The following is a 57,215-nucleotide window of genomic DNA, read 5'->3' as shown; positions in this document are numbered from 1 at the left end:
CGCTGCATCCTCGATCTGCACGTCGACCGTGGTGCGGTTGGTTTCCTGGTCGTTGAAGGCGAAGTGCTTGATGGTCGAGACGATGCCGTTGGACTGGATGCCCCGGATCTGCTCGCCCGTGATCAGGCCGGCCAGCAGCGGGTCCTCGCCGCCGTACTCGAAGTTGCGGCCGTTGCGGGGCTCGCGCATCAGGTTGACGGAGCCGCCCAGCATCACGTTGTGGCCGGACAGCCTGGCCTCCTTGCCGATCATGGCACCGGCCTCGAAGGCCAGCTTGCGGTTCCACGTGGCTGCCGTGGCCAGGCCGGAAGGCAGCGCGGTGCGCCCGCGGGGCGCCGGCGATGGCTGCGTGGCCACGCCGATGCCGGCATCGGTCTGGTGCTGCGGCGGGATCATCAAACGCTCGATGCCGTGGATGAAGCCGGCCGTGTAGTTGATGCCCTCCTTCGGCCGCGCCACGCCGTTGAAGTCGGTGGAAAAATAGCCGAACACGAGGCGCAGCTTCTCGTCCTGCGTCATCTGCGCCACCAGGGCAGCGGCGCGCCCGTCCGGATCGCCGGGCGGCTGGGCCCCGGCGGAGGCGACGAACAGGGCAGCCGATAACGCGGCCGCGGCACGGACCATGGGTTTCAAGCGAAGTTTCACGGTGCGCGCCATCCTACAGTTTCACCGTCACGGGTTTGCCTTCGTACGTCACTTCCTTGTCGGCCGTGTCCAGCGTATCGGCCGACGACGTACCCGGCTTGACGAAGTGGACGCGGAAGGTACGCTTGCCCACCATGCCCTTGTACTGCCCTTCGCGCGCGCCGATGCTCAAGGTTCCGGTGTGCTCGTCGTAGCGCAGCGGGATACGGGTGAACTCGCCGCGCCGGTAGGCTTCCGTGACGCCGTCGTCCTCGTAGAAGCTGAACTGGCCGCTGGCGCCCGTGTAGACCTTCAAGGTGATTGGGGCGTCGGGCTTCTCGTCGACGTACTGCGTGACGGGTCCCATCGGCACGATGGCGCCCGCCTTGACCAGCAGCGGCATCTGCGTTTCAGGCGCCTTGACCGTGATGGTCTTGCCGCCCTCGTGGCGTTGGCCGGTGAAGTAATCGTACCAGGCTGCGCCCTTGGGCAGGTAGACGCTGCGCTCGCGCGCGCCGTGGGCGTACACGGGCGCGACCAGCATGGCGCTGCCGAACAGGTACTGGTCGCGGATGTCCTTGACCTTCTCGTCCTTGGGGAAGTCCATCACGAGGCCGCGCATGATGGAGCCGCTGTTGAAGTGCGTGTCCGACGCCGTGGCATAAATGTACGGCATCAGGCGGTAGCGCAGTTTCAGGTACCACACCATCGATTCGCGCGTGGGCGAGCCTTCCGGCGCCAGGTTGTAGATTTCGCGCTTGACCACTTCGCCGTGCGAGCGGAACAGGGGCGAGAAGGCGCCGAACTGGAACCAGCGCAGGTTCATCTCCTGCCACTCGGCGATGTCCTCCGGCTTGGCCTTGCTGCCGTCGACGGTGCGGTTTTCCTGGGCCGAGCCCAGTTCGCCCGTCTGGAAGCGGGTCTCCTGGGCGTAGCCGCCGATATCGTGGGTCCAGTTCGGGATGCCCGACATCGACATCTGCACGCCCGCCGAGATCTGGTCGTACAGGTTGTTCCAGCGGCCGACGATGTCGCCGCTCCATACGGCCACGGCATTGCGCTGCACGCCGGCGAAACCGGAGCGCGACAGGATGAACTGGCGCTTGTCCGGCTGGTCGGCCTTCAGGTGGTCGTAAAAGCCCTGGGTGTGGGCCAGGCTGTAGCTGTTGAAGGTCACTTCGCCGGGGCCGTAGACGGTCGGGCCGATCAGCTTCTTGAAGTCTTCCAGGCGCGAGTTCGACAGCACGTCCGGTTCCGTATTGTCCATCCACCACGCGTCGAAACCCAGGTCGACCAGCTTGGTCTTCATCTGGCGGTAGTACATGTCGCGCGCCTTCTGCGTGTACGGGTCGTAGTGGCTGTTCTTGTAGCCGGGGCCGACCCAATCGAGGTCGCCGTTCTCCACGTTCTTCGTCCACATGCCGCCGGCCGCCGCGAGCTCCTTGTAGTTGTCCGTGTCCGAGTAGAACTTGCCCCAGATGGAAATCATGATGCGGGCGTTCTGCTTGTGCACCGCGTCGACCATGCCTTTCGGGTCGGGGAAGCGCTTCTTGTCGAAGTCGTGCGAGCCCCAGCCGTTCTCCGGCCAGTAGAACCAGTCCTGCACGATATTATCGAGCGGCCAGCCGCGCTGGCGGTATTGGGCCACCGTATCCAGCAGCTGCTGCTGGGTTTCGTAACGCTGGCGCGACTGCCAGAAGCCGTAGGCCCATTTCGGCATCATCGGCTGCTCGCCCGTCAGGGTGCGGTAGCCGCCAATGACGTTGTCGATACTGGTGCCACGGATGACGTAGTAGTTCAGGCCCTCGGCCAGCTCGGACGACATCGTCAGCGAATGGCGCTCGGGCTTGGGCAGCGGGTCGTTGTGCGTCATGGCGATCATGCCGCCCTCGGGCTTCCAGTCCAGGTGGAACCTGACGGGCTTGCCGGCCGTGAAATCGACCTCGAAATTGTGGTACCAGGGGTTCCAGCCCTGGCGCCACACGTCCAGCGTCTTCTTGCCGTCGATGGTCAAGGTGGCGTAGTCGGACGAATACATCTGCATCTTGTGGCGGCCCGGCTTGTCGGAGGTCAGCGTGCCTTCCCACACGACGCGCACGTCCTTCAGGCCCTTCAGGGGCCCCAGCTCCTTGGGCCAGAACTCGGCCACGTCCTTCAGGTACTGGTATTTGATGTCCGATTCGCGCCGCGTCAGGGCCAGCTTGCCGCCGACGTAGTAGCGCGCCGTCAGTGCACCGGCCTTGCCGTCGGCATCCGCCAGCTTCAGGTCCCGTTCCATCGGGCCGTAGGGGCGCGGGTCGCCGAAGCGGGAGATGCCGTTGTTATCCCACAGCAGGCCGTAGTTCTTGTCCGAGACGACGAAGGGCACGGCCACGTCCATATTATGCTGCAGCAGCTGCACGTCCTCGCCGTTCAGGTTCATCTGGCCGTTCTGGTGCTGACCGGTGCCGTAGAACGCATCCTTCGTGCCATGGTTGAAGCCCTGCTTGACGGCCAGGAACTGACGCCCTTCCAGGTTTACCGGCGTGATGGATTCGGAAGCCTGCTTCAGGAACACGCCCCCTTTCGGATCGGCGAACTGCACCTGGCCGTCGGCCAGCGACACGGTGGCGACGATGCGTCCTGCCGTCAGCGCCACGGCGTTGCCCGTCTTCTTCACGTCGAAGCGGCAGGCGCAGGGCTTGGCCACCGTCATCAGCGACGGCGTCAGCTGCTTGCCGGCCTGGTCGACCTTGACGACGTGGACGATATTGTCGGCCATCAGTTCCAGGCGAATCTCCTTCGCCGCCCCCGTATCGGGCGTGACGGTGATGCCGCTGACGGTTTGCTGGAAGGTACCGGCCAGGGCCGGGCTGCATGCGATGGCGAACGTCATGCACGCCAGGCTGATTGTCTTCAATTGCATAGTCTGTTGTCCCCGTCTTGTCGGTGGCTGTTTTAGTAGGTGCCCAGCTTCACGCGCAGCACCGTCGGCCGCGCCATGAAGTTCAGGCCGTAGTCGGTCTGGTCGCCGTTCCAGTTGCGTTCCATGACCCAGCGGCCCTTGTAGTCGAACTGGCCTTCCTCGACCCGCGCATACATCGATGGCTTGCCGTCGTTGGCGCCTGCGCCTTCGAACTTGATGCGGGCGCGCTGGCCGACGACGATGAATTCATTGTCGCCGATCTGCGCGACGGCCACGCCGCCATTGGGCGTCTCGGTGCCTGCCGGCCTGTCCTGGATATGAGAGAAGTACTTCGCTTCGCCGAACTGCCATTCGCGGAACGACACGGTGGCCTTCCAGCCCCGCATCGTGAAGCTTTGCGGCGCGCGGTCGTCGCCCTCGGCCACCCCGTGCGTGCGGCCGTCGTAGGCCCACTGGGCCCACTGGCGCATCATCGGGCGGAACACGCCGAATACGGTGCCGAAGGGCTCGACCATCGTGCGGTCGGTGGCTTTCGCGCCGAGCGGGAAATTGCTGTAGTCGGCGTAGTCGATGCCGAACGGCGCGAAGCCGATGGCGCCCCGCCCCAGCACGGCGTAGGCATAGCGCGCATAGCCGGCGGCGTTGCCAATCTCCGGCACGAACAGCGCATTGTCGGGGCGCTTGAATTTGTCGAGGGTGGCGGTCACCTTGTTCGATGCGGGTTCGTAGATGTCCGGCCCGGCCACGTCGATATGGGGCGCGGCCGCCTTGTAGATGCCGATCACGTCATAGGTCGGGCCGCCGCTGGCGAAATTCTTCTTCCACGGCGCGAGCGGCTCGACGGCGTCGCGCAGCGCGTTATTGACGAACATGGGCAGGTCGTACACGGCGCGGCCGGCCTTGGCGATCTCCTCGATATAGCTGGCAATCGCCCACGTGTGGAAGTACTGCTCGGCGTAGTCGCCGTAGACCTGCTTCCACGTGCCGCGCGCCGCGCCCGGCACGGGCGCCTTCTGCAGCTTCAGCACTTCGGCGGGCACCGGCTGGTTGAACGCCGCCTGCGCCGCAGCGCCGTAATCGCGCGCCCAGCCGTAGGTGCCCACCTCGTTCTGCACCTGCACCATGATGACCGTATGCTTGTCGCCGTCGATCTTCTTCAGGTGCTTCATCAGTTCGACGAAGGCCTTGCGGTCGGCCTTCAGGGTCTCGGTGCCGTGCGGCGACAGGCAGTAGATCGGCTTGCCCCCTTCATCCACCATGCGCGGAAAGCGGGCGTTGTTGAACTTGACCCACTCCGGCACATAGCTGGGGCCCGTGTTCTTCCACGTGCCGAACCACAGCAGCACCAGGCGCACATTGCGTTCGCGCGCCTGCGCCACCAGGGTGTCGACGTAGCTGAAATCGAACTTGCCTTCGGTGGGCTCGACCTGCTCCCACGCCACGGGAATCTCCAGCGTGTTGGCATTGGCGTCCGCCACGGCGGCCCACACCTTGGGCAGCGCCGCCACGTAGTTGCTGGAGTTGTGCGCCTGCGCAGCCAGCATCGTGAACGGCGCGCCGTCCACCAGCAGCGCGTGGCGCCCGTCCTTCTGCGCCATGCGGGGCAGCTCGGCGGCCCCCGCGCCGGCGGCCACGAGGGCGGCGGCCAGCGCCAACGATGTCATTTGTTGGGAAATCGTTTTCATATGCACCCGTCAGAATGAGTAACGCATCTGGGCCGTATAGCGCGCGCCGGACACGAACCAGGCGCGGCCCATCATGCCGATCCCCTGCTGCATCAGCTGCTTGGCCTTGGCATCGGTCAGGTTCTGCGCTTCCAAGCCGATCGACGTGCGCTCGTTGATCTGGTACGACAGCGATGCATCGAGCTGGCCGTAGTCGTCCGACCACAATGGCAGCGCCCAGCCGACATTGCGCTGGCCCACCGTCGCGCTGGCCGGATTGGTATCCGTACCGTCGCCGCCGCGCGTGCCGTTGACATTGAGGCCCTGCAGGTTCTTCGAACGCCAGCTCCATGCCATGCGTGCCGACCACGGGCCTTTGTCGTACAACAGCGCCAGGTTGTACGAGTTGCGCGACAGGTATTGCAAGGGCAGGTTGCCGAACGTGCGGCCGTCCGTGTCGCAGCCATTCAGGTTCAGGTTGAGGTTGGCGGCGGTGTTACCGCCGGAGCAGTAGGCCGCGAAGGTCGAGTTGTACGGCTTGGTGGTGCTGTCGACGAAGGTGTAGTTGACCTGCACACCCAGGCCGGAAAGGGCGCCAGGCAGCTTGTCGAAATACTGCTGATATGCGATCTCCACACCGGTGGCGCGGCCCCTCGCACCGTTGACGGGGCCCGTCACCGTGAAGTTCTGCATGGTGCCGTTGACGTCCGGGATCTGGTAGTCATACGACTGCTTGATGATGACATCCTTCAGGCGCTTGTTGAACAGCGCGACGGTCAGCGAGCTGGCACGCCCGAAATACCATTCCGCCGTCAGGTCGACCTGGGTGGCAGTGGTGGGACGCAGCAGCGGATTGCCCTTGCCTTCACCCGTCAAGGTCATGCTGTTGACCACCGTGCGGCTCTCCAGCAGGTAGTTGGTCAGGTCGATGTTCTGGGTCAAGGTGGCATAGCCCTGCAGGTCCTTGAAGTCGGGGCGCGACATTGCGCGCGACAATGCGAAACGGAACTGCAGGTCGTCGCGTGCCTTCATGCGCAGGTTCAGGCTGGGCAGCACATTGTGGTACGACTTGGCGTAGGACCTGTCGCCCGCGAACGCCGGAATCACCGGCACTGCCGGTCCCGTCACGGTATTGCCGGGCGGGATAGTGACCGTGGGTGGCGTGAACACCGTGTAGCCACGCGCTTCCATGTCCGTCTTCACGTAGCGCACGCCGATGTTGCCGTCCACGGGGAAGCGCCAGTTGTCGAAGCCGAAGCGCAGCTGCGTGAACAGTGCCTTGGTCTTTTCCGACTGCTCGTTCATGCCGGCCGGGTTATCGCCGAACTTGGCCGGACTCCAGGTGGCGCAGTTCTGCGCCTGGCCGGTTCTGGCGGCACGCTCGGCGCAGAGGATATTATGGAATTCGTGCAGCGCGGCGTACGACCCAGGGAAGCCGGTCGCCCACGAGGTATCGGGGAACACCAGCGACGGTACGTTCGCCTTGCCGTTGAAGAAATTATCAAAGGTGGTCAGGTGGGTTGCGCCGGAAAAGCGTGGATCGGCCAGCCAGGCCAGGTTGTCGATATTGTTCCCAAGCTGCCAGGTCTGCGAGATGGGCGACCAGTTGTAGTCGGGGTTCGAGTTCTCGTTGACGGAATCGCGCTCGGTCAGGCGCACGCCGAAGCGCAGGTCGCGCAGCACGGGATGGTCGAAGGTGTACTTGGCGTCGCCCTTCCACGCCTTCGATTCCACCACGCTGCGGTCCAGGTGCTCCTGGGTAAAGGCCCAGTAGTAGCTGTTCGGATTGGCCAGGTAGGCGCGCTGGGCGTCGTTGAAGATCAGCTGCGGCAGCTTGCCGGAAAAGTCCACCCGCTGCTCCGGCATCAGAACGCCGGTGGCGACGGTCGAATCGAGGCTGTTGGTCTTTGCCTTGATGCGTTGCAGGTCGGACGTAAACGACCAGCGGTCGTTGGCGCGCCAGGAGACGTTCCACGAGATGTCGGTCGTATCGGATTTGCGGTTGGCGATACGGGTGTCGTCGCCGTAGTTGATGCCGGCGTCGACGCGGTCGTACATCGTCCCGGTCAGCAGCGCGCCGGAGGGGCTGTAGGTGGCGCCGGGACGCAGGCCGATATTGTAGGGGCTCGACGCGGCGAACAGGGCCTGCTCGTCCCACTGCATTTCGTACTTCGACTTGAAGTAGGTCAGGTGCGAGCGCAGGTCGGCGTTGGCCTTCCATTGCAGCGCGCCGTACAGGCCCTGGCGTTCGCGGTCGAAGTTCAGGGTGCGCCACTGCGCCCCTTTCGGCACCCAGACGGTCCGGCCGGGTTCGATGTCGTTGCGCGGATAGTAGGGCTCGACCTGCATGCCGTCCGTGCGGGTGCCGCTTTCCGAGTAGGCGTAGTCGAACAGCGCGCCAATCTCGCCGATGCCCGTCTTCCAGCGGTTCGACAGCAGCACGGAGCCCGACGGCGACCATTTGCCCTTCCTCAGCTCCGAATAGGTACTCTGGGCGGAGATGCCGACCTTCGGCCCCTTGAAGTCGAACGGCAGCGCCGTGCGCAGGTTGACCAGCCCGCCGATGCCGCCTTCGATCTGCTCGGCCGACGGGTTCTTGTACACGTCCAGGCCCGCCATCAGCTCGGGCGGCACGTCCTCGAAGTTCAGCGAGCGCCCGCCGTTGGCGGAGAAGGAATCGCGTCCATTCAGTTCCGAGCGCACCATCGACAGGCCGCGGATGGAGACGCCCGAGCCTTCGACGGAATAGTGTTCCGGGTCGCCCCGGCTCATGGTGCGGTCGATCGTGACGCCGACGACGCGCTGCAGCACTTCCGTGACGGAGCGGTCCGGCAGCTTGCCGATGTCCTCGGCCACGATCGAGTCGACGATCTCGTCGGAATCCTGCTTGAGCTTCTGGGCCGATTCGATCGAGCCGCGCTGGCCCGTCACGACGACGGTAACGGGCGCATCGCCCGCCGGGTTGGCCGCGGCCGACTGGGCATACGCGGCCTGCGACGACAGCATGGCGATCTGCGCGACAGCCAGCGCGATCGCGGTGAGCTTGAACTGTTTCAAAGCGTCTCCTCGGTTATTCAGTACGAAACTACTCTTTTAATGCCGAATATTGTCTGTTCATTGCAAACGGGCGGCAATTGCGAAATTCACCAAATCGGCAAACGATATTTAGCCCGGCAGCCGTGCCAGCGCTGGTCCCAGCCGCCCTGCCTGACCCGCATTCAGGCGCAGGGTCACGCTCTTGCCGCCATGGCGCACGCGCACGTCGCGCGCCCTTGCGCCCGCGACGTCGCGCACCGTGGCCGACACCAGCCGTCCGCCGGCCCAGGCCACGTCCACTTCCCAGCCGCCTCGGGCGCGCAGGCCCCGCACGGCGCCGTCGGGCCAGGCCGCAGGCAAGGCCGGCAGCAGGTCGATGGCGCCGTCGTGCGACTGCACCAGCATTTCAGCAATGGCTGCGGTGGCGCCGAAATTGCCGTCGATCTGGAACGGCGGGTGCGCGTCCAGCAGGTTCGGGTAGGCGCCGCCGGCGTTGTTGTGCTCCGTGCCCTGCGAGGCCTGCTTGGCGGCCCGGGCGCCCGGCTTGGCCAGCAGGCCGCGCAGCATCGTGTACGCGCGGTCACCTTCGTGCAGCCGGGCCCAGAAGGCCATCTTCCACGCCATCGACCAGCCGGTGCCCGCGTCGCCCCGCGCCGCCAGCGATTTGCGGGCCGCCTCGGCCAGCGCCGGCGTGCGTTGCGGCGTGATCTGCCGCCCGGGAAAGACGCCGAACAGGTGCGAGACGTGGCGGTGCGTGTCCTTCGGCGTGTCCAGCACCGGGTCGCTCTTCTCCTCCAGCCATTCCAGCAACTGGCCCCAGCTGCCCACGCGGGGGCCGGCCAGGCGGTCACGCGCCTGCGCTACCTGGCGGGCAAAGGCGGTATCGACGCCCAACGCCCGCGCGGCCCGCACGGTGTTGTCGAAAACGTCCCACACGAGGGCCTGGTCGTAGGCCACGCCATCCTCGACGGGGCCATGTTCGGGCGACCAGCCATCCGGCGCCACCAGCCGGCCGTCCGGCAGCCGCTTCAGGTAGTCCAGCCAGAACCGGCTCACTTCCTTCATCAGCGGATAGGCGGTACTGGCGAGGAAGGCGCGGTCCTGCGTGAAGGCATAGTGCTCCCAGAAGTGCAGCGCGTACCAGGCATTGGCCGTCTTGTTCCACCGGAAGCCCGTGTAGCCGAAGGGGTTCGACTCGGTGCGCACGGTCCAGCCCCGCACGGGCCGGCCATCGGCGCGGCGGAACGATTCCACCGGCTCGGCCTCAAGCCGCTGGCCGGCGTCGCCCGCGTTCGACGGCGGCGGGCCATGCCTCGCGCTGTGCGCCACCAGGCGTTGGTAGGCCGGCACCATGGCTTCGACAAAGCCGAACAGCGGCATGGCCAGCTCCGACAGGTTGGCCGTCTCCGCCGGCCAGTAGTTCATCTGGATATTGATATTGGTGTGGTAGTCCGCATTCCACGGCGGCGTCAGGCTGTTGTTCCACAGGCCCTGCAGGTTGGCCGGCAGCGGCCCGCGCGAACTGGCGATCAGCAGGTAGCGGCCGTACTGGAAGAACTGCGCTTCCAGTTCAGGGTCGCCGCCCTGCATCGTGTAGGTGTCCAGCCGCCGGTCGGTCGGCAGCGTACGGCGCTCGCGCGGGGCGGCGCCCACGTCCAGGTCGACCCTGCCGAACAGGCGGCGCCAGTCCTGCGTGTGCGCCGCCTGCAGCACCGGCCATGGTTGGGCAGCGGCCTGCGTTACCTGCCGCGTGACGCGCGCCAGCGGATGGGGGCCCTGGAACTGCACGGCCGGGTTGCGCGCATAGCTGGTGCCGGCGCCGAGGATCAAGGTGACGGCATCGCAGCCGGTGAAGCGCACGCTGTCGCCCTCCATCGTCACCGTGCCGCCTTCGTGCAGCACCTGCACCTGGCTGGCATAGCTCATCGCGTTGGACGACGGCGGCTGGAAGGCCGGCGTCCACTGGTTGCCCAGCGCCGGCGTGACGACGAAGCCGGCCAGCGAACCGGTGGAATAGATCCGGTTGCCGGCGGCGACGACGTGGGCGCCGTGGCGGTCCGTCAGCCGCACCACGCCCGTATGGGCACCGGGCCGGTCGGCGGACAGGCGCACGACGATGACGTCAGCCGGGTGGCTGGCCAGCACTTCGCGCGTATAGCGCACGCCGCCGTGCACGTAACTGACCGTGTGCAGCGCGCCGGCCAGGTCGAGCGTGCGGCGGTAGTCCGTCGCCCGCTCATGCCCCGGCAGCTCGACGAGCAGATCGCCGAAAGGCTGGAAGGCGCCCATCGTCTTCTCGTCGCCCGTCCACAGGGTGATGTCGTTGAACTGCAGGTGCTCGCGCCCCGGCTGCCCGAACACCATGGCGCCGATGCGGCCGTTCCCCACCGGCAGGGCCTCCTGCTCCCAGCCCTGGTCGGTCTCGGCGGCGGGTTTGTCGTAGCGCAGGGTCAGGTCCGGTGCGGCCCTGGCGCCCGCGGCCAGGATGGCGAGCACAAAGAACAGGCGAATCTTCATAATGCCTCGCCGTAGACGATGCCGCGGCCCGCCGTGCTCATATACACGCGGCCGAACACGTTCATGTCGCCGACGATGAAGCGGCCGTCGCCGGGCCCGCCGTACTGGTGCGCGTCGTCGTTGATGCGCTGCCACGTGAGGCCCATGTCCAGCGAGCGGTGGACGCCGCGCCGCGCCGCCACCGTGCCCCAGATGTACACAGCCGGATACGAGGCACCCTCGGCCGCCTTGCCGAAGCCGACGGCGCCGCAGTAGTGGACGTCCGGCAGCCGGGCAAACGCGTGGCCGCCGTCGATCGAGCGGGCCAGGCCGCCGTCCTTCAATGGCACCCACACGTCCCCTGCCCGTCCTGGCGCGGTGCCCAGCACGTTCGAGCCGCCCGCCGGCAGGGTGGCCATGACGGCGAAGGACTTGCCGCCGTCCGTGCTGGCAAGGAAAGCGCCGTCCTGGTAGGCGTAGAAGCGCTCCGGGTCGACCGGGTCCGCCACGGGCCGCGCATCGGCCTTCAGGCCGGTCACCTCGGTCCAGTGCCTGCCAAGGTCGACGGTGCGCCAGCTGCGTGCCGATTTCGCTGGGCTGTGCAACAGCACGCCGCCGTCGGCCGACAACGCCAGCTGGCCATTTTTACCCTTCACCGATGGCGCGGCCTGCCAGCTTGTGCCGCCATCGATGGTGGTGTACACGTGCGCGCCGGCACGCGCCATCACGGCCGGGCGTGCGGCCGCCAGCGCCAGGCCGAAGGTCGTGCCCATGCCCGGCTGGTGCGTCGGGCTGTAGCGGGCCGGATCGCGGTGGACGAAGCCATCGACGTCGCCGACGACGGAGATCATCGGCCCGCGCGGCACGCTGACCATATTCAGGGGCACCGTCTCTTCCATGCCCGCCACGTCGAAGCGCCACGTCGCCGGCGTGGCATCCAGGTCTGCCGTGCTGAACACGCCGTTGCCGGACGTGACCCAGGCGGCCCGTCCGTCGAAGGGGTCGAAGGCGATCGAGCCGGTCCAGTGGATGCCGTGGCCCGCGATCCAGTCGATGCCGGCATTGTCGCGCGCGAAGCCCCGGGCCACCACGTCGGTCCAGCTGGCACCGCCGTCGCGGGACAGGAAGATGCGGTCGCCCTTGGCGTCGCCCTGCGGCACGAAGGTATTGATGGTCGAGGCCAGGATGCGGCGCGGGTCGTTGCGGTCGACGGCGATGCCGCTGAAGGCGCTGCGGATGCCGGGCGGCGTCGCGTCCTGCCAGGTGCGGGCGTCGATGGTGTAGCGGAAGACGCCGCCCCGCTTCACCGGCTCCGGCTGGGTAGCGTTCGGATGGGGACCGGCACCGTCGGCGAAGGTCACGTACAGCTTGCCGCGACCGTCCAGCGCGGCGCGGTGGGGCATCAGGCCTGGCGGCGTGCCGGCTACGGGGACGAAGGTGGCGCCGCCGTCGTCGCTGCGGTACAGGTTCGGGCCGACACTGCCGAAGCGCGAGATGCCGACGAACAGGCGGCGTGCGCCATCTGGCGTGGCACTGTCCGGATCGGGCAGCACGAAGACGATGCCGGCGCCGTTGGGCGTCGTCGTCACGTCCAGCGCGGCGTTGCGGCGCCACGTGGCGCCGGTATCCGAGCTGACGAACAAGCCATCGGCGCGGCTTCCGGCGTACAACACGTTGCCATTGGCGGGATCGACCGCCAGGCGCTCGCCGTTTTGCCGGCCCATGCCGTTGCCATGGGTCTTGAACTGGGCCGTCACGTCCGTGATGGCGAAGCTCTTGCCATGGTCGTTCGAGCGCAGCACGGCCGTGCGCCCGCCGTTCAGGTAGGCGATGCCTGCCAGCAGGTAGACACGCGCGGCGTCGTTCGGGTCCACCGCCAGCGCATCGACGCCGAGAAGGCCGGTCTGGTCCTCGGACACCCAGTCCTGCAGCGCGTGCCAGCGACCGGTGCCGGCATCCCGGCGGTAGGCGCCGCCGACATCGGTGCGGGCATACACGACACCCCGCTCGCCGGTGGGAATGACGGCGGTAACGAAGCCGCCGCCGCCGATGGCGACGCTGTCCCACCGGTAGCCGCTCAGCAGCTTTTGCAGCACGGGTTCGAGCGCCTCGGCCCACAGCGCGTAGCCGCGCGCGTTCGGGTGCAGCAGGTCCGGCATCACGTCCGTCGGCAAGGTGCCGTCCGCCTGCAGGAAAGCGGCCGACACGTCGTGGTAGAACACGGATTGCTTATCCGCGAAGGTGGAGAGAAGGCGGTTGATATCGTTGTTGATGCGGCGGTAGCGCGTGTCCGGCGCCGCGTCGCGGGGGAAGATGCCCAGCACCAGCACTTTCGTCGACGGCATGCGCCGGCGCAGTTCCTCGATGATCCGTTTCAGGCCGGCGGCTGTCGTGGCCGGGTCTTCCTGGCGGTGGCCCGTGTTGTTGGTGCCCGCCATCAGCACGGCCACTTTCGGCGCCAGGCCATCGACTTCGCCATGCTGCAGGCGCCACAGGATGTTTTCCGTGCGGTCGCCGCCATAGCCCAGGTTCAGCGCGTTGTAGCGCGCATAGCGCCGCGCCCACTCGTCCTTGCCTTCCTTTTCCCAGCCCTGCGTGATCGAGTCGCCGATGAATACGAGCTCCGGCATCTTGCCGCTGGACCGGCGTTCGGCGATCTCCCTGAGCTTGGCCTCATGGCGCGGCATCCACCAGTCGAGCGCCCACGGTTCCGTCAGCGGTTCCGGCGTGACGGAGGCGGTGCGGTAGTCCGGGCACGTGGCATTGGGCTTGCCTTGCCGCTTGAAGCGCACATTGGCCACGGCCACCTGGCCGGCGCCGTTGCCTTCGATGGCGAAGGGCTGCCGGATGGCCGACAGGTCGTCGCCGTCGTGGACGAAGCAGCGCAGGGCGAATTCCACGTGGCGCCAGCCCTTGCCCGCCGCCGCGCGCGCCGGCAGCACATACGGCACCTTGCGCTCGCAGTCCTTGCCGCAGTCGAAGCGGAAGTAGATGCCGCCCTTGCGCATGTCGGGCACGTCGAGATCGAAGGCCAGCACGCCATCGGGCAGGTGGGACCGCAGGTCGAGGGCCCTGCCGGCCTCGCCGCCTTCGATGCGCAGGCTGGCGTACCACGTGTCCTTGAAGGTCAGCAGCAATGCATCGTCCTTGTGCTGCTTCGTGATGCGCGCGGCGCGCACCATCGCGGCAGGCTGCTTCGGATTGGGCGGCGCGGCGGCGGCGCGGCCGGCCAGCCGGGCCTGGGCCTCGGGATTGGCGACCGTGACGTGCCAGCCGGCGGCGGCGCGGCCATCGTAGACTTCAATGTCGGCGGCCGGCGCCGCATGGCCCCAGCTGGCCAGTACGGCCGTGGCGAAACCGGCCAGCGCGCGCAGCGCGGGCCAGGAACGTGTTCTGTGCATGATGTACTCGTGATCGAATTCGGGGACTGTCCCGGACTTTCGGAAAGGCCTTGTCGGCGCATTCGGGGACTGTCCCGGACTATTCCGGGACAGTCCCCGATTTTTCCGGGACTGTCCCGGATTCGGCTGACGTTTCGGGCAAGCCGGGCGCTTACTTGCCGGCCAGTTGCGCGCTGGTGTAGAAGCCGTCCTTGACGAGCAGGTCGACATTGGCTTTCGTCAGCGGTGTCGGTTTCAGCAGCACCGTGTCGACTTTCTTGAAACCGTTGTCATACTGGGCGTTGAAAGCGGGCTTTTCGTTGCGTACCAGCTGGATGGCCAGCTTGGCCGCTTCGCCGGCGATGGCCTTCAGGGGCTTGTAGACCGTCATGGCCTGGGTGCCGGCGACGACGCGGCGTACGGCCGCCAGGTCGGCATCCTGGCCGGAGACGGGTACCTTGCCCGACAGCTTCTGCGCCGCCAGCGCCTGGATCGCGCCGCCGGCGGTGGCGTCGTTCGAGGCCACCAGCGCGTCGATCTTGTTGCCGTTGGCCGTCAGCGCGTTCTCGACGATCGTCATCGCCTCGGCCGGGCTCCAGTCCTTGACCCACTGCTTGCCGACGATCTTGATGGCGCCCTTGTCCACCAGCGGCTGCAGCACGGCCAGCTGGCCCTCGCGCAGCATCTTGGCGTTGTTGTCCGTCGGCGCGCCGCCCAGCAGGTAGTAATTGCCCTTCGGTGCCCGTTCGACCAGGGCGCGCGCCTGCATTTCGCCCACTGCCTTGTTGTCGAACGAGATGTAGGCGTCCAGGTCGGCGTTCAGCGCCAGCCGGTCGTAGGAGATCACCTTGATCTTGGCCTTCTTCGCCTCCTTGATGGCATTGCCCAGCACCGTGGCGTTGTACGGCACGATGACGATGGCATCGACGCCGCGCGCGATCAGGTTCTCGATCTGGGCGATCTGTTTCTGCTCGCTGCCGTCGGCCGACTGCACATAGACCTTGGCGCCCAGCTGGCCGGCGGCGGCCACGAAGTAGTCGCGGTCGCGTGCCCACCGTTCCAGCCGCAGGTCGTCGATGGAAAAGCCGATCTTCGGATTCTTCGCATCCGCGCTGGCCGGCCCGCTGCTCATTAACAGGACCGATGCCGAAACGAGTACGCCGAGTAGTTTTTTCATGCCTTGTCTCCTTGTTGGTGATGTGATCAGCACTGCAGCGACAGCCGGTAGACCGTGGTCTGGCGGTACACCTGGCCCGGGCGCAGGATGACGGCCGCCGCGTGCTGGCCGTTCAGCTGGTCCGGATAGGCGCCCGCCTCCAGGCAGAAGCCGTCGTGGCGGGCGTAGGGCTGGCGACTGCGGCCCTGCACGCCCTCCAGGCAGTTCCCGCTGTAGAACTGCAGGCCCGCCTCGGTGGTGGCCACCTGCAGCTGGCGGCCCGAGCCCGGGTCGTACACGCGCGCCACCGTGCGCAGCGAGTTGGCGCCGCCGGGAATGTCGTCGGACAGGCAGTAGCAGTGGTCGAACCCGCCGGCCAGCCGGATCTGCGCGTCCGGCCAGCGCAGGCGCGGGCCGATGGCGGCCGGCTGGCGGAAGTCGAACGGCGTGCCGCCCACCGCCATGCGCCCCACGGGAATGCCGGCCGGGTCGATCTGCAGGTAGTAATCCGCGTCGATCTGCAGCATGTGGTCGCCCACGTCGCCGCTGCCGCCGTTCAGGTTGAAGTACGGGTGCGACGTCAGGTTCACGGGCGTGGGCGCGTCGGACGTGGCCTGGTATTCGATGGACAGGCAGCCGTCGTCGTCGAGCTGGTAGAACACCTGCACTTCCAGGTTGCCGGGGAAGCCGCCCTGCCCGTCCGGCGACACGTGGCGCAAGGTCAGGCCGCCGTGCGCCATCACGCCGCGCCATTGGGCGCAGTGGAAACCGGCCTCGCCGCCGTGCAGGTGGTTGCCGCGGTCGTTGACGTCGGCCTGCACGGTGCGCCCGTCCAGGGTGAAGCGCCCGGCCGCGATGCGGTTGGCCCAGCGCCCGATGATGGCGCCGAAGTAGGCGGGATTGTGCAGGTACTGCGCGTCGCTGGGGTAGCCCAGCAGGACGTCGGCCATGCGGCCGTAACGGTCCGGTGCCCACCACGACACCAGCGCGGCGCCCCGCTCGCTGACCGTCACGCGCATGCCGAGGGCATTGCGCAGGGTGAACAGCTGGGTATCGGCGCATGCCATGGGGAGGGTCGGTGCTGATTTGAAGTTCATGACCTTGGGCTTTCAGGCTTGTAGATCGGGTATGCCCAACGGGGGCAGGCCCAGTGCCGGCGCGTTGCTGCGGGCCCGCTCCTGGTAGGCGCGCGGCGTGCAGCCAAGCTCGCGCTTGAACACGGAATGCATGTACTGGCTGGACGTGAAGCCGCACTTGATGGCCACGTCCGTCAGGTTGCAGTCGCCCCGGTCGAGGAAGCCGATGGCCGCCTCCAGCCGCAGGCGCAGGATCTCGTCGTGCACCGAGCAGCCCAGCTCCTGGCGGAAGTAGCATTCCAGCGTCGAGCGCGAGATGCCCACGTAGTCGGCCACCTGGTCGGTCTTGATGCCCTGGCAGGCGTACTGGCGGATGAAGTGGCGCGCCCGCATCACATGCGGATGCTTGGCCCGTTCGTGCTTGCTCGACGCCAGCACGTTGATGCCGGCCGGCGGCACCAGGATGCGCGTGTCGGCCAGGCGCACGCCGTGCAGCATCTGGTCCAGCAGGTGGGCGGCGGTGCGGCCCATCTCCTCGGCGCCCTGGATCACGGAGCTCATCGGAATGCGGGTCAGCATGCGCGCCAGCGGATCGTTGTCGATGCCGATCAGGGCCACCTGCTCGGGCACCTCGATGCCGGCCAGCGCGCACGCCTGCAGCAGCTGGCGGGCGCGCGCATCGGTGACGGCGATGATGCCGACCGGCTTGGGCAGGCTGTGCAGCCAGGCGATCTGCTGCTCCACGGCCTCGTTCCACAGGGGGGCGCTGGTGCACTGGCCGCGGTAGATTTCCGGCTCCAGCTTGTCGCGCCGCATCAGGTGGCAGAAGCCCTTCTCGCGCTCCTGCGCCCAGCGATTCTCCTGCGCTTCGGGCAGGCTGAACATCGCCAGGTTGCGCAGGCCCGCCTCGATCAGGTGATCGTAGGCCAGCTTGATCAGCTTGAAGTTATCCGTCGCCACGTAGGGCACGCCGGCCGGGTAATCGGCCGGGCTGTCGTACGACCCGCCGACGGCGACGACAGGCACGCGGCAGGCCGCCAGCGCGTCGGCCACTTGCGGATTGTCATAGTCGGCGATGATGCCGTCCCCCTGCCACTGCTCGATGCCGGACAGGCGCAGCCGGAAGTCCTCTTCCAGGAACAGATCCCAGGCCGTGCGCGTACTGGCCAGGTAGGCGGCGATTCCCGTGATGACTTCGCGGTCGAAAATCTTATTGGCATTGAAGAGCAGCGCGATGCGGTGCGTTCTCAGCATATTGTCTCCCCTCACTCCGAGTTGCACCATTGTAAAGTTATGTAAGGCTATCTGGTGCCGTAGCGGGCTTTGTTGCATTTTGCTTACACAAGGGTCCGGCCGCAATTGCGAAAACCAACGGCGGCGATTGCGTTTCTTGTCGAGTCTGTTGCCAGGAAAAATCATCAGATTCACTTATGCAAGTAACGATGGCCCGGCGTTGGCAAGCGGCGCGCCATGGTGCTAGGCTGGCGGCGCAAGCCACCATAAAAATGCAGGAGACACCATGCAACAACAGAAAAGCCAAACACCCAGCTATGTCCACGGCGCGCACGACGTGCCCCTGATCGGCGCCACCATCGGCCGCCACCTGGCCGGCATCGCCGCCCGCCACGGCAGCAACGAAGCGCTGGTCGTGCCCCACCAGGGCATCCGGTGGACGTATGCCGAATTCGACGCGAAAGTGACGGCCGTCGCGGCCGGCCTGCTGGCGCTCGGGCTGGCGCCGGGCGAGCGGATCGGCATCTGGTCGCAGAACTGCGCCGAGTGGGTGCTGGTGCAGTTCGCCACGGCCCGGGCCGGCCTCGTCCTCGTCAATATCAACCCGGCCTACCGTCGCTCGGAGCTGGAATACGTGCTGGAGAAGGTGCAGTGCAGCGCGCTGATTTTGGCGCCCGCCTTCAAGTCCAGCGACTACCTGGCGATGGTGCAGGACGTCGTACCGGAACTGCGCCAGGCAAGGGACGGCATCGTGCGCTCGGCCAGGCTGCCGGCGCTGCGCCACGTGATCCGCCTGGGCAGCGAGGCCACACAAGGCATGCGCAACTTCGATACCTTGCTGGCCGCGCCCGATGCGGCCCAGCTGGACCGGCTGAGCGAACTGGAGGACGAGCTGCAGTTCGACGACGCCGTCAATATCCAGTTCACCTCCGGCACCACGGGCGCGCCCAAGGGTGCCACCCTGACCCACCACAATATCCTGAACAACGGCTTCTTCGTCGGCGAGGCCATGCGCCTCACGAGCGCGGACCGCCTGTGCATTCCCGTGCCGCTGTACCACTGCTTCGGCATGGTGCTGGGGAACCTGGCCTGCGTGACGCACGGCGCGACGATGGTCTTCCCCGGCGAGGGCTTCGAGCCCAAGGCCGTGCTGGAGACGGTGCAGGCCGAACGCTGCACGGGCCTGCACGGCGTGCCCACGATGTTCATCGCCCTGCTCGACCACCCCGACTTCGCCCGTTACGACCTGTCCACGCTACGCACGGGCATCATGGCCGGCTCGCCCTGCCCGGCCGAGGTGATGAGCCGCGTGATCGGGCGCATGCACATGAGCGAAATCACGATCGCCTACGGCATGACGGAGACGTCGCCCGTCAGTTTCCAGAGTGCTGTCGACGATCCCGAAGCGCTGCGGGTGTCGACCATCGGGCGCGTGCATCCACACCTGGAAGTGAAGATCGTCGACGCCGCCGGACGCATCGTGCCGCGCGGCGTGACGGGCGAGCTGCTCACGCGGGGCTACTCCGTCATGCTGGGCTACTGGGGCGACGAGGAACGCACCCGCGAGGCCATCGATCCGGCCGGCTGGATGCACACGGGCGACCTGGCCGTCATCGACGAGGGAGGCTTCGCCACCATCGTGGGCCGCTCGAAGGACATGGTGATCCGCGGCGGCGAGAATATCTACCCGCGCGAAGTGGAGGAGTACCTGTACCGCCACCCGAAAGTGCTGGACGTGCAGTGCGTGGGCGTGCCCGACGAGAAGTACGGCGAGGAGCTGTGCGCCTGCATCGTGGTCCGGCCCGGCATGTCGGCGGACGAGGACGAGATCCGCGCCTTCTGCAGCGGACAGATCGCCCACTACAAGATCCCCCGCTACATCCGCTTCGTCGACGCCTTTCCGATGACGGTGACGGGCAAGATCCAGAAGTTCCTGCTGCGCCAGCAGGTGGCCGAGGCGCTGGGGCTGTCGAAAGGCGTGTAGCGGCGCGTGGTGCCATGACCAATGGCACTGCCTGCATCGGCCGGTGCTGGCATACAATGCCCATCCCGCCAATCGCGAGATCGACAATGCCAGCGCCGCATCGCATCTTCAACCTTCCTCCCTGGAGCTTCGCCGTCGCCACGGCGGCGCTCTTTTCCAGCCTGCATATCGCCGCCATCCTGGCAAGCGGCGCCGGCCACACGCCCCTGCACAACCCCGTTGGCCTGGCCGTGCTGTCCGTGACCACCTGGGGCAGCGGCGCGCCGGTGACGGGCCGGGATGCGGCACCACTGCTGGCGGCTTTTGTGCCGTATGCACTGGCGAAGGCCGTGCTCGTCGGCCTGATGACGGTGTGCGTGGCCGGCGCCTGCCGCACGGCGGCACCGGGACGGCGCACGGCGATGCTGGCCGGGCAACTGGCCTGCGTGACGGTGCTCGACGCCCTGCCCCTGCATGTGCTGCTGGCGGCCCAGCTGGCGATGCTGCTGCCGCTGCGCGCCGGCCTGGCCTGGCTGGCGGCCCAGTACCTGCTGGGCGTGCTGGTCGACGTCTTCCTCGTGCTGGACATGGCCGGGCGCGTGAAGGCGTCGCCGCAATGGTCGATGCTGGCCTACCTGTCGCTGGAACGCACCGTGCTGGCGGCGGCCTTCCTGTTCGGCCGCCTGGTGCTGCGCGAGCGCCGCATGCGCCTGGCGCTGGCCTCGGCCCACGCGCAGATCCTGGCGACCCAGTCGCTGCTTGGCGAAACGGTGCGCGGCGCCGAACGCATGCGCATCGCGCGCGACCTGCACGACACCATGGGCCACCACCTGACGGCGCTGAACCTGCACCTGGACCTGGCCACGCGGCAGGCCGGCGCGGCTGGCGCGCCGCCTGCTTCGCTGGCGACGGCAAGGCAGATCGGCACTAGCCTGCTGGCCCAGGTGCGCGGCGTCGTCAGCCAGACGCGCCAGGACCAGTCGGTCGACCTGGCCGAAGCCGTGCGCATGCTGTGCGCGGGACTGCCCACCTTGCGCACCGAGCTGCACATCGACGCTGCTGCGTCGCTTCACCCGGCCACCGTCGCCCATGCGCTGTTCTGCTGCATCCAGGAAGCCGTGACGAATACGCTGCGCCATGCCGGTGCCAGCCGGCTGACGGTTGAGCTGACCAGCGTCGGCAACATGACCGTGGCGCGCATCGCCGACGACGGCCACGGCCGGCCGGCCACCGAAGGCAATGGCCTGCGCGGCATGCGCGAGCGCCTAGCGGAAGTCGGCGGCGAACTGCACCGCCCCGCCGCGCCCCGCGGCTTCGTGCTGGAATTGCGCGTGCCCCGGGCCGGGGTGCCGGCATGATTCGCGTGGCGCTGGTGGACGACCAGATGCTGGTACGCAGCGGCATCAGGGGCCTGCTCGACTTGACGGACGATATCCGCGTCGCTTGGGAAGCGGCGGACGGCATCGATGCAGCGCGCAAGCTGGCCGATACCCCTGTCGACCTGTTGCTGCTCGACGTGCGCATGCCCGGCTGCGGCGGCATCGACCTGCTGCGCAACCCCGCGCTGGCCCTGCCGCCGACGATCATGCTGACCACCTTCGACGACGACGACGCGCTGTTCGAGGCGATGCGCCTGGGCGCGCGCGGCTTCCTGCTGAAAGATATCTCGCTGGAGCGCCTGGCCGACGGCATTCGCGCCGTGGCGGGCGGCGCCACGCTGTTCCGGCCGGCGCTGACCGAGCGCACGCGCGCCTCGTTCGAACGCGAGGGACGGCATCAGCCGACGGCGGTACTGACGGCGCGCGAGACGGAGATCCTGGCGCTGATGGCGGCGGGCCTGTCGAACGGCGAGATCGCGGCCAGCCTGGGTTCCAGCGAAGGCACGGTGAAGAACCACGTGTCGAGCATCCTGTCCAAACTGGGCGTGCGCGACCGCGTGCGCGCCGTACTGCGGGGGATCGAACTGGAATGCATCTGACGGCGGGCAGCAGAGCGCCGCGACACGCTCAGAAATCGAAGCGCAGGCCCAGTTGCAGCAGGTTGTGCGCGATGCTGGCCTTCGGCGTGCGCACCCTGCCGTAGGCCGCCACCTCGGCCACGGCCACCACGTTCGGCGTGATGCGGTAGTCCAACCCGACGGCGCCCATCAGGCGCGTCCTGTCGTTCTTCTCATGCAGGCCCGCTGGACCGTCGATGCGCAGGGTATTGTTCGCGATGCCGCCCTTGAAGTACCAGCCCAGGCGCTCGCCGATGGCAAAGCTGCGCTTGACGGCGATGTAGGCCAGTTTCGAATCGGCCGACGCACGCCCGCCGGAGGTGGCGAATTCGGCGTCCGTCATGCGGCCGAAGCCCCCTTCCAGTGCCCAGGCCTCGTCGAAGCGGTAGCCGCCGTAGGCCAGGACGGGCAATTCCCGCTCGCTCGGCTTGTGCACCGCGCCGGAAGGTTCGATCCAGCGCTGCTTGCCCTGGTTGCCGACGGCGATGCCGCCGTAGGCTTGCGCCAGCGCGGCCGAAGCGTGGCACGTGATGCCCAGGACCAGGGCCAGGGCCGGCAGCGAAGCAAACGAAATGGAGCGTTTCATGGAGTTCCTTTCACAGGCGTGCCGCCGGACCATCCGGCGGCATCGCGGCGCTAGTGTAGGGAACCCGGGAGGGCGGCGCATGTGCCATTCGTCATGGGAGACGTTCGATGCGCGGTGAATGCGTTTTTTTGTGGCCGGGCTATTCCGGCAGCGCCGGCGAACCCGGGTAATCACGGTCCCGGTACAGCAAGGCGCACAGGGCGCCGCGCGGATCGGCCACCGCTTCGATGCCGGAAGGTTCGATCGACAGCAGCATGTCATTGACGCCAGTAGCGGGCCAGTGCGACAGGCCGGGGCCGTTCGGGTCGCCCGTGCGGATGAAGTTGGCCCAGTAGCGCTGCAAAGGCGGCCACTCGGCGGCCCGGCTGTCGGCCGGCACGGCGCGGTACACGTAGCCCATCTCGGACGTGTGCTCTGGCGGCTTGCCCGTGCCGGGGGCGCCGAAGCCGAACTGGTAACGCCAGATGGACGATGCGGCGGGCGTGGCCTGCCCCATCTGCCGTGCCAGCCAGTGCGCGGGGCAGCGGAACCAGGCGTCCGTGACGAGCTGCGTCGGCATGCTGCCCAGCACCGGGTCGGATGCGGGTACTGTTCCCTCGCGGTATCCATACAAGGCAAGCGCCGCGTCGGCGTGGCGGCCGAAGGCGGCGCGGACCAGTGCCGGTGCCGTGTCGGCCCGGCGTTCGGCGCCCAGCTCCTGCGTGTTGCTGCCGATGAGGATGGCGATATCCCGCCCTGCCCCGGCCTGGTAGGCCTGGGCATACGGCAGCGGCAGCACGTGGCCGTCGACGTCCTGCTGCTCCCACAGGAAGCTGGGGTCGACGCCGGCGGGCGTTGGCAGGTTCTGGGCCGCCCCGTTGATGGCGTCAAAAGGCAGCGCGCGCAGCCGCGCCAGGCCGGCCGCGCCGCGCGGCAGCTTCAGGCGCTCCAGCAGCGCATTGCCGATGGCGTCAACCTGGGCGGGCGTGCGGGGCGCGCCCGGTGCCGGTGCCTGCAGGATGGCGCGCTGGAACAGCCCCCGCGCCAGCGGCGACAGGGTCAGGAACAGGGCGTCCGTGGCGCCGGCCGAATTGCCGGAGATCGTCACGTTGCCGGGGTCGCCCCCGAAGGCGGCGATATTGGCGCGCACCCAGCGCAGCGCGGCGATCTGGTCCAGCAGCCCGTAGTTGCCGGCGGACCCGTGCGGGTCCTCGGCGCGCAAGGCATCGAGCCCCAGGAACCCGAAGGCGCCCAGGCGGTACTGGGGCTTGACGACGACGATGCCCTCGCGGTGCAGTGCATCGTCAGCCAGGCTGCCGGCGCCGGCCGCCGCATTCGAGCCGCCATGGAAGTAGACCAGCACCGGCAAGGCTCGCCCCGGTGTGGGAGCGGGCGCGCGCAGCGACACGGTCAGGCAGTCCTCGCGCGCATTGGCGACGAAATCCTTGTTCCAGCCGATATCGGCCTGCACGCAGGCCGGCGCCATGGCGCTGGCGTCGAGCACGCCCTGCCAGGCGGGCCTTGGCGCGGGCGGCTTCCACCGCAGCGGGCCGGTCGGCGCGGCGGCATACGGGATGCCGTAATAGATCGTGCTGCCGTCGGCCATCGCCAGGCTGGCAACGGTGCCGCCGGTGGTCGCTACCGTGGGTGCCGCTACCGCCGTGCAGGCCAGCGCGAGGCTTGCCGCGGCGATTGATACGAAAACTTTCTTCATGCGCTACCTCCCCGCCCATTGTGGCGGGCGGCGCGGGCTTCCGGCAATTGCGAAACTCACCAAAGGCGCCGGTGAAATCCGCCGGCTACAGGTTCAGCGGCACCGGCAGGCGCACGAGGATGAACTCATTGTCGTCCGGGCGGTTGCGCTTGCGCGAGCCGCTGCCGCCCGGATAGTTGTTGTCGTTCACCAGCATCAGGGTGAAGCGGTCGACGATGCGCACCGCCTCCACGCACTCCATCGGGAAGGTAAAGATGCCGTCGATGGTGGCGCTGCCGGCGAGTTTGCGCGGGTCGGCGATCTTCATCAGGTCTACCACTTCTTCCTTGACCAGGTAGCCGTCGGCGCCGACCTTGTTCAAGTCGATCCTGTAGACCTTCTTGACCCGTGCCGCCACCCGGTCCGCGCCGCTGGCAGGGAAGCCGGCCCGCGCATCGCCCGCACCCCGGTCTTTTTCCACCACGAGGAATTCATGGTCGTTGATCGCCGTGATGTCGTTGACGGAGAAGATTTCCCTGACCGTCGCGCCGGCCGCGTTGACGTAGCTGCCGCTGCCGACACGGTAGGAATAGGCCACCGGCAGGTAGGCGTTGGCGGCGATGTCGAACACGTTCAGGATGCGGCGCTGCGGGTCGGTGTCGGTGACGAGGTCCTTTTCCAGCAAGGTGTAGATGCGCTTGCGGGCCGGGTCGATCGTCATGCTCTCGAAGCCGCCGGAGTTGGGCAGGTTGGGGGTGGCCGTGCCCAGCTCGGGATTGCTGGGCGACTGCACCAGCGGGTTGCCGCCCAGCTTGAGCGTATTGGGCAGCGGCACGGCCCTGGCCAGCACCTTGCCGCTGCGGTCCGTCTTGACGAGGTAGGGGCCGAATTCGTCACCGAACCAGAAATTGCCGTCGGCGTCGACGACCATCGATTCCAGGTCGAGGTCACCGCCCGTCAGCAGGCGGCCGGACTTGATCGACGGGTCGACCGGCAAGGTGGCACCGCCGTTGGTGATGCCCGGGTAGTTGGCGCCGTCGGCAACGATGGCGAAGCCCAGCTTGCGGTCCGGGTCGCGCAGGCGCATGAAGGCGGTCGTGTCGAAGGCGGCGGCATTGTCGCAGGTGGTGAACTGCGCGGGCGCCACCTTGCCCGTGACCCAGTCAGGCTTGACGGCATACACGTGCAGCAGCGCGTTCGGCGAGGCCGGCTTGCTGCCGAAACCATTGTCCTGCATCAGGTAGAAGCAGCCGGGCACGGGGCCCTGGGCCAGCGCCGAGAAGCCCTGCATGGGCTGCTTGTTCACGAAGGGCAGCGTGTAGCCATGGGTGCCGGTGGCGCTGGCGTAGTCGGCGCCGCTGATGTACTGGCCGGAGGACGGCCCTTCCACGTACGAGTCGGCCGGCAGGCTGGCGAAGCCAATCAGGGTGGGGACGGAAACGGCCTCGGAACCGACGGGACCATCGCCGCCGCAGGCGGTCAGGTTCAGGGCCAGCAAGGCGGCACCGGCCAGGGTGGTCAGGGACGAACGGGAAAATGGATGCATGGGCGTTAACGGGAATTCAAGGGCCCTGCAGTCTAGGACGGCCGCATGACGCGGTCATGACAAGAAGCTAAGGCGGGCCGCGCCGCACCGGGTTGGCCGGGTCGCTGCTCCACTCGTACCAGCCGCCGTCGTACACGGCGATGCGGGGCCAGCCCAGGAGCCAGGCGTGGTAGAAGGCCAGCGAGGCGCGCCAGCCCGTGCCGCAATAGAAGGCCGTCTCCAGGCCCGCATGGATGCCGGCCTCGCGCCACATGGCCTCGATCGCCGCGCCGGGCAGCATGCGCCCGTCCGGCCCCTGGTAGGCGCTCATGCTGTTGACGTCCCCTTCCCGGCCAGCCCTGCCCCAGCGCGCGTCGGCGATGTCGCCCCGCGCGCTGATGTAGCTGTAGCCGGAGGTGGCGCCGCTGTATTCGCTCCACGTGCGGATGCTGGCCAGCACGCCATCGGGCCGCGCCAGCAGCGCTTTCGCCTGCGCGGTACCGATCAGGAAGTCCGGGCGGCCCGGGAACGGCACACCGAAATCGTCGATACCCTCGGGCTGGCGGCCCGGCCCGGCGGCGAGCGGATGGCCTTCGGCGCACCAGGCGGCATGGCCACCGTCCAGCAGGCGCACGTCGCGCACGCCCGCATACAGCATCAGGTGGGCTGCGCGCGCCGCCGCCAGCGGATTGCGGCCATACAGGATGACGCTCGTGTCGTGGCGGATGCCGTGCGCCAGCAGCACGGCCAGCAGCGCCGCATCCGGCACCTTGTTGAACAGGGGCGGCGTTTCCAGCGTATTCGTGTCGAGATAGGCGGCACCGGGAATATGGGCGGCGCAGAACTGCGCGTGGCCGTTGCAGCCCACTTCGAGCAGCAGGCTGCCGGCGTCCCACCCCTGCCGCGCCAACGCTGCCGGCGCGACCAGCTGGCGCGGGCTGGCAGTAAGGACGGGAGCGGAGGAAAGGTTCACGCGAGCGTTCCCGACAAGTGGGGTGGAATGCAAAAAGGGCAGCCACATCGGCTGCCCTTCTTTATATTGGAGCGGGAGAAGAGTCTCGAACTCTCGACCTCAACCTTGGCAAGGTTGCGCTCTACCAACTGAGCTACTCCCGCGTGGAGTATCGACTACACCAAAAAACCTGGAGGCGAGGATCGGAGTCGAACCGACCTAGACGGCTTTGCAGGCCGCTGCATAACCGCTTTGCTACCTCGCCAGAGGAAACTGTTACTACCAGAGGCCAGCGCGGTTAACCGCTGGCGTCCTTGAATTCTTGGAGCGGGAGAAGAGTCTCGAACTCTCGACCTCAACCTTGGCAAGGTTGCGCTCTACCAACTGAGCTACTCCCGCATCGGAGCTTTCTTTTACTGCTTTTATTACGCTGCCAGCCTGTCGACTGGAGCGGGAGAAGAGTCTCGAACTCTCGACCTCAACCTTGGCAAGGTTGCGCTCTACCAACTGAGCTACTCCCGCATTTCAGGAACCGCATTATCGCAGAAACATCTCACAATGCCCAGCGAATGTTTGACAACTTTTTGGAGCGGGAGAAGAGTCTCGAACTCTCGACCTCAACCTTGGCAAGGTTGCGCTCTACCAACTGAGCTACTCCCGCTTCGCTGCAACTACTGTTTCTTTGCTGCGTCGTCATCAACAACAGGCCAGCATTATAGACCATACAGCTGGGCTGTCAAGTGCAACACTATTGTTAATCCAAGGTACCGGCTTTTTCCTTGATCAATGGCCAGGCCTTGCGCAGGTAATACAGCATGGACCACACCGTCAGCACGCTCGCCAGCCACAGCAGTTTCTCGCCCCAGTAGCGTGTGTCCAGCGCGCCCAGCACGACGTCGTAGTACAGCAGCGCAGGAATGGCCGTCATCTGCGCCGCCGTCTTGATCTTGCCGATGGAGTTCACCGCCACGGATTTCGACGCGCCCAGTTGCGCCATCCATTCGCGCAGCGCCGAGATGGTGATTTCGCGGCCGATGATGATGAAGGCGAGAATGGCGTTGCAGCGGTCGAGCTGCACGAGCACGAGCAAGGCGCCGGCCACCATCAGCTTGTCAGCGACGGGGTCGAGGAAGGCGCCGAAGGCCGACGTCTGGTTCCAGCGGCGCGCCAGGAAGCCGTCGAACCAGTCGGTGACGGCGGCAACGATGAAGACGAGGGTGGCAGCCAGGTTGCGGTCTTCCAGCGGCAGCCAGGCGGCGGGAAGGTAGAACACGCCCACGACCAGGGGAATCAGCGCAACGCGCAGCCAGGTCAGGAGAATCGGAATGTTAAAGGGCATAGAGACGGCGGAGTGTAGGAATTGTTATAACGCGCCGCTAGTCTACCCTGCCGCAGGGCCTAATGCCAGCAAGCACGATTCGTTAGGGGGAATTTAAGTGCCGGGGCCGCGGACAGCACCTTTGGTACGGCAAGGCGTCGCAACAACGCCATGCGCGTTTCAATGGAGACGACGGTAGATCTCTTCGGCCAGCTTGCCGGATATGCCCTCCACCGACATCAGGTCCTCCACGCTGGCATTGACGACGCCGCGCAGGCCGCCGAAACGGGCCAGCAGACGCTGGCGGCGCTTGGCGCCGATGCCTTCGATCTCTTCCAGGCTCGACGTCTGGCGCGTCTTGGCGCGCTTGGCGCGCATGCCCGTGATGGCGAAGCGGTGGGCTTCATCGCGGATCATCGCCACCAGCATCAGGGCCGCCGATTCCTTGCCCAGTTCCTGCGGTGCGCGGCCGTCGACGAAGACCAGCGTCTCCAGGCCCACGCGCCGGCCCTCCCCTTTCGCCACGCCGACGATCAGGCCGATGTCCAGCCCCAGTTCGACGAAGACCTGGCGCGCCATCTCGACCTGGCCCTTGCCGCCGTCGATCAGCACGATGTCGGGCATGACGCCGTCGCCATTGGCCACCTTCTCGTAACGGCGCGTCAGCACCTGGCGCATGGCGGCGTAATCGTCGCCCGGCGTGATGTCGTTGATGTTGTAGCGGCGGTATTCGCCGTTCTGCATCTGGTGGTGATGGAACACGACGCAGGAAGCCTGCGTGGCCTCGCCCTGCGTGTGGCTGATGTCGAAGCACTCGACGCGCAAGGTTTCGATATCGTCCGTCTCGATGCCCAGTGCATCGACCAGCGCGCGCGTGCGCAGCTGCTGCGAGCCCTGTTCCGACAGCAGCCGCGCCAGCGAGATCTCGGCGCCCTTCTGCGCCAGCTCCAGCCACTGGCGGCGCTGGCCCTGCGGCTGGAACAACAGGTTGATGCGGTGGCCGCACTGCTGCTGCAGGGCGATCATCAATTCCGGCTGGTCGAACTCGATGTTCAGGATCAGCACCCCGGGGATGTACTTTTCCGTGTAGTGCTGGACCAGGAAGGCGGCCAGCACCTCGACGTCGATCGACTGCTCGGCCACGGCCTCGGCATCCATCACGTGGGTGGGGAAGTAGGCGCGGTCGCCCAGGTGGCGCCCGCCCCGCACCATGGCCAGGTTGACGCAGGCGCGTCCGCCCTGCACCACCACGGCGATGATGTCGACGTCGGCGTCGCCCGTGGTTTCCATGCTTTGCTGGTGCAGCACCTTCGACAGGGCCTGGATCTGGTTGCGCACGCCGGCGGCCTGCTCGAACTTCAGGTCGGAAGCGAAGCCGTGCATCTTCTTCTCCAGCTCCTCCATCACTTCGCTGGTGCGGCCGCGCAGGAAGCGCGCGGCGTTGTTGACGTCCGTGCGGTATTCCTCGGGCTGGATCGCGCCCACGCACGGCGCGCTGCAGCGGCCGATCTGGTGCAACAGGCACGGGCGCGTGCGGTTCTGGTAGACGCTGTCCTCGCAGGTGCGCAGCATGAACACGCGCTGCAGGATCTGCATCGATTCCTTCACGGCCCACGCCGACGGGAACGGCCCGAAGTACTGGTTCTTCTTGTCGACCGCGCCCCGGTAGTAGGCCATGCGCGGCACGTCCTCGCCCGTCAGCTTCAGGTAGGGATACGATTTATCGTCGCGGAACAGGATATTGAAGCGGGGCTGCAGCGACTTGATCAGGTTGTTTTCAAGGATCAGCGCCTCGGCCTCGCTGTGCGTGACCGTCGTCTCCAGCCGGGCGATGCGTTCGACCATCATGGCGATGCGCGGGCTCGAATGGTTCTTCTGGAAGTAGCTCGATACGCGCTTCTTCAGGTCGCGCGCCTTGCCGACATACAGCACCTTGTCGTCGGCGTCGAAATAGCGGTACACGCCCGGCAGGTTCGGCAGCTTGGCCACGGTGGCCAGCACCTCTTCGCGCGTGGGCTTGTTCACCACGGGCGGCACCGGTGCGGCTTGCGGTACGGAGTCTTGCGTCGGTTCGGTCATTCGCTTGCCTGCTCCACGATCGCGAAAGCGACCGCGTAATCCTCTTCATCGCTGACGGAGACCTGCACCGTCAGCCGGTTCTGTTCCAGGTACTGCAGCAGCGCGCCCCCGCAGACGAATTCGGGCTTGCCGTTGTCCGCGTTCAGCAGCTGCGCGGCGGGCCACGTCATCGGCGCGCGCAGCCCGATGCCCAGGGCCTTCGACAGCGCTTCCTTGGCGGCGAAGCGGGTGGCGACATAGCGCACGCCCCGCGTCGGATGGCCTGCGGCGCGCGCGCGGTACACCGCCATTTCCTGCGGCCCGAGGATCTTCTGCGCGAAGCGCTCGCCGTGGCGCGCCAGGGCTTGCGCGATCCGCGGGATCTTGCAGATGTCCGTGCCGACGCCGTGGATCATCGCGCTCCGAGCCGGGTCGACACCATGATGGCCTTCATCTCGCGCACGGCATTCTCCCAGCCGACGAACACGGCATGGCCGACGATGGCGTGGCCGATGTTCAGCTCCGCGATATCGGGAATGGCGGCAATGGCCTGCACGTTGGTGTAATGCAGGCCGTGGCCCGCATTGACCTTCAGGCCCTGCTGTACGCCCCAGCGCACGCCCCGCTTGATGCGTTCCAGCTCGGCCAGCTGGGCCTCGCCTTCGGCGTCCGCGTAGGCACCCGTGTGCAGTTCGATGACGGGCGCGCCGACATCGGCGGCGGCGGCGATCTGCGCCTCGTCCGCATCGATGAACAGGCTCACGCGAATGCCCTCGCCCTGCAGCTGCTTCACGGCGGCCGCCACCTCGGCGTGGAAGCGCACGACGTCGAGGCCCCCTTCCGTGGTGATCTCGGTGCGTTTTTCCGGCACCAGGCAGACGTCGGCCGGGCGAATGCGGCAGGCGAAATCGATCATCTCCTGCGTCACGGCCGCTTCCAGGTTCATGCGCGTCATCAGCTGCGGCGCCAGCGCAATCACGTCGGCATCCTTGATGTGGCGGCGGTCTTCGCGCAGGTGCAGGGTGATGCAGTCGGCACCGGCCTGCTCGGCCAGCAAGGCCGCGCGGATCGGGTCGGGATAGGCCGTGCCGCGCGCGTTGCGCAACGTGGCGACGTGGTCGATATTGACGCCCAGGTCGATGACGGGGCAGGCGGGGTGCAGGTAGCTCATGTTGTTGTTCTCTACAGTTGCATCAGGTCGATAAGAATCTGGCGGGTGTTCAGCGGCGTGCCGTTCAGGTGGTAGGCCAGCAGGAAGCGCATCAGCTGCTTGCTTTGCGCCTGGGTTGCGGCATCCTGGTAGTCCTCGCGCTCCATGTCGAGCAGCGTCTTGCCGGACACGCGCGGCGCCGCATCGTCCTCGCGCACGGGACGGGGCCCGCGCTCGGGCTCCACCACGTACTGTACCTCGGCCAGCACGCGCGTGCGCGTGGCCGTGCAGCGCGTCAGGTCGGCGGCCACGCCCGTCTCCTTAAGTAGGGCCGTTTCGAACTTTCGCAAGACGATGGGGGGCGGCTCCAGGTGGGCCAGCTGGTTCAGGGTGGCGACGTAGTGATCGAACAGCACCGGGTGGGCATCGTCGCGCGCCAGCAGTTTCACCAGCAGCTCGTTCAGGTAGAAGCCGCACAGCAGCGCCGTCTTCTCCAGCGGCAGCATGCCGCCGACCCAGTCCGCGTCCGTCAGGGTGCGCAGCTCGTTCTTGCCGGTCCAGCTGGCCGACAGGGGCTGGAAGGTCTGCAGCACGCCCCGCAACTGCGAGTGCGGCCGCTTGGCCCCTTTCGCGATCAGCGCCACGCGGCCGAAGTCGCGCGTCAGCAATTCGACGATGAGGCTGGTTTCCTTGTACGGATAGCTGTGCAGCACGAAGGCCGGCTGGCCCTGCACCCGCGTGCCGGCGGTACGGGGCGCCGCGCGCCGGCGCACCTGGGTGGGGGGTGGGATGGGTGTGGGGGCGGTGGCTACTGCGGAGGCCGTGTCCTTGTCGGGGTCTGACCCCACGGTGGACACGGCCTCGGCAATAGCGACATCGGTGCTGGCGACCTCGGGGGTGGAGCCGGGGTTTCGGGAAGCATCGCTTTCCGCCGGCGTAGCGGGTGATGGCATGCCGGCCATCACCTCTCCAGGCACGGATCGCGACACGGGCTCGGCCACTACGGCATAGGCGACACCTTGCTGATGCGCTTCCAAGGCCGGGTCCGTGTCCACAATGGGGTCAGACCCCGACGTGGACACGGTCCCGACAGCAGTGGGACTGGATGAATGAACGGCCGAGCTCGTGTCTATGTCGGGGTCTGCAGGGGTGATGGCCTGGATGCCATCACCCGCTGCGCAGGCGGGAAGCGATGCCTCCCGGAACCCCTGCTCCGCCCCCAGAGTGCGAATAGTGGACACGGCCTCAACCGTCTTGCCGCGTTTCCGCATCGTGGCTTTATTCGTAGCCGTAGGCGCGCAGGCCGGCTTCGTTGTCGGCCCAGCCGGATTTGACCTTGACCCAGATCTCCAGGTAGACCGGGCCGCCGAACAGGCGCTCCATGTCCAGGCGCGACTGGCTGGACACTTCCTTCAGCCGGGCGCCCTTGTTGCCGATGATCATGGCCTTGTGGCCGTCCCGTTCGACGAGGATGGCGGCGAAGACGCGGCGCAGGTTGCCTTCCTGTTCGAATTTCTCGATCAGCACCGTGCTGGTGTACGGCAGTTCGTCGCCGACGAAGCGGAACAGCTTTTCACGGACGATTTCGGAGGCGAGGAATTTCTCGCTGCGGTCCGTGATGTCGTCCTCGCCGAAGACGGGGGCGTTCTCGGGCAGGAAGCGCTTGATTTCGTTCTGCAGGCCGTCCAGCTGGAAGCGCAGCTTGGCCGATACGGGCACGACGGCGGCGAAGTCGAACTTGGCCGCCACCTGCTGGGCGAACGGCAGCAGCACGGCCTTGTCCTTGACCCGGTCGGACTTGTTGATCACCAGGATCACCGGCACGTTTTTCGGCAGCAGGTCCACCACCTGCTGGTCGGCCGGGCCGAAGGTGCCCGCCTCGACCAGGTACAGGATCACGTCCGACGAGTCGAGCGTGTTGGTGACGGTCTTGTTCAGCGTCTTGTTCAGCGCATTGGCGTGCCGCGTCTGGAAGCCGGGCGTGTCGACGTAGATGAACTGGGCGTCGGGCACGGTCTGGATGCCGGTGATGCGGTGACGCGTCGTCTGGGCCTTGCGCGACGTGATGCTGACCTTGGCGCCGATCAGCGTGTTCATCAGCGTCGATTTGCCCACGTTCGGGCGGCCGACGATGGCGATATAGCCGCAGCGAAATGCCGCGGTGGTGGGTGCGTCTGTCATGGTGTGAATCTCGGTTTATTTGTTGGCGAGCTTTGTTTCCGCCGGGGGGTCGTTCTGGACCGTGGCGATGCCCGCCAGCTTCAGCTGGGCGGCGCGGGGCTTGCTCTTGCGGGCGGCGGCGGGCGCTCGTTGCATGGCCGTTTCGGCCACTTCCAGCGCCAGCTTGGCCGCCGCCTGTTCGCCGGCACGGCGGCTGCCGCCCCGGCCGTAGACCTGGATGCCCAGTTTCGGCACCAGGCATTCGATCTCGAATTCCTGGCTGTGCGCGGCGCCGTGGGTGGCGACGACGTTGTACAGCGGCAGCGAGATCTTCTTGCTTTGCAGGAATTCCTGCAGCAGGGTCTTGGCATCCTTGCCCAGGGTACGCGGGTCCACGGAATCGAGGATGGGGATGTAGAAGGCGCGGATGGTCCGGGCGGCCGCATCGAAGCCGGCATCGAGGAAGACGGCGCCCAGCAGGGCTTCGAGCGTATCGGCCAGGATCGACGGGCGGCGGAAGCCGCCCGACTTCAGTTCGCCCTCGCCCAGGCGCAGGAACTGCGACAGCTCCAGCTTCTGGGCGATTTCGAACAGGGACTGCTGCTTGACGAGGTTGGCGCGCAGGCGCGACAGGTCGCCCTCGTCGATGGCGTTGTAGCGTTCGTACAGGATGGCGGCCACGACGCAGTTCAGGATCGAGTCGCCCAGGAACTCCAGGCGTTCGTTATGCAAACTGCTGTGGCTGCGATGTGTCAGGGCCTGCTGCAGCAAGCCAGCATCCTGGAACGTGTGGCCTAGCCGTGTTTGCAATAACTGTAAATTCATCGATGATCGGGTTCCTGTCATTGCGCCTTGTCGGCGCCCGCCACTGCGGGGGCGGGTCCGTTCCTCGCGGTCGAGCCGCTGTATTCGAGCAGCAGGCTGGCCGGGCCCACCAGGTGGATCTTGCGGTCGTAGGCGAACGACACTTCCATCTCGCCATCGACGCGCTCGACCGACAGATCGCGGCCCGTGATCGAGGAAATATAGTTGGCCTCGGCGCTGCGGTCGAACGAGGCGCGGATTTCCTGCGGTGTCGTGCCGGCCGTCTTGGCCTTGGCAATGGCGCCCTTGATGGCGCGGTACTCCACATAGGTGGGCGCGACCTGCATGGCCAGCAAGCCCAGCACACCGAGCACGGCCAGCACGACGATCAGGCCCACCAGGGAGATGCCGCGCTGTGCGCCGGCCCGGTTCCGGATTGACCCTTGCATTGCCGCTCCTTAGTGGATGGCGCCGATCCGGCGCGGGTTGGACAGGTTCATCCACACGGCGACGGCCTTGCCAACGATATTCTTGTCAGGCACAAAACCCCAGTAGCGGCTGTCCGCGCTGTTGTCGCGGTTGTCGCCCATCATGAAGTAGTTGCCAGCTGGCACGACACACGTGAAGCCTTCCGAGCTGTAGGTGCACGCTTCCTTGTTCGGGAAGTCGCGCACGTCGCCGTAGTTCAAGGTCGGTGCCCGGTCGTCGTTCAGGATGCGGTGCTCGACGCCGGACAGGTTTTCCTTGAACTGCTTCTTGTAGACGAGGCTTTCGTCGTCCAGGTAATCGTCCTGCGCGGCATAACTGATGGGCTTGCCGTTGACGGTCAGTTTCTTGTTCTCGTAGGTGATCTTATCACCAGGCACGCCGACGACGCGCTTGATGTAGTCCTGGCTCATGTCCATCGGATACTTGAACACCATCACGTCGCCCCGCTGGGGATCGTTCAGCTGGACGATCTTCTGGTTGATGATGGGCAGGCGAATGCCGTAGGTGAACTTGTTCACGAGGATCAGGTCGCCCACCAGCAGGGTCGGCACCATCGACGACGACGGGATCTTGAACGGCTCGTACAGGAACGAGCGCAGGCAGAACACCAGCGCGATGACGGGGAAGAAGCTGCCCGAATACTCGATCCACGTCGGCTGGCGCAGCAAGGCCGCCTCGATCTGCGAACGGCTGGCCGTGTTGCTGTCGAGCTTGATGCCGTCGGCCGTCAGCTTGGCCGTGCGGGCATCGTAGTCGGCCAGCGCCTTGTCGGCGGCGGCGCGGCGCTGTTTCGACAGCACGACCAAGTCCAGGACCCAGATGATCCCCGTCACGACCATCAGGACGAACAGGATCAGCGCGAAATTGCCCAGGATGCTTTGCAGTGTCATTTCTCTTCCACTTGAAGAATTGCCAGGAATGCCTCTTGCGGGATCTCGACGGAACCCACCTGCTTCATGCGCTTCTTACCGGCCTTCTGCTTCTCCAGCAGTTTCTTCTTGCGGGAGATGTCGCCGCCGTAGCACTTGGCCAGCACGTTCTTGCGCAGCGCCTTGACGTTCTCGCGCGAGATGATGTTCGAGCCGATGGCGGCCTGGATGGCCACGTCGAACATCTGGCGCGGGATCAGTTCGCGCATCTTGGCCGCCACGGCGCGGCCGCGGTACGGCGCGTTCGAGCGGTGCACGATGATGGCCAGCGCGTCGACCTTCTCGCTGTTGATCAGCATGTCGACCTTGACGACGTCGGCGGCGCGGTATTCCTTGAACTCATAGTCCATCGAGGCGTAGCCGCGCGAGGTCGATTTCAGCTTGTCGAAGAAGTCCAGCACGATCTCGGCCATCGGCATCTCATACACCAGCTTGACCTGGCGGCCGTGGTAGGCCATGTCCAGCTGCAGGCCGCGCTTGGCGATGCACAGGGTGATGACGGAGCCGACATATTCCTGCGGCATATACAGGTTGACCGTGACGATCGGTTCCCGCACTTCCGTGATGTGCGACGGGTCCGGCATGCGCGACGGATTGTCGACGTTCATGATGGTGCCGTCGCGGCGTTCGACTTCGTACACGACGGTCGGTGCCGTCGTGATCAGGTCCATGTCGAACTCGCGTTCCAGGCGCTCCTGCACGATTTCCATGTGCAGCAGGCCCAGGAAGCCGCAGCGGAAGCCGAAGCCCAGCGCCTGCGACACTTCCGGCTCGTACATCAGGGCGGCGTCGTTCAGTTTCAGTTTCTCCAGCGAGTCGCGCAGCGCGTCGTACTGGTTGGCCTCGACGGGGAACAGGCCGGCGAACACCTGCGGCTGCACTTCCTTGAAGCCCGGCAGCGGCGCTTCGGCCGGCTTGGTGGCCGACGTGATCGTGTCGCCCACGCGGGCTACCTTCAGCTCCTTGATGCCGGCGATGACGAAACCCACCTGGCCGGCCGACAGCTGCGGCAGCGAAACGGAGCGCGGCGAGAAGATGCCGATGTCCTCGACCAGCTGCACGGAGTCGGTCGCCATCAGGCGGATCTTTTCCTTCGGCTTCATGGTGCCGTTGACAACCCGCACCAGCATGACGACGCCCACGTAGGCGTCATACCAGGAGTCGATGATCAGGGCCTGCAACGGTGCGTCCGGATCGCCTTTCGGCGCCGGCACCTTGGCGATGATCGATTCGAGCACGTCTTCCACGCCGAAGCCCGTCTTGGCCGAGCAGTGCACGGCGTCGCCGGCCTCGATGCCGATCACGTCCTCGATCTCGGCGATGGCATTGGGCGGGTCGGCGTTGGGCAGGTCGATCTTGTTCAGCACGGGCACCACTTCGACGCCCAGGTCCAGCGCCGTGTAGCAGTTCGCCACCGTCTGCGCTTCCACGCCCTGCGACGCGTCGACCACCAGCAGCGCGCCTTCGCAGGCCGACAGCGAGCGGCTCACTTCGTACGAGAAGTCGACGTGGCCTGGGGTGTCGATCAGGTTCAGGTTGTAGACCTGGCCGTCGCGCGCCTTGTATTTCAGCGCCGCCGTCTGGGCCTTGATCGTGATGCCGCGCTCGCGTTCCAGGTCCATCGAATCGAGCACTTGCGATTCCATCTCGCGGTCGGACAGGCCGCCGCACAGCTGGATGATGCGGTCAGCCAGGGTGGACTTGCCGTGGTCGATGTGGGCGATGATGGAAAAATTGCGAATGTTGTTCATTAAATTAAAAACGTATCAGACGACAGCAATACAAAAAGCGCTCTGGGCGGGAGCCCTGGCGAGCGCTTTGAAGAACCTCGAACACCTGTGCGGGCACGGCGGCACGCGCCTTCCGCTGTACGGACACATCGCGCAAGCCGGTCCGGGCGACCCGCCCGGGAAACGAAAGCTAGGAGAACCCCCGGCATTTTACCGGATTTCAGAGGGGAAAGCCCGAATTCTGACGGCACACGGGGGAAAACATGCAAATCTGTAAAGGATCAGCCGGCCAGCACGGCGCGCACACGCGCCTCGTCGAGGAAGTAATGGCACAGCTCGGGCTGCGCAAGGTCGGCGAACAGCACCGGGACCAGCTCGTCAAAGCGGGCCACCAGGGCCGGATCGGCATCGACGTCGATGACGTCGACGGTAAACGGCAGCTCGGGCGTGCGCAGCGCATTCAGGGCGTCCAGCATGTCCTGGCACAAGTGGCAGTAGCTGCGGGAGTACAGGGTGAAATGTGGAATCATCGGTGCAGGGGCGAAAAAAAGGCGGCGGCCCCATTCCCGCCGCCCCGTGGTCGGTCAGCGATCAGCGTGCCGTCGGCCGAAGCGAGACGAACTGCGACGTATCGCCACGGCGCACCAGCACGACCGACGGCTTCTTCGGATCGAGCTTGGCCACCAGCGCGGCAAACTGCTTGGCGTCGACGATGGCCGCATTGTTCAGCTGCAGCAGGATGTCGCCCTGGCGCAGGCCCGCGCCGGCCGCCACGCCTTCGGTGGCCTCGACCTTGACGCCGCCGGCCACGCCCAGCTCCTTCTTCTCGGCAGCGCTCAGGTCGCTGACCCTGAAGCCCAGCGCGTTGGCGGCCCCTTCGGCCTTCGGCTTGCTCGGTCCACCCCTGCCGGCCACGGTCGGCTGGTCCGATTCGCGCTCGACGACGGTGACGGGCAGGTCGACCATCGAACCCGTGCGCCAGACGGTGATGGTTGCCTTGCTGTTCGGCGTCGTGTTGCCCACCAGGCGCGGCAGGTCGGACGACTTGTTGATCTCCGTGCCGTTGAACTTGACGATGATGTCGCCCGGCTTCAGGCCTGCCTTGGCGGCCGGACCGCCCGGCTCCACCTGCGACACTTCGGCGCCTCGAGCACCCTTCAGGCCCAGCGATTCGGCCACTTCGCGGCTGACTTCACCGACGGACACGCCGATGCGGCCCCGCGTGACCTTGCCGGTTTTCTTCAGCTGGTCGGCCACGCGCATGGCCTCGTCGATCGGCACGGCAAAGGAAATGCCGTTGTAGCCGCCGGACAAGGTGGCGATCTGCGAGTTGATGCCGATGACTTCGCCGCGCATATTGATCAGGGGGCCGCCCGAGTTGCCCGGGTTGACGGCCACGTCGCTCTGGATCAGGGGCAGGTACTCGCCCGTGTCGCGCGACTTGGCGGAAATGATGCCGGCCGTGACGGTGTTTTCCAGGTTGAACGGCGAACCGATGGCGATCACCCACTCGCCCACGCGGATCTTCGACGGGTCGCCCATCGCCAGGGCCGGCAGCTTGGTGCCGTCGATCTTCAGCAGGGCCACGTCGGTGCTGACGTCCGAACCCAGTACCTTGGCCTTGAATTCGCGCTTGTCGGTCAAGGTGACGTACACCTCGTCGGCACCGGCCACGACGTGGGCATTGGTCAGCACGTAGCCGTCGGCCGACGTGATGAAGCCCGAACCGACGCCCCGCTGCACTTCCTGCTCCTGCGGCACGGCACGACGGTTGCCCCGGGGCACGCGCTGCTCGCCGCGCGGGGTCGGCATCTGGCCGCCGAAGAAGCGGCGGAAGAATTCCTGCATCTCGTCCTGGTCCGGCATGCCGTCGTCGCGCATCCGGAGGCGTTCGGTGGTGCGGATATTGACGACGGCGGGGCCGACCTTGTCGACCATGTCGCTGAAGTCGGGCAGGCCTGCCACGGACGGGGCCGCGGCCTGCACGGGTGCCAGGCCCAGCACGGCGGGAGCGAACAGGATACCCGCGCTGACCATCAGCGCCGACAAGGTTTTGCTACCAGCAGAGAAATTGGTTTTCATGGGAATAATATCTTTTTATGGTTGGTTCGATCCTGGGCAAGACGCGCGCCTTTGCATTATGGTAAGCGAAAACGCGCGTTGCAGCTCGCACAAGATGTTGCAGGCTACGGAGAATTTCAAGGGGCAAGATGTGCGGGGGGGGGGGCGTTTTGTTTGTTGCAATTTGTTGCCGCGGCTGGACAACGCTTCAGACCGGACCGAGAGGCAGGGTTCAGACCCGCCGGGACAGGCCCCGGGTCTGCTCCGGTCCGACCCCGCCTCGTGGTTTTGGGTGAACCGTTGACACGGCAGAATCCCAATCCCGAATCGCCAGCCTGCGCGGCGGAAAAAGACCTTCAGGCCTTCACGCCCTCCTGCCCGCGGACAGGCAGCTCTTCCAGCGCGAGGCGGGAAGCCAGCCGGGCAGCCAGCCGGCTGGCGAAGTCGGGCCCGGGCTCGGCGGCGGCGGCATCGGCGCGCAGGATTTCGCCGATCAGCTGGTAGGTGCGCCATCGGGCCTGGCCGTCCGGGTCGGCCATGGCGGCCATCGTCAGCTCGACGTCGCAGGCCGGCAGTTCGCCATCCACCATTGCTGAAATATTCTCCTGCAGCCGGGTCGAAGTTTTCATGGTTGCCGCCAAGTGTTAATCAGGAATTACAGGCACCGAACCGTCAGTGTTGAACGCTTACCAGCGCTTGTCAATCGGTGCATCGAGCAGCGGCCGCAGCTTGTCCGCGATCACTTCGCGGGCCCGGAAAATGCGACTGCGCACGGTGCCGATGGGACAGGTCATGATGTCGGAAATCTCTTCGTAGCTCAGTCCCTCGATCTCGCGCAGGATGATGGCCGTGCGCAGGTCGGCCGGCAAGGCCTCCATGGCGGCGTTCACCGTTTCCGCGATCTGCTTGCTCGCCAACATGGACTCGGGCGTGTTGATATCCCTGAGCCCCTCCCCTTCGTCGTAGGCTTCGGCTCCCTCGGCATCGGTATCGGTGGACGTGGGCGCGCGGCGCCGCTGCGTCACCAGGTAGTTCTTGGCCGTGTTGATGCCGATCCGGTACAGCCATGTGTAGAACGCGGAGTCGCCGCGGAAGAAGCGCAGCGCGCGGAAGGCCTTGATAAAGCTTTCCTGCACCACGTCTTCCGCTTCGGCCGAGTCATGCACGATGCGCGACACCAATCGCATCAGCCTGCGCTGATACTTCGATACGAGCAAGTCGAATGCCTGCCGCTCGCCTGCCTGGACTCGTTCGACCAGCAGCTGATCGCTCTCACGGTCTGTTGTCACACCATCTGCCCTCGGTGGCCTGCAGAACGGGCACTCCTAAGCTATAGAGTTAGCCTGCTGCAATTGGTTCAGGGGTTTCGCGGATTTTTTTCGTCGCTTGCTTGCACCCGCTTGCCGCGGTGCCGCAGGCTAGGCCCGGGCCGCGACCGCACGCAGCGCCAGTGCCAGCCGTCTTCGCTCGTCCGGCGCGACGCTGTCCGGCAGCACTGCCAGCCAGCACGCCGGGCCCGCCTCGGGCCGCAGCCGCAACAGCAACAGGCCGGGCCACAATGTCGACCCGGGCATCAGCCGCACCACCTGCCCCGCCCACTGCTGTGCGACCTCTTCCTTCCGGTATACCGCCAGCCTGACCTGGCCGACACCCGAAATATCAATGCGCGCCGGCTTGACTTGGCACCGTGGCCGGCATGCCGCCCACGCTGCCCCGGACAGCACAAAAGCCTGCAGGACGGGCCCTTCCAGCACGGCGCCGGCCAGCAGCGCGGCGCCGCAGGCGAGCGCGTGCAGCCTGCGCAGCGCCGGCGAGGGACGGATCAACGCGGACACGGCAATGGACATGATTTCCCCGGATCGACGACGCAATGGCACACGCAATGAAGCACGCAACGGGACGGGCAACGGGGAGCGCCGGCGGCTGCCGGGCGTGCATGGGACACGGGCGCGCCGATGACGGGGCGGTGCCGTGCCGGCGACGGGAAGGATGACCTGGGTTGACGGCCTGGGCGGACATGCTCCGGGCCAAAAGCAGAAAGGCGCGACATTGCTGCCGCGCCCCGATATCACCGCAACCTCTCAGCGCTCACTCCGGTGAGACCGGAGCAGGCCGAAGAAGTTCAACAAACTTTACATTAAATTTTGCCGAACACGAGGCTGCCGTTCGTTCCGCCGAAGCCGAACGAATTCTTGACGGCATACTGGATCGCCATCGGACGGGCGACATTGGCGCAGAAGTCCAGGTCGCATGCCGGGTCCTGGTTGAACAGGTTGATGGTGGGCGGCGCCACCTGGTGGTGGATCGCCAGCACGGTGAACACGGCTTCCAGGCCGCCCGCGCCACCCAGCAGGTGACCGGTCATCGACTTGGTCGAGCTGACCACCATGTTCTTCGCGTGCTCGCCGAAGGTGCGCTTGATGCCCGTCACTTCGGCCACGTCGCCCTGCGGCGTCGAGGTGCCGTGGGCATTGACGTACTGCACCTGGTCCGGGTTGATGCCGGCGTTCTTCAACGCCGCGATGGCCGACTTGCTGCCGCCGCTGCCGTCTTCCAGCGGCGACGTCATGTGGTAGGCATCCGCGCTCATGCCGAAGCCGTGCAGCTCGGCGTAGATCTTGGCGCCGCGCGCCTTCGCATGCTCGTATTCTTCCAGCACCATGACGCCGGCGCCCTCGCCCAGCACGAAGCCGTCGCGGTCCGTATCCCATGGACGGGACGCGGTAGCCGGATCGTCGTTGCGCGAGGACAGCGCCCGCGCCGTGGCGAAGCCGCCCAGGCCCAGCGGCGACACGGTCGATTCGGCACCGCCGGCGACCATGGCGTCGGCATCGCCGTATTCGATCAGGCGGGCCGCCGCACCGATGCTGTGCAGCCCGGTCGTGCAGGCGGTGACGATGGCCAGGTTCGGACCACGCATGCCGTATTTGATCGACAGGTTACCGGAGATCATGTTGATGATCGACGCCGGCACGAAGAACGGGGAAATACGGCGCGGACCGCGCTTGTCGTAATCTTCCTTCTGTTGTTCGATCATCGGCAGGCCGCCGATGCCCGAACCGATGATCACGCCGATGCGGTCGGCGTTCTCTTCGGTGACGACCAGACCGGAATCCTGGATCGCCTGGATGCCCGCAGCCATGCCGTAATGGATGAAGGTATCCATATGGCGGGCTTCCTTGGCGTCGAGGTACTGCTCGACGTTGAAGTTCTTGACCTCGCCGGCAAAGCGGGTCGAGAACGCACTGGCATCAAACTTGGTGATGTTGGCGATACCGGACTTACCCTCGGTAACTGCGCTCCACGCTTCGGCAATCGTATTGCCGATCGGGGACACGCAACCGAGGCCGGTAACCACCACACGACGGTTTTTGGAACTCAAGCGATTCTCCTGGAGTCGATCGGGTGCAGCGTAAAGCTTAGGCCTTGACGTGGTTCGTTGCGTAGTCGATGGCCTGCTGAACGGTGGTGATCTTTTCAGCTTGTTCGTCAGGGATTTCCATTTCGAACTCGTCTTCCAGTGCCATTACCAGCTCAACGGTGTCGAGGGAATCGGCGCCCAGGTCATCGACGAAGGACGATTCGTTCTTGATGTCTGCTTCGGCGACGCCCAGTTGTTCAGCGACGATCTTCTTTACGCGTTGTTCGATATCGGACATGTTATGGCTCCATTATGTATGTTACGGAAAGCGCGCATTTTATCAGGTTTGCGCGCTGAAAAACTAATTTCGGCTTCTGAACTCAGCTTAACCGAAATCACTAGTAAAAGACGGGAACATGCGGCTAAAACACCGTGTGCACCCCGCCATTCCTTATTCGTTCTTTACCCCATGTACATCCCGCCGTTCACGTGCAGGGTGGTGCCCGTGATGTAGGCCGCCTGCGGCGATGCGAGGAAGGCGCAGGCCGCGGCAATATCTTCCGGCTTGCCCAGGCGGCCCAGCGGAATCTGCGTCAGCAGCGCCGCATGCTGCTCTTCGCCCAGCGCCTTGGTCATGTCGGTGTCGATGAAACCGGGCGCGATGCAGTTGACGGTGATATTGCGGCTGCCGATCTCGCGTGCCAGTGCGCGGCTCATGCCTTCGACGCCGGCCTTGGCCGCCGCGTAGTTCATCTGGCCCGGATTGCCGGACGAGGCCACGACGGACGTGATGTTGATGATACGCCCGGCCTTGGCCTTCATCATGCCGCGCAGGACGGCGCGCGACAGGCGGCCGACGGCGGTCAGGTTGGTCAGGATGACCTTGTCCCACTCCTCGTCCTTCATGCGCATGGCCAGCTGGTCGGCCGTGATGCCGGCGTTGTTGACGAGGATGCCGATGGCGCCGAAGGCCTTGCCCACTTCGTCGATGACGGCGGCGCAGCGCTCGGCATCGGTGACGTTCAGCACGATGCCCTTGCCGGCTTCGGGACCGATCTCGGCCAGATAGGCGGAAATGGCCTCGGCGCCCGATTCGGTGGTGGCGGTGCCGACCACGCGGGCACCCTGGCGCGCCAGTTCCTGGGCGATGGCCTTGCCGATACCGCGCGAGGCGCCCGTGACGAGGGCAACTTGATTGGACAGATTCATTGGAGCATCCCTTCTATGTGGAGTATGCGATCGTGCAGGTTCGGATCGCGCAGTTTACTGCAGCGTGGCCAGTACGCGTTCCAGCGAGGCCTGGTCGACGATGGCGTCGCCCGCCAGGTTCGCGTCGATGCGCTTGGCCAGGCCCATCAGCACCTTGCCGGGACCGCATTCGATCACCTGCGTGATGCCCTGGGCGGCCACCTGCTGCATCGTCTCGACCCAGCGCACGGGGCTGGCGGCCTGGCGCACCAGCGCATCCTTGATGCTGGCCCGGTCGCGCAGCACGGCCACGTCGACGTTGTTGATCAGGTCGATCTGGGGCGCATTGAAATGCAGGTTCGCCATGTAGTCGCGCAGGCGGTCCGACGCAGGTTTCAGCAGCGAGGAATGGAACGGCGCCGACACGGGCAGTTTCATGGCACGCTTGGCGCCCTTGGCCTTGGCGATCTCGCAGGCCTTGTCGACGGCGGCCGTGTGGCCGGCGATGACGACCTGGGCCGGCGCGTTGAAGTTGACGGCCTCGACCACCTCTCCCGGCGCGGCGGCCTGCGCTTCGGCGCAGGCGGCGCGCACGTCCTCGTCGGACAGGCCCAGCACGACGGCCATCGTGCCCTGCCCTACCGGCACGGCTTCCTGCATGGCCTGGGCGCGGAAGCGCACCAGCGGCACGGCATCCTTGAACGGAATCACGCCGGCGGCCACCAGGGCCGAGTATTCACCGAGGCTGTGGCCGGCAACGACGGACGGAACGGGGCCGCCCGCGGCGATCCACGCGCGGTACACGGCCACGGCGGCCGTCAGCATGGCCGGCTGCGTGTTGGTGGTCAGGTCCAGGTCTTCCTTCGGACCTTCGGCAATCAGCTTGCCCAGGTCGAACTGCAGCGCGTCGGACGCCTCGGCGACCGTCTGCGCCACCACCGGGTTGCCGGCAAAGCCTTCCAGCATGGCGACGGCCTGGGAACCCTGGCCGGGAAATACAAATGCAAATTTGCTCATCTTCGTTCTCGTTATTGGTTAGCCAACACGGCCTTGCAGCCGCCGCAAGACTACCGCGCCGGCGCCGGCACGGCTCAGGCTGGCTTGTAGAACACTAATTCTAAAACGGCGCGCATTGTACACCTTCGTTACGATCGAACCTAACTCCGTGCGCACTTCTGAGCGGCAGCAAGACGTGTGTTCATGGCTGTCGTCAATTACATACGCGCCAGCACAGCGCCCCAGGTGAACCCGCCACCGACACCTTCCATCATGACGACGTCGCCCGGCTTGACGCGGCCGTCGCGCACGGCGACGTCCAGCGCCAGGGGAATCGACGCGGCCGACGTGTTGCCGTGCTGGTCGACGGTGACGACCATCTTTTCCAGCGGCAGGCCCAGCTTCTTGGCCGTGCCCTTCATGATGCGGATATTGGCCTGGTGCGGGATCAGCCAGTCGATCTGGTCCGGCGTCATGCCGGCCTTGTCCAGCGCTTCGTTGGCCACCTGCTCCAGCACGGTGACGGCCAGCTTGAACACGGCCTGGCCGTCCATGTACAGGAAGGCGCTGCCGGCCACGGCACCACCGGCCACGTTCCCCGGCACGGACAGGATGTCCGCATGGCGGCCGTCGGCGTGCAGCTTGCAGGCCAGGATGCCCGGCTCCCGGGCCGCCGTCATGACGATGGCGCCGGCGCCGTCGCCGAACAGCACGCAGGTGGTGCGGTCCTCGAAATTGAGGATGCGCGAGAATACTTCGGTGCCGATCACGAGCACGTTCTTGTGCATGCCGGACTTGATGAAGCTGTCGGCCGAGGCGACGGCATACACGAAGCCGCTGCAGACGGCCTGGACGTCGACGGCGGCGCTCGTGTTGGTCATGCCCAGCTTGCGCTGGACGATGCAGGCCGTGCTGGGGAAGCTGCCGAGGAAATCCGGCGTCGAGCTGGCGACGATGATCAGGTCGATATCGTTCGGCGCGAGGCCGGCCATTTCCAGGGCCCGCCGGGCCGCCTGCACGCCCAGGTCGGACGACACCTGTTCCGGCGCCGCGTAATGGCGTGCCGTGATGCCGCTGCGGGACGAGATCCACTCGTCCGACGTTTCGATGCCCTTGGCCGCCAGTTGGGCCGTCAGGTCGGCGTTGGTGACCCGCCGCTCAGGCAGGTAGCTGCCGGTACCGATAATTTTGCTGTACAAAGTCATGCAGTCTCATCCGATATTCGTTGCGTTCGGTTGTGGTTCGCGCGGCATCAGCTCGGCGATCATGTCCGCCAGCTGCTGTTGCACGTCGTTTTTGGCAGCATCATACGCCCTCCGGATGGCCCACTCGAAAGCTTCGGCATCGGCGCCGCCATGGCTCTTGAACACGAGGCCGCGCAGGCCCAGCAGGCTGGCGCCGTTGTAGCGCGAAGGATTGAGGCGCCTGCCGATGCGCGTCAGTGCGCTTTTCGCGATCAGCGCACCGAGCATCGTCAGCGGGCCGCGCTTGAATTCGGCCGTCAGCACCATCTTGAAATAGCGCGCCAGGCCTTCGATGGCCTTGAGCATCACGTTGCCCGTGAAGCCGTCGCAGATGACGACGTCGGTGGTGCCCTTGAAGATGTCGTTGCCCTCCACATTGCCGTGGAAGTTCAGCTTGCCCCGCTCATGGTCCTCGCGCAGCAGCTGCGACGTGGCCTTGACCACTTCGTTGCCCTTGATGTCCTCGGTGCCCACATTGAGCAGGCCGATCGTGGGCCTGGCGATGCCTTCCATCGCATGCACCAGCACGGAACCCATGATGGCGAACTGGTGCAGGTGGTGCGGTTCGCAGTCGACGTTCGCGCCCAGGTCCATCAGGTAGGTCGGGCCGTCCTTCTGGTTCGGCATGATGGTGCAGATGGCGGGCCGGTCCACGCCCGGCATGGTTTTCAATACGTAGCGCGACACGGCCATCAGGGCGCCCGTGTTGCCGGCCGAGACGCAGGCCTGGGCCTTGCCGTCCTTGACCTGTTCGATCGCCACGCGCATCGACGAATCCTTCTTGCGGCGCAGCGCCACTTCGAGGGGGTCGTCCATCGTCACCTGCTCGGAGGCATGGTGCACCGTCACGCGGGGATGGTCTTGCGCATGGAGCTTCTTCAGCCCGGCATGGATGACGTCTTCCAGGCCGACCAGTGTCAGCTCGGCGTCGGGTTGGCGTTTAAGAAAGGAAATTGCGGCGGGGATGGTGACCGAAGGGCCGTGGTCTCCGCCCATGCAGTCGATTGAGATTTTGATTGTCATTGCGGGCAAGAAGCAATTCCGACGGGGTTGTCAGAGCCTGCGGTATTCAGTTGCACGCCGCGCAGAATTTTGCGGCGGGGGAAACGAAAAAGCGGTGCCACGTCAGATACACTGCGTTGCACCGCTTCGGGTCTTTGCCGAACAAAAACGTCGATTACTCGTCGTTCTTGGTCTTCAGCACTTTGCGACCACGGTAGAAGCCGTTAGGGCTGATGTGGTGACGCAGGTGCGTTTCGCCGGTGGTTGGCTCGACGGCCAGGTTTGGCGCAACCAGGAAATCGTGCGAACGGTGCATGCCGCGCTTCGATGGGGATTTTTTATTCTGCTGAACTGCCATGATGACTCCTAATACTTAAGTTCTAAAATTTTAACACAATCGACCGGCAAATAGATGCAAATCGAGTATCCCAGCGGCAATCGCTTGCCGAAACTGCATGGTGCTAAATGCCTGCTGCTCTACTACAACATGCCAATACTCGCAGCGCGCCTGGCACGTTCTTCAAAACGCTTCCTCGCAGAAGCGGGTACTGCAAAACTTATGGTTTCTTGAGTTCGCGCAGGGCGTCGAACGGGGATTTCTTTTCGCCCTTGACCGAATCGAGCAGCGCCGTATCGGGGCAGACATCGTGCTTCGGTGCTTGCGGCAAGGCCAGCAGGGCCTCGTCTTCAATCAGGTCCATCAGGTTCATCGAGCGGGTGCCGACGATGACGTCGATCGTCTCGTCGTCGACGATCTCTTCGATCTCGTCGGCGTGGGCATCGCTTTCTCCCAGCAGCAGCGTCGTCGCGGAGTCGATCTCGTACGCGAACGGGTTCAGGCAGCGCTGGCAGGTCAATTGCACGGTACCGGCCACGGCCATCTGCATCTGCGGGAAGCCATGCTTGCTGGTGCCGCCTTCGGCATGCCAGCTGATGCTACCGGAGGCATCGGCGCAGTCGCGCACCAGCCGTGCCATCTCCGCCACGGGCGTCACGCCTTCGCGGGTGCTGTTGGTCCGACAGAATTCAAAGGCGTCGATCACCGAAGCAACTTGTGCAGTCATGGACTAAAATTTCCCTGGAAAACCTGCGATAATAACAGGGTTTTCGGCGCCACGTCAAAAGTTTGCGTGAGGCTTGAGCCCCATCTGCGCCCCATCGGGAAAGGTTGCGGCCGGGAGTTACGAGTCGCCATCCCATGCGCGAACCCTACGGCGCACAAAGCATATAACAATTCGTGGCGCCTCGCCACAAAAAACTTTCCATGAGCCCAACGCCTGACACCCCCACCCCTGCCGCTCTTCCCGCACTGATCCTTGCCAGCAGTTCCGCCTACCGCCGCGAACTGCTGGCGCGCCTGCACCTGCCGTTCACGGTCGACGTGCCCGATATCGACGAATCGCCGTTGCCCGGCGAAAGCCCTGCCGCCACGGCGCTGCGCCTGGCCCGCGCCAAGGCCGCCGCCGTGGCCGCGCGCCACCCGGGCAGCCTCGTCATCGGCTCGGACCAGGTCGCCACGCTGGACGGCCGCCAGATCGGCAAGCCGGGCCACCACGCCGCCGCGCTGGCGCAACTGCAGTCGATGCGGGGGCGCGACGTGGTGTTCCATACGGCCCTGTGCCTATGGGACGGACGCAACGGCAGTTGCGACGTGCAGGACATCAGGACCGTCGTCGCCTTCCGCGACCTGCCCGACGCCGAACTGGACGCCTACCTGCGCATCGAGCAGCCCTACGATTGCGCCGGCAGCGCGAAAAACGAGGGGCTGGGCATCGCCATCCTGGACCGCATCGATTCGACCGACCCGACAGCGCTGACGGGCCTGCCCCTGATTGCGCTGACGGGCATGCTGCGCCGCGCCGGCGTCCCCTTCTTCACTCACCCATAACAAGAAACCACCATGCCAGGCACGCTTTACCTGATTCCGAACACCTTGGGCGAGACCGTCTCGCTGGACCACGTCATCCCCACCCACGTGCAAGCGCTTACCGCGCAACTGACCCATTTCGTCGCCGAAAACGCGAAGACGGCGCGGGCCTTCCTGAAGCTCGTCAACGCCAGCCACCCGCTGGCCGCGCCGCTGCAGGAAATCGCCATCGCCGAACTGAATGTGAACACGAAGGCCGATGCGCTGGCGGGCCTGCTGGCGCCGCTGCTGGACGGCCACGACGTCGGCCTGCTGTCCGAGGCGGGCGTGCCGGCCGTGGCCGATCCCGGCGCCGACCTGGTGCGCCTGGCCCATGTCAAGGCGATTCCCGTGCGCCCGCTGGTGGGCCCGTCGTCGCTGCTGCTGGCCGTGATGGCAAGCGGCCTGAACGGCCAAAGCTTCGCCTTCAACGGCTACCTGCCGACGGACGCGGCCGCCCGCACGAAGCGCCTGCGCGAACTGGAAACCCGCTCGCGCCAGGAAAAGCAGACCCAGCTCTTTATCGAGACGCCATACCGCAATGGCCAGCTGCTCGAAGCGCTGGCGGCAAGCTGCCAGGGCGGCACCCTGATCTGCGTGGCAACGGACATCAGCCTGGCCACGGAAACCATCCGCACGCGCACGGCGGCCCAATGGCAGGCCGCGCTGGCCGCCGGCCAGGGGCCGGACTTCCACAAGAAACCGACGGTGTTTTTACTGCTGGCTTGACGCCGGTTCGCGTCAGCGGCGAACCGGCTCGGCAATGGCCAGCCGGTACTCGTTGACCCACTCGTACGCCGCCAGCTGGCAGGCGTACAGTTCCGACGGCGACAGCTTCAGCCTGTGCAGCAGCGCCGTCAGTTCGGGGCCTTCCTGGGCCCGCTCGATCATCTCGATCAGCTTGAGTGTCTCGCCGTAGGTCCCGGTCCGGTGCAGCAGTGCCTCGCGTACTTCCTCGACGACATTGACGCTGCCGAGGATTTCCGACATGGCGACGGAAAACAGGGTGTCCATCAGCGACATGATGCCCACCGTGAAGCCGATGTCGGCGCTGATGCGCTCGCCCGGCTGCAGCCTTTCCAGCAGCAGCTCCATCGTCTTGCCCCGCGTCGTGGCCAGCTGCAGCAGCGGCGAATCGTATTGATGGCCTTTCACATACAGCAGGATCTGCAGCCAGCGCTGCAACTGGCGTCGGCCCAGTACGATCAGCGCGTGCGACACGGAATTGATGCGGAAGCGCGCGCCGACGGCCGGCGTATTGACCAAGCGCAGCAGGTTCAGGGTGATCAGGGGGTCGAGCTTGACGCTGCGTTCGATATCGCGCTGGTCGGCATCGCCGTTGAGCAGGTCCAGCAGGTGCATGATGGCCAGCTGGGACGGGGCGATCTTCTTGCCCGACAGGATGACGGGGCGGGCAAAATAATAGCCCTGGAAGTACTCGAAGCCCAGGTCCATGCACTGGCGGAATTCCTCGTGCGTTTCCACCTTCTCGGCCAGCAGCTTCTGGTGCGGGCTTTTCAGCGAACGCGTCAACGTCGCCAGGGCGGCCGGCGCCATCTGCCGGATATCGATCTTGATGATGTCCATCAGCGGGCGCAGCTTCGTCAGGCTTTCCGACGTGCCCGCCACATCGTCCAGCGCGAACTTGAAGCCGGCCGCGCGCAATTCCACCAGCCGCGCCAGCACGTCCGGCGTGGGCTCGACCGTTTCCAGCACTTCCAGGATGACCTTGTCGTTCGGCAGGAAGCGGATGAAGTCGCTCATCAGCCCTTCCGTGTCGACATTGACATAGGCCAGCTGGTCCCCGACCACCTGCTCCATGCCCAGCTCGGAAGCATGGGCGATGACGGAGGCCGTCGCGGCCGTACCGTCGGTGAACTGGGCATCACCGCTTTCGGCGTTGCGATACAGCAGCTCGTAGGCGACGAGCCGCTGGTTGCGGTTCAGGATGGGTTGCCGCGCCAGGAAAAAATTATTGGCGAAAGGCATGGGGATGGCCGCTGCCGGACTTGCTGCCAGAGTCATCAGACGCACCTGCTGTTTTACCTGCTGTTGGATTATTTACCGGATACACTTTTAGTACAATCTTGCAAGCGTACCGTGCCGTGGCAATCCTGGCAATTCCTTTATGGCGCCTTTAATCCTCTTTTAATGCACTTTTAGGCTTCCTTGGGCTGGCAAGCCGCGCATCGCGCTTCGTCGGTGTGGTGGCGTCGCCACTTTCCAGCGTGTACGTGGCGCCCTTGTCGCGCCCCAGCACGCGCACCAGGTAGGGCATCACTTCCTTCAGGGTCGGCAGCAGGGTGTACGGCGGGTTCAGGATGAACATGCCGCTGCTGTGCAGGCCGAAGCCGTCCGGACCGGGCGTGGACACCGTCAACGTCACGTCGATCCAGCTGGCGGCCGGCAGGCGCTTGAGCTTCTCGGCGAAATTGCGCGCCTCGATACGCTGCAGCACGGGATACCAGATCGCATACATGCCCGTGGGGAAGCGCTTGAGCGCATCGCCCAGCATGTCGGCCACCTTTTTATAGTCCTGCTTGTCCTCGTACGGCGGATCGCACAGCACCAGGGCGCGGCGCGACGGCGGCGGCAGCAGCGCGCGCACGCCCAGGAAGCCGTCGGCCTTGTTGACGATGACGCGCTTGCCCCGTGTCGTGGGACGGTGGCCCTGCGCGGCCTGGTGCGCTTCGAGCTTGCGGAAGTTCTCGTCCAGCAGCCGCACGTCGGCCGGGTGCAGCTCGAACAGGCGCAGCCGGTCCATTTCGCGCGCCACCTGTTCGGCGCAGTACGGCGAGCCGGGGTAGTAGCGCATCTTGCCGCTGGGGTTCATCGCCTTCACCAGGTTGACGTATTCGGCCAGTGCGGGCGGCAGGTCGGTGCGCTCCCACAGGGGGCCGATGCCCGTGTCGAATTCCGCGTTCTTGGTGGCCTGGGGGCTGTCGAGCGAATACACGCCGGCGCCGGCATGGGTGTCGATGTAGCTGTAGGCAACGTCTTTCTGGTTCAGGTATTGCAGCAGCTGGATCTGGACGAAGTGCTTCAGGACATCGGCGTGATTGCCGGCATGGAAGGCGTGGCGGTAACTGAACATGGTCTTCTTTTCGGTGATTCAAGCCGCCATTATCCCAGAGAACCTGGAACGGACCAAAAACCGGACAGCAAAAAGCCGCGGCTTCTGGCCGCGGCTTTCTTTTCGGCGGCCAGGTTCGGGCCGCCGCGCATGCACTGGTCGCCGTTTAGGCGACTTTTTGATCGAAGAACTGCGCGTCCTCGGTGGAGCCGCGCAGCGCCGTGGTCGAGCTCTCGCCCTGCTGCACCACCTGCGTGACGGCGTCGAAGTAGCCCGTGCCCACTTCGCGCTGGTGCTTGACGGCCGTGAAGCCCCGGTCGGCCGCGGCGAATTCGGCCTCCTGCAGCTCGACGAAGGCCGACATCTGCCGGCGCGCATAGCCGTGGGCCAGGTTGAACATGCCGTAGTTCAGCGAGTGGAAGCCGGCCAGGGTGATGAACTGGAACTTGTAGCCCATCGCGCCCAGCTCGCGCTGGAAGCGGGCGATGGTGGCGTCGTCCAGGTTCTTCTTCCAGTTGAACGACGGCGAGCAGTTATAGGCCAGCAGCTTGCCGGGGAATCGCGCGTGAACGGCTTCGGCGAAGCGCTTGGCGAAGGCCAGGTCCGGCTTGCCCGTCTCGCACCACACCAGGTCGGCATGGGGCGCATAGGCCAGCGCGCGGGCGACGGCCTGGTCGATGCCGGGGCGCACCCGGTAGAAGCCTTCCACGGTACGCTCGCCCGTGCAGAAGGGCTTGTCGTTGTCGTCCACGTCGGACGTCAACAGGTCGGCCGCTTCCGCATCCGTGCGGGCGATCACGAGGGTCGACGTGCCCATCACGTCGGCCGCCAGACGCGCCGCCGACAGTTTTTCCACCGCCTCGCGGGTCGGCACGAGCACCTTGCCACCCATATGGCCGCATTTCTTGGCCGAGGCCAGCTGGTCCTCGAAATGCACGCCGGCCGCGCCCGCCTCGATCATGGCCTTCATCAGCTCGAAGGCATTCAGCACGCCGCCGAAGCCCGCTTCCGCGTCGGCCACGATGGGCGCGAAGAAGTCGATGTCGTCCCGGCCCTCGGCCCACTGGATCTGGTCGGCCCGCTGCAAGGTGTTGTTGATGCGCTTGACGACCAGCGGCACGGAGTTGGCCGGGTACAGCGACTGGTCCGGATACATTTCGCCGGCCACGTTGGCGTCGCCCGCCACCTGCCAGCCGGACAGGTAGATGGCCTTCAGGCCCGCCTTCACCTGCTGCAGGGCCTGGTTGCCCGTCAGCGCGCCCAGCGCATTGACGAAGGGTTCGTTATTGACGAGCTCCCACAGCTTCTCGGCGCCGCGCCGGGCGATCGTGTGCTCGACCGGCAGCGATCCGCGCAGGCGCACCACGTCCTCGGCGCCGTAGCCGCGCCGGATGCCCTGCCAGCGGGGATTGCTTGCCCAATCCTGCCGCAGTGCCGCTGCCTGCTGTTCACGAGTTGCCATGCTGCCCTCCTGTGGAATGCGAAAAAAATACGCTCGCCGTTGCAACTATCTTAACCGCAGCCAGCCCGCGCGTTGCTGGTCTTGTATAAGACATATAAGCAAATAATTCGTCATGTCTTTCAAGGACTTGCCTTGCATATTTCATGATGCGGAAAACAATTTCTTCTTTCGGGAATTTTCGCGCTGCTGAGCTCAGAGCGCATTTCAAATCGTGGAATGCCATTTGCGCCCCATGAAACACGGCTTTGATAAAAATAATGCCCCGGCAGGCGGGGCATCGGTTTGCGCAAACGCATTCATTCCAGGTTGCATCAATCCCCTGTGGCGGCCCCGCGACCCATCAGTTGGCGGCGGCGCTGCCTTTCAACTGCACGGCGCGCGTGCTGCCGCCCACGCCGATGGCCGTGCCGATGGCCAGCACCTGGAACAGGGCCACGCCGGCGAACACCCAGCCGGGGTGGCCGGCGTCCATCACGGCGCCGAACAGCAGCGGACCGATGGACAGGCCCGTATCCAGGCCGGAATACACGACGCCGTAGACGCGGCCCGTGGCATTGGCCGGTGCGGCCGCGCGGATCATCAGGTCTCGCGACGGCCCCGCCACGCCCGAGCAGAAGCCGATCAGCGCCATCAGCGGCAACGCCATCCAGCCGGGCAGGAAGGCGCCGCCCAGCACCAGGGCCAGCACGGCGGCCAGCGCGAACGCCAGCGCCACGGTGCGGTCGTGGTGGCGGGCACCAGCCCCGGCGCCGAGGAAGCCGCCGGCCACCATGCCCAGGGCGGATGCGAGCATATAGGCCGTGTACGAGCCCGTCGCCAGCTCGCGCGAGATGCCGTACAGCTGCTCCAGGCCGAGGGCGGCAAAGGCCTGGATGCCGCCCAGCGCGACGGCCGTCAGGAAGAAGAAGGCAAAGCACAGCCACACGGTGGGCAGGCGCAGGAAGCCCAAGGTACCGCCGCCCGCGCCGCCGGGAGCCGCCGTCACCGGGGGATCGGGCCGCAGCGCGGCGCGGTTGGCCACCAGGATGGCCAGCACGGCGAACGGCAGAACGGCTGCGCAGGCCAGCGCCGTGCGCCAGCTGGCCAGGGCCGCCACCGTCGTCATGAACAGGGGCGCGGCGGCCCAGCCGATATTGCCGCTGATGCCGTGCACGGAAAAGCCGTGCGCCAGGCGCTCGCGCGACACGCGCTGGTTCAGCAAGGTGTAGTCGGCCGGGTGGAAGATGCTGTTGCCGACGCCGGCCAGCAGCGCGCCGCCCATCAGCGCCGCGTAGCTGTGCGCCAGCGACAGCACCAGGGCCGACACGCCCAGCATCGTCATGCCGAAGAACAGCACGCGGCGGGCGCCGACCCGGTCCACCACGAAGCCGGCCAGCGCCTGGCCGACGCCGGAGACGACGAAGAACACCGTCATCAACAGGCCCAGCTGCGCGTAGCTGAGGCCGAACTCGCTCTTCAGCCACGGAAACAGGGCCGCCAGGATCAGGTGGTAGAAGTGCGAAGTCCCGTGCGCCAGGCCGACCAGGGCAATGACCCTGGCGTCCTGGCGCAGCGTACTTGCGGGCGCTGTGCTCATGAGGAATCCTTTGCAAAACGCCAGTGTAGGCAAAAGGCCCGCGTCTGTTTTAAGATGGGGAGACAATCTTTATCGAATTCCTGCCATGAGCGTCGCCATCGTCCGCCACACCGCCCCCCTGTCCGACGGCAACAACCCTACCGCCCTGCTGCCCGTGACGATGTGCGGGCGCGACCTGGATACGGCGCAGAACCTGCCGCCGCACCGCCACCCGTGGGGCCAGCTGACCTACGCCCTCGACGGCGTGCTGCGCGTGACGGCGGCCGACAGCACGTGGATCGTGCCGCCGTCGCGCGCCGTGTGGATCGCGCCAGGCGTCGACCATGCCGTCACGGTGCTGGAACAGGCCCGGCTGCGCCCCTTGCGCATCCTGGCCGCACGCAATCCCTTCCCCGGCCACGACTGCCGCGTGCTGGACGTGTCGAGCCTGCTGCGCGAACTGCTGGCCGCGCTGGAGCAGCTGCCGGCCGGCACGCCCTCGCCCCGGGCCGACCTGGTGGCAAACCTGATCCTGGACGAAATGAGCCGCTGCGCCACCCGCCCCATCCGCGTGCCGCTGCCGCGCGACAAGCGCCTGGCCACCTTGTGCGCGGGCGTCATCGACGCGCCGGGCGCGGCCCACACCTTGGCCGGCTGGGCCGGCCGGGTCGGCGCCTCCGAGCGCACCCTGGCGCGCCTGTTCGAGCGCGAGCTGGGCATGAGTTTCGGCCAGTGGCGCCAGCAGGTGCGGCTGGCCCACGCGGCGCCGCTGATCGCGCGCGGCATGCCGCTGGCCCACGTGGCCGAGCAGCTGGGCTATGCCAACCAGTCGGCCTTTTCGCAGATGTTCCGCAAGACGTTCGGCTGCACGCCGTCGGCTTTCTTCGCCACCGCGCGCTGAGCCTGCTCCTCGGCGACTAGGCCTGCACGGCCTTGCGGCGGCGCGCCACCCCCACCGCCAGCAGGCCACCACCCAGCATCAGCCACGTCGATGGCTCGGGCACGGCCACCACGGCCAGCGGCCCCGGGATGACATGGCCCGGGCCGCCGATGGTGAAGCTGTAGGCGCCGTATTCCGAGTCGTTAAAGCCCGTCACGACAAAGGTGTACTGCACGCCGGCCGCCAGGCTGGCGACGAAACCGGACGTGTTCGGCGTCAGGATGTCGTCGTTGAAGCGCACCAGGTTGTGCTGCGGGTCGGCGGCATCGAAGCCGCCCGCGTACAGGATGATCATGCTGTCGAAGCGGGCCGCCTCGAGGAACTTGTAGCTGCCGTCCTGGTCGACATGGAAATCGAAGGCATCATAGGGCACGACGGTGCCCGGCGCGTTGAAGCCGGCGTCGACGTCCCAGGTCGGCTTGCCCGTGCTGTCCCCCACATGGGTGAAGAATTCGATGGCGCCGGCATTGCCGGACAGGCCGGCGAACAGGGCGCACGCAGCCAGGGCGGAACGGAACAGTGCTTGAATGGTCATGGCATTTCCTTTCGATAGTGGGGGCGGATCAGCGCGCGGCGCGGCGGCGGCGGGCGAAGGCGACGGCGGTCAGGCCGCCGGCCAGCATCAGCCACGTGGACGGCTCCGGCACGGCGCTGACCTGCACGCTGCCGGGCCCGCCGATGGTCAGGCTGTACTGGCCGAAATCGCTGTCGGTCAGGCCTGCCACGACGACCGTGTACTGCACTGTCGGCACAAGGAAATGGACGAAGCCAGACGTGTCCGGTGACAGCAGGTCGTTGTTCACACGCAGCAGGTGGTCCGTCGGCGCGGCCGGGTCAAAGGCGCCCTCATACAGGAAGATAGCGCTATCAAACCCGGCAATGGCAAGGAACTGCCAGGTGCCGGCGGCCGTCACTTCGAAGCTCAAGGCATCGTAGGGAACGGCGCTGCCGGCATCGATGAAGATGGCGCCGACGTCGAGCGTGGGTGCACCCGTCGTGTCGCCGCGGTCGATGTGGAAATCCGCCCTGGCGTTGCCGATCAGCCCGGCGCTCAAGGCGCAGATCGTCAGCGTTGCACGGAGGAGCTTGTTGAAGTTCATCGCGAGTCCTTTTGAGAGTGGAGAGGAAAAATCACTGGCCTGATGAGCGGACCCGGCAGGCGATATCAGTATTGCACGAGCCTTTCGCCGATATTAAGGAATAGACAAGTTTTTTTATTGCATGAACTTATGCATTTACCTTACGCATGGGAAGTTTCTCTATGGCCAGCGATGGCAGAGTGGAACAGGCGGGAACTGGCGGAATGAAGTGTGGTCACACGCTGTGGGCCGGCCGCGACAGTACTCGAATGGGGGATTGCAAGCTGGAAGGAAGCGCTTACAGCGCCGCCAGCAAGACGTGGGCGGCGGCCACGTCGCGCGTGCCCTGCCCTTCCGTGCAGCGCTCCAGCACGGGCGCGAGCAGCCTGGCGCCTTCGCCACCACGGCCCGCCCCGCGCAGCAGGCGCGCCAGGCTGGTGGCTGCG

Annotated in this window: 50 protein-coding genes and 5 tRNA genes (1 of these 55 running past the window's edge); 7 read left to right on the top strand and 48 right to left on the bottom strand. The window is 66.1% G+C overall.

Translation table 11 applies throughout. The features are described from left to right. From GM672_RS07210 to GM672_RS07170, 9 genes are all read right to left on the bottom strand, one after another. Positions 1-624: the beginning of a beta-glucosidase family protein gene (locus GM672_RS07210; protein ID WP_155469872.1), read on the bottom strand. The gene continues 1,575 nt to the left of window position 1, outside the view; the window shows 624 of its 2,199 coding nt (coding positions 1-624); its start codon is at positions 622-624; its stop codon lies beyond the left edge, outside the window. A 34-nt stretch (positions 625-658) separates the two neighbouring features. Continuing rightward, a complete protein-coding gene (locus GM672_RS07205) occupies positions 659-3,529 on the bottom strand; it encodes a glycoside hydrolase family 31 protein (RefSeq protein ID WP_155469851.1) in 2,871 nt (956 codons plus the stop codon). Between the two features lie 32 nt (positions 3,530-3,561). Beyond that, positions 3,562-5,193: a DUF5597 domain-containing protein gene (locus tag GM672_RS07200; RefSeq protein WP_229417592.1), complete on the bottom strand. Its 1,632-nt coding sequence runs from the start codon at positions 5,191-5,193 to the stop codon at positions 3,562-3,564. 30 nt (positions 5,194-5,223) lie between these two features. Further along, positions 5,224-8,250: a TonB-dependent receptor gene (locus GM672_RS07195; RefSeq protein WP_155469849.1), complete on the bottom strand. Its 3,027-nt coding sequence runs from the start codon at positions 8,248-8,250 to the stop codon at positions 5,224-5,226. 108 nt (positions 8,251-8,358) lie between these two features. Continuing rightward, on the bottom strand, positions 8,359-10,746 hold the full coding sequence (locus GM672_RS07190; protein WP_155469848.1) for a glycoside hydrolase family 95 protein: 2,388 nt from the start codon (positions 10,744-10,746) through the stop codon (positions 8,359-8,361). Next, on the bottom strand, positions 10,743-14,126 hold the full coding sequence (locus GM672_RS07185) for a GDSL-type esterase/lipase family protein (protein WP_155469847.1): 3,384 nt from the start codon (positions 14,124-14,126) through the stop codon (positions 10,743-10,745). Before GM672_RS07185 ends, GM672_RS07190 begins: the two co-directional genes overlap by 4 nt. 151 nt (positions 14,127-14,277) lie before the next feature. Next, a complete protein-coding gene (gene xylF / locus GM672_RS07180; protein ID WP_155469846.1) occupies positions 14,278-15,282 on the bottom strand; it encodes a D-xylose ABC transporter substrate-binding protein in 1,005 nt (334 codons plus the stop codon). 26 nt (positions 15,283-15,308) lie between these two features. Next, positions 15,309-16,358, bottom strand: a complete 1,050-nt coding sequence (locus GM672_RS07175) for an aldose epimerase family protein (RefSeq protein WP_229417591.1) — start codon at positions 16,356-16,358, stop codon at positions 15,309-15,311. Positions 16,359-16,370: 12 nt separating this feature from the next. Next, on the bottom strand, positions 16,371-17,591 hold the full coding sequence (locus GM672_RS07170) for a XylR family transcriptional regulator (RefSeq protein ID WP_155469845.1): 1,221 nt from the start codon (positions 17,589-17,591) through the stop codon (positions 16,371-16,373). A gap of 265 nt (positions 17,592-17,856) precedes the next feature. Here GM672_RS07170 and GM672_RS07165 point away from each other — a divergent pair, with 265 nt between their 5' ends. From GM672_RS07165 to GM672_RS07155, 3 genes are all read left to right on the top strand, one after another. Further along, positions 17,857-19,554, top strand: coding sequence for an AMP-binding protein (locus GM672_RS07165; RefSeq protein WP_155469844.1), 1,698 nt, complete (start codon positions 17,857-17,859; stop codon positions 19,552-19,554). 86 nt (positions 19,555-19,640) lie between these two features. Next, a complete protein-coding gene (locus tag GM672_RS07160) occupies positions 19,641-20,891 on the top strand; it encodes a sensor histidine kinase (protein WP_170299962.1) in 1,251 nt (416 codons plus the stop codon). Further along, positions 20,888-21,511 carry a response regulator gene (locus tag GM672_RS07155; protein WP_155469842.1) on the top strand — a complete coding sequence of 208 codons (624 nt, stop codon included), beginning with the start codon at positions 20,888-20,890 and terminating at the stop codon, positions 21,509-21,511. Before GM672_RS07160 ends, GM672_RS07155 begins: the two co-directional genes overlap by 4 nt. A gap of 28 nt (positions 21,512-21,539) precedes the next feature. On the opposite strand, the gene GM672_RS07150 is transcribed toward GM672_RS07155, so the two are convergent. From GM672_RS07150 to rpmF, 31 genes are all read right to left on the bottom strand, one after another. Further along, positions 21,540-22,115 carry an outer membrane beta-barrel protein gene (locus GM672_RS07150; RefSeq protein WP_170299961.1) on the bottom strand — a complete coding sequence of 192 codons (576 nt, stop codon included), beginning with the start codon at positions 22,113-22,115 and terminating at the stop codon, positions 21,540-21,542. 139 nt (positions 22,116-22,254) lie between these two features. Continuing rightward, complete coding sequence (locus GM672_RS07145; RefSeq protein ID WP_155469840.1) at positions 22,255-23,808, bottom strand: carboxylesterase/lipase family protein; 1,554 nt, start codon at positions 23,806-23,808, stop codon at positions 22,255-22,257. Positions 23,809-23,893: 85 nt separating this feature from the next. Then, positions 23,894-25,333: an esterase-like activity of phytase family protein gene (locus GM672_RS07140; protein ID WP_155469839.1), complete on the bottom strand. Its 1,440-nt coding sequence runs from the start codon at positions 25,331-25,333 to the stop codon at positions 23,894-23,896. Between the two features lie 67 nt (positions 25,334-25,400). Beyond that, positions 25,401-26,285, bottom strand: coding sequence for a sulfurtransferase (locus GM672_RS07135; protein WP_229427673.1), 885 nt, complete (start codon positions 26,283-26,285; stop codon positions 25,401-25,403). Positions 26,286-26,352: 67 nt separating this feature from the next. Continuing rightward, positions 26,353-26,428: transfer RNA gene (locus GM672_RS07130), tRNA-Gly, on the bottom strand. 27 nt (positions 26,429-26,455) lie between these two features. After that, positions 26,456-26,529: transfer RNA gene (locus GM672_RS07125), tRNA-Cys, on the bottom strand. 58 nt (positions 26,530-26,587) lie between these two features. After that, a tRNA-Gly gene (locus GM672_RS07120) sits at positions 26,588-26,663 on the bottom strand. A 47-nt stretch (positions 26,664-26,710) separates the two neighbouring features. Beyond that, positions 26,711-26,786 (bottom strand) — tRNA-Gly (locus tag GM672_RS07115). A 63-nt stretch (positions 26,787-26,849) separates the two neighbouring features. Further along, positions 26,850-26,925: transfer RNA gene (locus GM672_RS07110), tRNA-Gly, on the bottom strand. A gap of 93 nt (positions 26,926-27,018) precedes the next feature. Beyond that, a complete protein-coding gene (gene pgsA / locus GM672_RS07105) occupies positions 27,019-27,603 on the bottom strand; it encodes a CDP-diacylglycerol--glycerol-3-phosphate 3-phosphatidyltransferase (protein WP_155469837.1) in 585 nt (194 codons plus the stop codon). A gap of 159 nt (positions 27,604-27,762) precedes the next feature. After that, positions 27,763-29,661 (bottom strand): excinuclease ABC subunit UvrC, encoded by a 1,899-nt coding sequence (gene uvrC / locus GM672_RS07100; RefSeq protein ID WP_155469836.1) that lies wholly within the window; start codon positions 29,659-29,661, stop codon positions 27,763-27,765. Further along, a complete protein-coding gene (gene acpS / locus GM672_RS07095; protein ID WP_155469835.1) occupies positions 29,658-30,056 on the bottom strand; it encodes a holo-ACP synthase in 399 nt (132 codons plus the stop codon). The genes uvrC and acpS overlap by 4 nt, the downstream gene beginning before the upstream one ends. Continuing rightward, the gene (gene pdxJ / locus GM672_RS07090; RefSeq protein WP_155469834.1) at positions 30,053-30,811 is read right to left on the bottom strand and encodes a pyridoxine 5'-phosphate synthase; all 759 of its coding nucleotides are present in this window, start codon (positions 30,809-30,811) and stop codon (positions 30,053-30,055) included. Before pdxJ ends, acpS begins: the two co-directional genes overlap by 4 nt. A gap of 11 nt (positions 30,812-30,822) precedes the next feature. Continuing rightward, complete coding sequence (gene recO / locus GM672_RS07085; protein WP_155469833.1) at positions 30,823-31,743, bottom strand: DNA repair protein RecO; 921 nt, start codon at positions 31,741-31,743, stop codon at positions 30,823-30,825. A 325-nt stretch (positions 31,744-32,068) separates the two neighbouring features. Next, the gene (gene era / locus GM672_RS07080) at positions 32,069-32,971 is read right to left on the bottom strand and encodes a GTPase Era (RefSeq protein WP_155469832.1); all 903 of its coding nucleotides are present in this window, start codon (positions 32,969-32,971) and stop codon (positions 32,069-32,071) included. Between the two features lie 15 nt (positions 32,972-32,986). Further along, entirely contained in the window at positions 32,987-33,775 is a 789-nt protein-coding gene (gene rnc / locus GM672_RS07075; protein ID WP_155469831.1) for a ribonuclease III, read from the bottom strand. A 17-nt stretch (positions 33,776-33,792) separates the two neighbouring features. Next, on the bottom strand, positions 33,793-34,203 hold the full coding sequence (locus GM672_RS07070; RefSeq protein ID WP_155469830.1) for a DUF4845 domain-containing protein: 411 nt from the start codon (positions 34,201-34,203) through the stop codon (positions 33,793-33,795). Positions 34,204-34,212: 9 nt separating this feature from the next. After that, entirely contained in the window at positions 34,213-35,133 is a 921-nt protein-coding gene (gene lepB / locus GM672_RS07065) for a signal peptidase I (RefSeq protein ID WP_155469829.1), read from the bottom strand. Next, entirely contained in the window at positions 35,130-36,923 is a 1,794-nt protein-coding gene (gene lepA, locus GM672_RS07060) for a translation elongation factor 4 (RefSeq protein WP_155469828.1), read from the bottom strand. Before lepA ends, lepB begins: the two co-directional genes overlap by 4 nt. A gap of 260 nt (positions 36,924-37,183) precedes the next feature. Further along, positions 37,184-37,432, bottom strand: a complete 249-nt coding sequence (locus GM672_RS07055) for a glutaredoxin family protein (RefSeq protein WP_155469827.1) — start codon at positions 37,430-37,432, stop codon at positions 37,184-37,186. Positions 37,433-37,493: 61 nt separating this feature from the next. Continuing rightward, positions 37,494-38,984, bottom strand: coding sequence for a DegQ family serine endoprotease (locus GM672_RS07050; RefSeq protein ID WP_155469826.1), 1,491 nt, complete (start codon positions 38,982-38,984; stop codon positions 37,494-37,496). Between the two features lie 335 nt (positions 38,985-39,319). Next, complete coding sequence (locus tag GM672_RS07045) at positions 39,320-39,592, bottom strand: sigma-E factor negative regulatory protein (protein WP_155469825.1); 273 nt, start codon at positions 39,590-39,592, stop codon at positions 39,320-39,322. A gap of 57 nt (positions 39,593-39,649) precedes the next feature. Continuing rightward, entirely contained in the window at positions 39,650-40,252 is a 603-nt protein-coding gene (gene rpoE, locus GM672_RS07040; RefSeq protein ID WP_170299960.1) for an RNA polymerase sigma factor RpoE, read from the bottom strand. 129 nt (positions 40,253-40,381) lie between these two features. After that, positions 40,382-40,810 (bottom strand): protein YgfX, encoded by a 429-nt coding sequence (locus GM672_RS07035; protein WP_155469824.1) that lies wholly within the window; start codon positions 40,808-40,810, stop codon positions 40,382-40,384. A gap of 290 nt (positions 40,811-41,100) precedes the next feature. Continuing rightward, the gene (fabF, locus tag GM672_RS07030) at positions 41,101-42,345 is read right to left on the bottom strand and encodes a beta-ketoacyl-ACP synthase II (protein WP_155469823.1); all 1,245 of its coding nucleotides are present in this window, start codon (positions 42,343-42,345) and stop codon (positions 41,101-41,103) included. A 37-nt stretch (positions 42,346-42,382) separates the two neighbouring features. After that, on the bottom strand, positions 42,383-42,622 hold the full coding sequence (gene acpP / locus GM672_RS07025) for an acyl carrier protein (RefSeq protein ID WP_130188465.1): 240 nt from the start codon (positions 42,620-42,622) through the stop codon (positions 42,383-42,385). Positions 42,623-42,786: 164 nt separating this feature from the next. Then, entirely contained in the window at positions 42,787-43,533 is a 747-nt protein-coding gene (gene fabG, locus GM672_RS07020; protein ID WP_155469822.1) for a 3-oxoacyl-ACP reductase FabG, read from the bottom strand. A 54-nt stretch (positions 43,534-43,587) separates the two neighbouring features. Then, on the bottom strand, positions 43,588-44,529 hold the full coding sequence (gene fabD / locus GM672_RS07015; protein WP_155469821.1) for an ACP S-malonyltransferase: 942 nt from the start codon (positions 44,527-44,529) through the stop codon (positions 43,588-43,590). Positions 44,530-44,726: 197 nt separating this feature from the next. After that, entirely contained in the window at positions 44,727-45,713 is a 987-nt protein-coding gene (locus GM672_RS07010; protein WP_155469820.1) for a beta-ketoacyl-ACP synthase III, read from the bottom strand. Between the two features lie 6 nt (positions 45,714-45,719). Beyond that, a complete protein-coding gene (gene plsX, locus GM672_RS07005) occupies positions 45,720-46,775 on the bottom strand; it encodes a phosphate acyltransferase PlsX (protein WP_155469819.1) in 1,056 nt (351 codons plus the stop codon). Between the two features lie 154 nt (positions 46,776-46,929). Beyond that, on the bottom strand, positions 46,930-47,112 hold the full coding sequence (gene rpmF, locus GM672_RS07000; protein ID WP_028104096.1) for a 50S ribosomal protein L32: 183 nt from the start codon (positions 47,110-47,112) through the stop codon (positions 46,930-46,932). Positions 47,113-47,166: 54 nt separating this feature from the next. Between rpmF and GM672_RS06995 the strand changes: the two genes are divergently transcribed. Beyond that, positions 47,167-47,325 (top strand): hypothetical protein, encoded by a 159-nt coding sequence (locus GM672_RS06995; RefSeq protein ID WP_155469818.1) that lies wholly within the window; start codon positions 47,167-47,169, stop codon positions 47,323-47,325. On the opposite strand, the gene GM672_RS06990 is transcribed toward GM672_RS06995, so the two are convergent. Continuing rightward, complete coding sequence (locus GM672_RS06990; RefSeq protein ID WP_155469817.1) at positions 47,312-47,818, bottom strand: YceD family protein; 507 nt, start codon at positions 47,816-47,818, stop codon at positions 47,312-47,314. The two genes, GM672_RS06995 and GM672_RS06990, sit on opposite strands and share 14 nt — an antisense overlap. 200 nt (positions 47,819-48,018) lie before the next feature. Between GM672_RS06990 and GM672_RS06985 the strand changes: the two genes are divergently transcribed. Both GM672_RS06985 and GM672_RS06980 read left to right on the top strand, forming a co-directional pair. Continuing rightward, on the top strand, positions 48,019-48,642 hold the full coding sequence (locus GM672_RS06985; protein ID WP_155469816.1) for a Maf family nucleotide pyrophosphatase: 624 nt from the start codon (positions 48,019-48,021) through the stop codon (positions 48,640-48,642). 12 nt (positions 48,643-48,654) lie between these two features. Beyond that, on the top strand, positions 48,655-49,389 hold the full coding sequence (locus tag GM672_RS06980) for an SAM-dependent methyltransferase (RefSeq protein WP_155469815.1): 735 nt from the start codon (positions 48,655-48,657) through the stop codon (positions 49,387-49,389). 12 nt (positions 49,390-49,401) lie between these two features. Here the strand turns inward: GM672_RS06980 and GM672_RS06975 are convergent, their stop codons facing one another. The 5 genes from GM672_RS06975 to GM672_RS06955 form a co-directional block, all read right to left on the bottom strand. Further along, positions 49,402-50,685 (bottom strand): EAL and HDOD domain-containing protein, encoded by a 1,284-nt coding sequence (locus GM672_RS06975; protein WP_155469814.1) that lies wholly within the window; start codon positions 50,683-50,685, stop codon positions 49,402-49,404. A 112-nt stretch (positions 50,686-50,797) separates the two neighbouring features. Beyond that, on the bottom strand, positions 50,798-51,754 hold the full coding sequence (locus GM672_RS06970; protein ID WP_155469813.1) for a 23S rRNA (adenine(2030)-N(6))-methyltransferase RlmJ: 957 nt from the start codon (positions 51,752-51,754) through the stop codon (positions 50,798-50,800). A gap of 145 nt (positions 51,755-51,899) precedes the next feature. Then, positions 51,900-53,195 (bottom strand): isocitrate lyase, encoded by a 1,296-nt coding sequence (gene aceA, locus GM672_RS06965; protein WP_155469812.1) that lies wholly within the window; start codon positions 53,193-53,195, stop codon positions 51,900-51,902. Further along, positions 53,182-53,418 carry a hypothetical protein gene (locus GM672_RS06960; protein WP_155469811.1) on the bottom strand — a complete coding sequence of 79 codons (237 nt, stop codon included), beginning with the start codon at positions 53,416-53,418 and terminating at the stop codon, positions 53,182-53,184. The genes aceA and GM672_RS06960 overlap by 14 nt, the downstream gene beginning before the upstream one ends. A gap of 117 nt (positions 53,419-53,535) precedes the next feature. Beyond that, positions 53,536-54,771, bottom strand: coding sequence for an MFS transporter (locus GM672_RS06955; RefSeq protein ID WP_155469810.1), 1,236 nt, complete (start codon positions 54,769-54,771; stop codon positions 53,536-53,538). A gap of 85 nt (positions 54,772-54,856) precedes the next feature. On the opposite strand from GM672_RS06955, the gene GM672_RS06950 reads away from it, so the two are divergent. Then, positions 54,857-55,651 carry a helix-turn-helix transcriptional regulator gene (locus GM672_RS06950; protein ID WP_155469809.1) on the top strand — a complete coding sequence of 265 codons (795 nt, stop codon included), beginning with the start codon at positions 54,857-54,859 and terminating at the stop codon, positions 55,649-55,651. Between the two features lie 16 nt (positions 55,652-55,667). Here GM672_RS06950 and GM672_RS06945 read toward each other — a convergent pair whose 3' ends face one another. Together GM672_RS06945 and GM672_RS06940 are read right to left on the bottom strand one after the other, a co-directional pair. Beyond that, the gene (locus GM672_RS06945) at positions 55,668-56,225 is read right to left on the bottom strand and encodes a PEP-CTERM sorting domain-containing protein (RefSeq protein WP_155469808.1); all 558 of its coding nucleotides are present in this window, start codon (positions 56,223-56,225) and stop codon (positions 55,668-55,670) included. A 28-nt stretch (positions 56,226-56,253) separates the two neighbouring features. Beyond that, the gene (locus GM672_RS06940; RefSeq protein WP_155469807.1) at positions 56,254-56,790 is read right to left on the bottom strand and encodes a PEP-CTERM sorting domain-containing protein; all 537 of its coding nucleotides are present in this window, start codon (positions 56,788-56,790) and stop codon (positions 56,254-56,256) included. Positions 56,791-57,215 lie beyond the last annotated feature (425 nt).

Source organism: Pseudoduganella buxea, assembly GCF_009720835.1.
Taxonomy (GTDB): domain Bacteria; phylum Pseudomonadota; class Gammaproteobacteria; order Burkholderiales; family Burkholderiaceae_D; genus Rugamonas; species Rugamonas buxea.
This window is presented reverse-complemented; position numbering and strand designations above follow the sequence as displayed.

Bases quoted from the DNA above. Each gene is read 5' to 3' on its own strand.
- GM672_RS07205 (WP_155469851.1), bottom strand. From the start codon at position 3,529: ATGCAATTGAAGACAATCAGCCTGGCGTGCATGACGTTCGCCATCGCA.
- GM672_RS07200 (WP_229417592.1), bottom strand. From the start codon at position 5,193: ATGACATCGTTGGCGCTGGCCGCCGCCCTCGTGGCCGCCGGCGCGGGG.
- GM672_RS07190 (WP_155469848.1), bottom strand. From the start codon at position 10,746: ATGAAGATTCGCCTGTTCTTTGTGCTCGCCATCCTGGCCGCGGGCGCC.
- GM672_RS07185 (WP_155469847.1), bottom strand. From the start codon at position 14,126: ATGCACAGAACACGTTCCTGGCCCGCGCTGCGCGCGCTGGCCGGTTTC.
- xylF (WP_155469846.1), bottom strand. From the start codon at position 15,282: ATGAAAAAACTACTCGGCGTACTCGTTTCGGCATCGGTCCTGTTAATG.
- GM672_RS07175 (WP_229417591.1), bottom strand. From the start codon at position 16,358: ATGAACTTCAAATCAGCACCGACCCTCCCCATGGCATGCGCCGATACC.
- GM672_RS07170 (WP_155469845.1), bottom strand. From the start codon at position 17,591: ATGCTGAGAACGCACCGCATCGCGCTGCTCTTCAATGCCAATAAGATT.
- GM672_RS07165 (WP_155469844.1), top strand. From the start codon at position 17,857: ATGCAACAACAGAAAAGCCAAACACCCAGCTATGTCCACGGCGCGCAC.
- GM672_RS07160 (WP_170299962.1), top strand. From the start codon at position 19,641: ATGCCAGCGCCGCATCGCATCTTCAACCTTCCTCCCTGGAGCTTCGCC.
- GM672_RS07155 (WP_155469842.1), top strand. From the start codon at position 20,888: ATGATTCGCGTGGCGCTGGTGGACGACCAGATGCTGGTACGCAGCGGC.
- GM672_RS07150 (WP_170299961.1), bottom strand. From the start codon at position 22,115: ATGAAACGCTCCATTTCGTTTGCTTCGCTGCCGGCCCTGGCCCTGGTC.
- GM672_RS07145 (WP_155469840.1), bottom strand. From the start codon at position 23,808: ATGAAGAAAGTTTTCGTATCAATCGCCGCGGCAAGCCTCGCGCTGGCC.
- GM672_RS07140 (WP_155469839.1), bottom strand. From the start codon at position 25,333: ATGCATCCATTTTCCCGTTCGTCCCTGACCACCCTGGCCGGTGCCGCC.
- pgsA (WP_155469837.1), bottom strand. From the start codon at position 27,603: ATGCCCTTTAACATTCCGATTCTCCTGACCTGGCTGCGCGTTGCGCTG.
- uvrC (WP_155469836.1), bottom strand. From the start codon at position 29,661: ATGACCGAACCGACGCAAGACTCCGTACCGCAAGCCGCACCGGTGCCG.
- acpS (WP_155469835.1), bottom strand. From the start codon at position 30,056: ATGATCCACGGCGTCGGCACGGACATCTGCAAGATCCCGCGGATCGCG.
- pdxJ (WP_155469834.1), bottom strand. From the start codon at position 30,811: ATGAGCTACCTGCACCCCGCCTGCCCCGTCATCGACCTGGGCGTCAAT.
- recO (WP_155469833.1), bottom strand. From the start codon at position 31,743: ATGCCATCACCCGCTACGCCGGCGGAAAGCGATGCTTCCCGAAACCCC.
- era (WP_155469832.1), bottom strand. From the start codon at position 32,971: ATGACAGACGCACCCACCACCGCGGCATTTCGCTGCGGCTATATCGCC.
- rnc (WP_155469831.1), bottom strand. From the start codon at position 33,775: ATGAATTTACAGTTATTGCAAACACGGCTAGGCCACACGTTCCAGGAT.
- GM672_RS07070 (WP_155469830.1), bottom strand. From the start codon at position 34,203: ATGCAAGGGTCAATCCGGAACCGGGCCGGCGCACAGCGCGGCATCTCC.
- lepB (WP_155469829.1), bottom strand. From the start codon at position 35,133: ATGACACTGCAAAGCATCCTGGGCAATTTCGCGCTGATCCTGTTCGTC.
- lepA (WP_155469828.1), bottom strand. From the start codon at position 36,923: ATGAACAACATTCGCAATTTTTCCATCATCGCCCACATCGACCACGGC.
- GM672_RS07055 (WP_155469827.1), bottom strand. From the start codon at position 37,432: ATGATTCCACATTTCACCCTGTACTCCCGCAGCTACTGCCACTTGTGC.
- GM672_RS07050 (WP_155469826.1), bottom strand. From the start codon at position 38,984: ATGAAAACCAATTTCTCTGCTGGTAGCAAAACCTTGTCGGCGCTGATG.
- GM672_RS07045 (WP_155469825.1), bottom strand. From the start codon at position 39,592: ATGAAAACTTCGACCCGGCTGCAGGAGAATATTTCAGCAATGGTGGAT.
- GM672_RS07035 (WP_155469824.1), bottom strand. From the start codon at position 40,810: ATGTCCATTGCCGTGTCCGCGTTGATCCGTCCCTCGCCGGCGCTGCGC.
- acpP (WP_130188465.1), bottom strand. From the start codon at position 42,622: ATGTCCGATATCGAACAACGCGTAAAGAAGATCGTCGCTGAACAACTG.
- fabG (WP_155469822.1), bottom strand. From the start codon at position 43,533: ATGAATCTGTCCAATCAAGTTGCCCTCGTCACGGGCGCCTCGCGCGGT.
- fabD (WP_155469821.1), bottom strand. From the start codon at position 44,529: ATGAGCAAATTTGCATTTGTATTTCCCGGCCAGGGTTCCCAGGCCGTC.
- GM672_RS07010 (WP_155469820.1), bottom strand. From the start codon at position 45,713: ATGACTTTGTACAGCAAAATTATCGGTACCGGCAGCTACCTGCCTGAG.
- plsX (WP_155469819.1), bottom strand. From the start codon at position 46,775: ATGACAATCAAAATCTCAATCGACTGCATGGGCGGAGACCACGGCCCT.
- rpmF (WP_028104096.1), bottom strand. From the start codon at position 47,112: ATGGCAGTTCAGCAGAATAAAAAATCCCCATCGAAGCGCGGCATGCAC.
- GM672_RS06995 (WP_155469818.1), top strand. From the start codon at position 47,167: ATGCAAATCGAGTATCCCAGCGGCAATCGCTTGCCGAAACTGCATGGT.
- GM672_RS06990 (WP_155469817.1), bottom strand. From the start codon at position 47,818: ATGACTGCACAAGTTGCTTCGGTGATCGACGCCTTTGAATTCTGTCGG.
- GM672_RS06985 (WP_155469816.1), top strand. From the start codon at position 48,019: ATGAGCCCAACGCCTGACACCCCCACCCCTGCCGCTCTTCCCGCACTG.
- GM672_RS06980 (WP_155469815.1), top strand. From the start codon at position 48,655: ATGCCAGGCACGCTTTACCTGATTCCGAACACCTTGGGCGAGACCGTC.
- GM672_RS06975 (WP_155469814.1), bottom strand. From the start codon at position 50,685: ATGACTCTGGCAGCAAGTCCGGCAGCGGCCATCCCCATGCCTTTCGCC.
- GM672_RS06970 (WP_155469813.1), bottom strand. From the start codon at position 51,754: ATGTTCAGTTACCGCCACGCCTTCCATGCCGGCAATCACGCCGATGTC.
- aceA (WP_155469812.1), bottom strand. From the start codon at position 53,195: ATGGCAACTCGTGAACAGCAGGCAGCGGCACTGCGGCAGGATTGGGCA.
- GM672_RS06960 (WP_155469811.1), bottom strand. From the start codon at position 53,418: ATGGCATTCCACGATTTGAAATGCGCTCTGAGCTCAGCAGCGCGAAAA.
- GM672_RS06955 (WP_155469810.1), bottom strand. From the start codon at position 54,771: ATGAGCACAGCGCCCGCAAGTACGCTGCGCCAGGACGCCAGGGTCATT.
- GM672_RS06950 (WP_155469809.1), top strand. From the start codon at position 54,857: ATGAGCGTCGCCATCGTCCGCCACACCGCCCCCCTGTCCGACGGCAAC.
- GM672_RS06945 (WP_155469808.1), bottom strand. From the start codon at position 56,225: ATGACCATTCAAGCACTGTTCCGTTCCGCCCTGGCTGCGTGCGCCCTG.
- GM672_RS06940 (WP_155469807.1), bottom strand. From the start codon at position 56,790: ATGAACTTCAACAAGCTCCTCCGTGCAACGCTGACGATCTGCGCCTTG.